The following is a 56,388-nucleotide window of genomic DNA, read 5'->3' on the forward strand; positions in this document are numbered from 1 at the left end:
TGCGGGTCCACGTCTTCTCATGGGAGAGGAAGACGTTCTTGGCCAGCTGCTGCGTGATCGTGCTGCCGCCCTCCGCTTTGCTGCCGGCGTTCAGATTCGCGTATACGGCGCGGGTGATAGAGCGCAGGTCCGCCCCGTCATGCTCGAAGAACCGCTTATCTTCGACCGCGACGACAGCCTGCACGAGATGGTCCGGCAGTTCGGCGAACGACGCCGGCTCGACTTTATTCAGCGAGATGCGGCTCGCTTCTTTTCCATTCTTGTCCAAAATAATCGTCGCGCTGTGAAGCGGTTCGTTCAGCGTGCTCACATCCTGCGCCGCCACCATCATCTTGAAAGCGCCAAAGCCCGCGGCACCGCTGATCACGGTGCCGGCCAGCAGTATGATACCAACACGCGCGAGCATGGTCCTGCCGGGCATCGCGGACCGGATTTGCTTCTCTCTCATCTGCTTGCCCCCTGTTTCGTTTGTTCCGCTTCCACAACGTTCGAAAGATCGGCCGTTTTTCGGTACGTCGCTGCCGAATGTCGTCATCTTGGCGTCGCCTCGAAGCGTCACAGCGTACATACACGAATCGGGCGTAACTGAAACAGCGGAAGGCGGAGTCCCGCGAAGCCCCCTGCCGGAATAAGATAGAATAAGCGGATAACTTGCGTACGAGAGGAGGCGCTTCGGCGGCATGCTTGCGTTTATACTCGATGTCGACGAACTGACGGCGGAAGCCGAGAGGACGAGGAAGGAGCTCTTAACCTCCCCTTTGTTCCAATCCTGCCAGGTTCACATTGTAACTGGTGATGTCGGAAAGGCCATGAACGAAGCATTGCGCGGCCAGGACGGCGAATGGTTCGTCACGCTGCTGGCCGGCGAACGGCTTGCGCCTGATTTCGGCTCATGCGTAGAGAAGCTTGTCCGGCAATTGCCGAATAAGGCAGCTGGCGCGCTGCCGGCGATCCGGGCGAACGACAGCCGAGGAGAGCTGCGCGGCAAGCTTCGAGGCCCGATTGTATGGCGTTCCTCGGCCGTCCTTGGCTCGAACGGCGCTTGCGGATTCCCGGATCGGCGCTCGTTCCCGCTGGATCGTTATGCGCTCGCCTTCATGGCGAACGCGCTTCGTGCACAGTCCTGGCAGTGGCCGGAATGGGCCGCCCCGTCATGGTCCCCTTCGCCCGTCCCACCACCGCGATGGCGTCGCCCCGATGAAGCCGATCTCGCCGCGGCTTCGCTCGTCTTCCCCCCTCGGCTTGAACGACGCGAGCGCGAACGCGAGCCGCTCTTCTCGGTCCTACTCTGCACATATAATGAAGCGCGCTATGTAGAAGCGGCCATTCGCAGCGTGATGACGCAAACGAATGACCAATGGGAGCTTATTCTTGTGGATGACGGCTCCCGGGACGACACGGCGGCGGTGCTGGCGAAGGTTCGCGACCATCCCCGGATCACACTGGTGGTTCACCCCGTTAATCGCGGGAAATCCGCAGCGCTCAACTCCGGCTTGGCCCGGGCTTCGGGGGAATGGCTCGTGGAGCTGGACGCCGACGACTGGCTAGACCCAGACTGCCTGAACCGGCTGGCAATCGCCATTCGTACCGAATCGCCCCCGCCGCAAGTCGTCTATTCGGATCATCACCGCTGGCAGGAACGTCCAAGCGGCGAGCTGGTCTATGCGGGACGCAGCCGCGACGCACGCGCGTTGGACGCCTCTCAGCTGATCCAGAGCGGCGAGACGGTCGCGCTGCGCGCCTTCCACATCGCCGCGCTGAGAGAACAAGGCGGCTGGCGGGTCGACGATCCATTCGAAGGCCGATTGTTCGAGGATATCGGCATGCTGGCCACCTTCATGAACAAGTACCGCCGCGCATACCTCGATCTGCCGCTCTATCATCGGCGGGTTCGAGATGGGAGCGTCTCACGCCAGGAAGGCACGCGTTATGCGAGATGGAGTCGCTGGGCCGAGAGCGCAGTCATGCGAGGACCGGTTTAAGCCGCTATACAAGGATGCGCACTAATTCCGTTCTCGCGGCGCTGATCGTCGTCGGCGGCTCGCCGCCATAGGCCGTGCCGCTCGTTTGAATGTGGAAGAAGCCATCTCCGACGCCGATTAATATGCCGCTCACGTATTGCGTTGTTTGGAACACTTCCACTCTGCTCCCGATATATCTGGCAAGCGCCGACAAAAAATCCATCTCGTTTCCCTCCCGATTCTTTTACTGGAATGAGCTGATCTGAGCCGTTGGAATCAACGCGAGCGTACCGGATACTTCGGCCACCACGACGTAATCGACGCCGACCTCGATAAGCGTTCCCGCGACCGGGCCGGCATCCGTCTCGATAATGATCGCCGTGTTAATCCGGGGCTGCAGCAAATTGGCGATGGCCGTCTCCCGAGGCGTCAGCGCCGCAACCTCCCGGGACAGCACCCCGAGCCGGTTTTGGATGACTGCCAGTTCGCCGGTAATCCGCTCTGCGTAGGCCACCTGTTCCATCGCAATCGTGTCTACCCGCCTATTCAGCGCGGTGATGTCGTTGCTTGCGCGAACGGCGTGGCCCGTCAGGCCGGAGACGGACCTCGTCAGACTTTCCACGGAATCGCTGACGTCTTTGATCCATTGCAGCGCTTGGCCGCGCAGCCGATTCATCGCCCGCTTCCAGGCGAGCGTGCGCTGTCTTCTGCGTTTCGCTTTGACGGAGATGCCGCGGGCGACGATCGTGCCCACGACGACTTTTCCTTCGTTCCTCTGCAAGGTGAATCGCTTCGATCCGCCGATGCTTGCTGCCTGCCGTTCATTCCCTTCTTGTAATGCCATGACCGGTGTTCACTCCTCGCCGATAAGGATGGATGGTTTTACAGGATGCGTGGTTTCGCTTCATCCAGCTTCATTTGAATGTGCGCGAGCGCGACGCGCGCCCGGCTTACCCATGAATTGCGCTGCGCGTGCTTCTGCCGCCAGCGGACGCGAATCGGGTGATCCTCCGCGATCGCTCGGGCCGTCACGTCGGCGATGTTCGCCGTATTGGCCGTATAGACGAGCGAGCGAAACTTGCGAAGTTCAGTCATATCCGAGGCCACGACCGGTTTGCCGGCGGAAATATATTCGTAGAATTTGACCGGATCGCAGCCCTCGATCATCTCGGTAAGCAGAAACGGGATAAGCGCCGCGTCGAACCAGCTGAGATAGGCGGGCAGCTCGCGGTAATCCTTGATGGGCAGCACGGTTACGTTCCGATGGCGGATATCCCGGTTATAGAGCGGACTTGCGCCGATGACGACAACGTCGAACCGCTCCGCCACCGCATAGATCAGATCGACGTCCAGCCAAGCCGACACCGCGCCATAATAGCCTACGAGCGGCCGCCCCTCCGTATCGGGCAGGTCAGCCGGACGCGCAAGCCGCCGCTCCGCCGGCTTGAAATGCGCGAAATCCGCTCCGTTGGGCAGCAGTACCGTCGGGATTCCCCGTTCCGCATGTTCGCGGTAGATCGCCTCGGCCGAGGCGAAGGTCAGCTGCGTCTTGCGTTCCATGACCGGGACGACGTCCTTCCAGGCCGAGAATTCTCCCTTGGCCAGATCGCAGGAATCGAAGACGGCCAGATCATGGTCGTAGCAATCGATGAACCAGCCTTGGTTCACGGCGCACCAAAACACCAATCGCCCTTTGACGAAAGGCTTAAAATCGACCGATCGATGGATGACGACAAAGTTGGGCAGCTCCTCGAACGGGTAAAAGACGGGCTCCCGCTGTTCATATAAATCCGCCGGATTGATGAACACGACGTTCGCGCCCGCTTGGGCGAACGCCTTCATCATTTGCTGCGGCCGCTGATGCATGAACCGGTAATCGATCGCGGGCGGATATACGATCGTAATGGCGGTATCGGTATCCACGTAGCCTTAGCTCCCCTCTACGACAATTTCTGGGATTCTACACCATATGAGGCGCGAGCGAAGAACGATTGTGTATCCACCTAGCAGGCTGTCCGCCCATGTCCCGGATAGGCGTCGCTCCCACTAGATGGGTTGCGGCTGGTCATACGCAAACAGGCACCCGGACGTTGTCCAGGTGCCTGCTTGGTTTACAATTCGAGGGCCATTTCCGATCAAACCAATTCAGCCCTTATCCTAGTGCTTTCTTCACCGAATCCAGCACGCGGTCCGGCTGGAACGGCTTCACGATGAAATCCTTCGCGCCGGCTTGAATCGCCTGCACGACCATCATTTGCTGCCCCATCGCGGAGCACATGACGATGCGGGCGGACGGATCGGACTTGCGGATTTCCTTCACCGCATCAATGCCCTCCATCTCCGGCATCGTAATGTCCATCGTGACCAAATCCGGCTTCAAATTATTATAACGCTCGATCGCGACCAGACCATTCTCCGCTTCGCCGACGACCTCATGCCCGCCCTTCGTCAAGATGTCCTTCAGCATGAGCCGCATGAAGGCTGCGTCGTCGACGACTAATATTTTTGCCATTGTTCCCGTTCCCCCTGAGATGAAGTGTCATGTTGTTGTTTGGGATTAGTGTAACCGGAAGGCGGAAAATTGTACGCGGTCCAAGCCTCCCATATTTTGATGCCGCCTGCGAGCTAGCTCTCGGCGCCCTTCTTACCCGTGATATACGGTTCTACCAACGGTTTAAGCCGCTCCAAGCCCTGCCACATATCGCCCGGTCCGTCGTAGATCAGCACGTAAGCGCCATCAAACCCGCTGTGATGAGCGGCATCCAGGCAGCGCCGCAGCTCATCGGCGTCTGGCCGCCCATCCGAATCGTCCTGCGCCTTCACATGCACCGACTGGCTGAGCGGCGCGGTCATCGCGATCTCCTCGAACTTGCCGTCTCCGCGATAATTGCCGAAATCCGTAATGTAGCCAAGCTTGCCTTCGGCACTCCGGACGAGTTCCACGCCGTTCGCGGCACGAGTGGTTAATGACTTGAAATTTTCGCTCACGACTTGAATGCCGGTCTGTCGACCATACTCGGCCAGCTCCGCCAACGCTTGCGACGACTGCCGCAGCGCCGCTTGATCCGCAGCATCCGCTTCGCCGGCGATAATCCGTATCCGGCGCGCGCCGCATGCGGCACCGATTCCGATCCAGCGTTTCATCCACGCCAGATCGGCCGCCCTACGCGCTTCATTCGGCGAGGTGAGATCGCCGTAATCAAGCAACAAGGTGTCGAATAACATATCGGCACGATCGAAACTTAATTTTAGCCGTCCCAAAAAATCCTCATCGGTCGACGGGAAATGAAAGTGGCAGATCTCGATCGCGCGATAGCCGCGCTTGGCCGCCACTGCCGGCAAATCAAGCAGTTCAATCTCCTGCGGCTGTTCTTGTTCGCGCGTCGCTTGCGTCTGATGCTGCTCATCCCAATACGTCCAGCGCAGTGGCCCCAGCAGCCGATGTAGACTCCAGGTGCTCACCGATAAATACGCCATGCTTGTTCGCTCCTTCGGTTTGATAATGATGTGCTAGCCTAAGTGTAGCAGGAACGGCGTCTTGTTAAAGCCAGCATGTTAGCTGTGTATATACGCATTTTTGATATCGCAGCGATAATTCGCGCTTGCAGGAATCATTTTCCAGCTATATAATTGCTTTACGCAAACAAATAAATATAAGGAGGAAGCCGCTGTTGGAATCGAATAATCACAACGCCAGCCAGCCTGCATATAACATCGCGATCGCCACCTTAGGCCTTATAAAAGAATTTCAAAAGGCGCAGAACTTGCGCACGGATATGGACCGCATGACCTTCGAAATACTGCTCTTCGTGAAATCGCGCGAATCGGCGCGTCCCAAAGCGCTCGCCCGGGAGCTGAACGTGAATCCGTCCTCGATTACCCGACGCATGCAATCATTGGTCAAAGAGGGTTGGCTTCTAGCTGCTGGCGATCAGTCGGATGGCCGCTCCAGTCTGCTTCGGCTCACGGAAAGCGGCGACTCGGCGCTCCAAGCCTTCCTGGATCGAAGCGCAGCCGTCATTGGCGAACTACTTCAGGATTGGCCCAAAGATGATCTACGCAAGTTCGAGGAGCTTCTGCCTCGATACGTTGAGCGCATGGCGAACCGACGAATAGCCCGCGCCACCATGGACGTGAATGTCCCAAAGGAGGTTGACGATGTCTAAACAATACGCGAACGCCGGCAATTTTAACGCCCGCGTCTACTTGCACGCCGCATTCGGAACCAATCCCCAGCCTTGGCCTCACTGGGTGTGGGAACAGATTCCGTCTATGCCTAACCGGCATATCCTTGAACTCGGCTCGGGCAACGGAATGCTCTGGCTAGCGAACGCGGATCTCATTCCCGAAGAATGGACGATCACGCTGTCCGACTTCTCGCCCGGCATGCTCCAGGCGGCCCAAAAGTCGCTAGCTGCTCTTCAAGACCGGTTCGATTGGCGCGTTATCGACGCGATCAACATCCCCTTACACGACGCTTCCGTTGATATCGTCATCGCGAATCATATGCTCTACCATGTTAGCGACCTTGACCGCGCGCTGGCGGAGATTCACCGGGTGCTCAAACCTGGCGGGCTGCTCGTGGCATCCACGGTCGGCAGCGGCAATATGCGGGAGGTGGCCGAGCTTGTGCTTGCCTTCAACCCAAGTTCCAGCTACCCCGAAATTGCTTATGGCATTCAATCCCGCTTCTCGCTCGATAACGGCGCGAGCTTGCTCGGTACACACTTTGACACCATCGATCTGCGATTGTATCCGAATACACTGATCGTAACTGATCCTCACGCTATCCTTCGCTATCTGCTCTCTTGCAACGGTCTGTTCGAGGGGATTCATGTTCTCGCGCCCGAGGACATCGATCGCTTCTCCGCCTACGTCAATCATATCAACGAGAATTCCCCCTTCACGATCACCACGTCAACCGGTCTATTTCTCGCCCGCAAGGCAAACAAATAGCACGCTCCCCAAGGAAAGCGTGCTGATAACATTTATGAAAGTAGGCCTTATTCCGCATAATAAGAAAATCCGATCGCGCCCGGTCCGGTATGCGTCGAAATAATCGGCGTCGTCGTGCAAATGCGCACTGGCGTGGACGTGAAGCGGGCGATCTCCTGCTGCAGCCGCTCGGCCAGCGGGAGATTATTCGCATGGGAAATCCCGATGCCGCGCACGATTTTGCCCTTGATGTCCAGTTCGAAGCGCTCGATCAGCGTCTTGACGATCTGGGACGATGTTCTCACTTTCGCGACCGGCGAGTAGACGCCCTGCTGCAGCATCGCGATCGGTTTGATTTTCAGAATCGTCCCCAAGAGGCCCGCCGCTTTGCCGATTCGTCCGCCTTTAATCAGGTTCTCCAACGTCTCGACGACGACGAATAGCGAGGTTTGCTCGAAAATCTCTTTCACTCGCGCGACGATCGCCTCGACGGTGCTGCCTTCGCGGGCCAGACGGGCCGCTTCTAGCACCTGAAAGCCAAGCGCTTGCGAGATCATCTGCGAATCAATGACTTCCACCCGGCTCTCGGACATCTCCGCCGCGGCACAAGCCGTCGCGTAAGTGCCGCTCATTCCTCCGGTCATATGGATCGAAATAATCGTGTCGCCGTTCGCGCCGAGCCGGTCGTAGACTTCGAGGAACGCGCCGACGGCCGGCTGCGACGTCTTGGGTAATTCGTTGGATGCGATCATGCGCTGGATGAATTCGTCCGGCGAGATCGTCACTGTATCTAGATACGATTCGCCATCTACGAAGATCGAGAGCGGGATCACCTCAATGTCGTATTGATCGAGCAGCGCTCTAGGCAAATCGGTCGTGGAATCGGTCACAATTTTAATGGCTGGTATGTTATTCGCCCCCTAGTTGATATCGGCCCCATGGTGCTAGAGCCGCCAGTCATTATACGTCGCTATGAGCCTTGCGTCTCGGTTTCGCGCGAAAAGCCTCGAAGGATCGGCTATCGCAGCGCGGCGATGCTCGCCGGAATGGCCGGTCGCACCTTGTCCATCGCGAATTTCTTCGTCTCCACCGAGATATGGGTGTAGATCTGTGTCGTGGAAATATCCTCATGCCCGAGGAGCTCCTGTACCGTCCGCAAATCCGCGCCGCCCCGCAGCAGCTCCGTCGCGAAGGAATGCCGCAGCTTGTGCGCCGACAGCCGTTTTCCGCTCAACTCCGGATGCGCTTCCACTAAGCCGGCAAGCGAATTCTCGGCGATCGTCTGCACCATCCGCCGGCTGATTCGCCGGCCGAATTGCGAGACGAAGAACGCCTGCTCGTCCCGCCTTGACTTGGGCTTCATCCGCTGTGCCAGGCAGGCTTGCAGCAGCTCCCCCAATTCGGCGGGAAGCGGTACGTAACGCCACTTCTCCCCTTTGCCCAGTATACCAAGAATCGATGACTTTGTGTCGAAATCCGTCATATTCATCCGCACGATTTCGCCGACGCGCAGCCCGGCATAGGACATCAGCGCCATAATCGCCGTATCGCGCAGCTTGTATTTGCCAGATACGAAGGTCAACGTCTCATCCAGCTCGCTTTTGTCCAGAAACGACGGCATCCGGTTCTTCGCCACCTTCGCCTTGGGAATGTCCATCGCCGGATTGGCCGTGACGCGGTCGAACTCCCGCAATATCTTATAAAACAACCGCACGGCCGATTGACTCCGGTTCCGGTACCGGGCTCCTGCGCCCGCCTCGCGAATCTCGGTCAAGTAATGCATGACGTCGATTTTGTCCGCTTCCCCCGGAGGCTTGCCGCCCAGGGTGGCGAGGAACCGTCTCACGTCGCGCATATAGCCGACCTGCGTCTCCTTCGAATATCCGCGGTCTTTCATATAATTCGAGAACAAGCTCAAATCCCGCTCATATCCCTCTATCATGTCGTCCATTGGCATATCCTCTCATCCGTCGATCCCGCGAAAAGTCGCTTAGAATCGAAATTGCGCGAAATATAGATTTCACGCAATTTTATATTCGACAGTTGGCGGCATTTTCCTGCGGGTTGCGAACGATTGTTTGTCTGTTCTGCGTCTTGGAATTATTTAAACAAGCCGCTTGCGTCTGCCAATCTGCAATCGCCTGCTTCTCCCACCGATATCTCTTGTAGCGCAATCGAACGTCGAGGAGGACACATCGTGGTAGGCCGTCAAAATCGTTTCATGCTCCGCCTTGGACTAGCCAGCGTTATGCTTAGTTCGCTTATTCATATCCTACAGCGAGGTTTCCGCCTTTTTGGAGACGCCGCGGCAGCCGGGAACATCCCGCCTCCTATTTATATACAGAACACGATCCTGCTCTTCCCCTTCCTGCTCTGGTTAGCGGGAGGTCTGCTCTATCGCGCCAACGAAACGCATCGCCATATACCGCTGTTTGCCAGTTTGGTGCTTCTCTCGTCCAGCTTGTCCGTCGTAGTAGGCGGCGGAAGCAAGGCCGAGCTACATCTTGCGTTCTTCGCGGCCATCGCGGTGATCGCGCATTACGAGCGAATACGGCTCGTTCTCGTCTCCGCTTTGATCGTGGCAGCGATCCAAGCCGCTGGACTGGCGCTTTATCCAGGCTGGCTTTACGAATCGACTGAGCATGGGGCTGGAATTTGGCTGCTTCATACCGCGCTTCTAGCAGTGACGGTCTCCGCAGCCGTCTTGCAAATTCGGTCCAAGTCAAAAGTGCAGAAAGCGCTTACTTCGACCGAAAACGCTGCTTCTGGGCTTGTTCATTATTTCGCCGCCGCGCATTCTAGCTTCGTCGACTTCGAGCCGAAGACGAATTTCGTCGCGCAGCGTGATGAAGCGCCTCTGCTGCCAGGAAGTTCGGATGCGGCAGTCGACGGGCGTGACGTTCAAGCCCGACAGCCGGTGCATCAAGCAAGCAATCTGGAGCGAGCGATGCGGGAATTCGAGCGTCAGTCTGCGAATCCAAGCCATCCGTCCTCACGATGATGGCCATCCCCTCGACCAAATAAAAAACACTGCCCTTTCCGTTGGGAGAGGCAGTGTCTTTTCGCATTTCGCATGATTCTGCATGGCCGCGACTATTTCTGAAACCACGACTCCACGATTTGATGCGCAACGGCAGGCTCGCAGCCTTTTGCAATCAAATTGGCGACCGCGGCCGCTTCGCGCAGCGACTGCTCGGCAGAGGCGTCGCGCGCTTCTTGCAGGCTGCTCTGCACCCAGGGCTCGATCGCCTGCAGCGTATCGGTCATCAGATTGCGTTGATACGGATGCGATGGCGCGCCATACCCGAGAGACGGCGGTCCCGCGACCGCATAACCTCCGCCATAATACGGCTGTCCATAGGGCGGTTGCCCATATTGCGGCGCTTGCCATGCCGGTTGATACGGGCCGGCGTCTTTACAGTCCGGATCTTCCTTGCCATCCTCCAAGTCGCAGCCTTTCGGCGGGCCGAAAATAACGGCTTCCTTGATCGGCGCGATCGCCTTCGCATATTCCTCCTCGTTCACGCAGAACGCCCGATGCACGACATCCTTCGCGCTGCGTATCAGATCCGCGCCGAAGACGATATCCGGCGTCGGCTGATCGAAGATCGTCAGGAAATGCGTTTTGTCGCTGAGCGCCACGATCCAGTGGAACCAGCCTTTGGGGAAGATCGACACTTGGCCTGGCTTCAAACGGTAGGTCATCAGCTTCTGGGTGAACGGATTGAATACCGACGTGATGAGCTCGCCGCAAATGACGAACACCATCTCGGTCGTGTTCGTGTGCCAGTGCGGATTGACCATCATGCCTTTGCTCATATGCGCGTTGAAGAAGCCGTTCTCGATCGCCGGGAGCTGCTCGCCGAACAATTGCGTAATATAGTTTTTTGAATCGCGCTTCGCGTTGACGACTTCGGTCGAATCGGCGCTGAGCGTCAGCCCGGGCGTCTTTAGGATGAAATTATCCATGGGTGCGGTTCCTCCCTGTCTAGGTAAACGTCCATGTACTGTATGCCCAGACAGCCCAATGTGTCACTTTCGCCAGCAACCGAGCAGGCGGGCACAACCCTACTCTACGCGCATAGGATATATCGGGATGTTCGCCCCTACCCCACCGAAAGGCAGGAACCGAAAGACATGACTTCGAATGTGGATTTTACCTCGCCGAACGTGCAGTTTTTTTACGACTTACCGACCAATCAGACGACGAAGAAAGACGCGCAAAATTACATTAACACGCTCTCCGTGAATCAATTGAACACGCTCGGGAACGTCTCCTTGCTCGATATCTATTTGAGCAAGTCCAATATCGTCGAACCGCATGTTCATCAGAACGCATCCGAGCTCGTCTACCTCGTGTCGGGCGGCTTGATCGTCTCGCTGATTAACCCGTTCACGAAGCAGCTGATCAACATTCCGGTCGCTCCGGGCCAAGTCGCCAACGTGCCGCAAGGCTGGTGGCATTACGAAATCGCCACCGCGGACAATACGCACATCCTTGCCATCTTCGACGCGCCTGTGCCGGAATTCATCGCCGGGTCGGATTTGCTGCGCTTAACGCCGGCCAGCGTCTTCGCGCATTCGTACTGCTTGGATGAAACGAAGGTGAAGGAGGCGCTCGCGCCGATTACGGATACGGTCGTTATCGGACCGCCGGCCGGCTGCCAAGCCGCTGATCCTCGCTCCTCTGTCCCGTCGTATGACGCCAATGAACCTTCGTCCGTGCACGGCAACGGATGGCAAGGCTGGCGGAAGCGGATGCTCTGGTAATCAATCGGTTCGCACGGGCAGGCATCCGGCTTCCCGGCCGGATGCTTTTTTGCGCCGGACATACATAAATCGAATGGATTGGAACACCCTAGAACATGTTGCACTACCGGAAAGTGCCAATCGCCCCTTCCGGCTACACCATGTACAGGAGGCAATGCGAATGCGTCAAATCATGCTGAGGCCGGATTTAAGGACCGCTGGCGGCGAAGTCAGCGATATTTTGCTGGATGGCCGGTACGTCGGCACGCTCACAATCGTCTACCGGGAAGGTGACCGGGCGGCTGGCTCCGCCCAATTAGACGAAGGCGTGCTCCCGAAGTCGGACAAAAAAGAAGTGATCGCGTTCCTCCAGCAATATGTGCAAATGTTCAGCAACGCCGTGCTGGCCGAACACTGCGACGTGCTAATTACATACAGCGGCTATGACCGCATCGTCTCGTTCAAGGACGGACTGGAGACCGATCTGGAGAACGGATACTCGGCATTTACGGACGAGATTCCAACTGACGAGGAGAACGATGAATACGAGGACGACGAGGATGACGAGGATGACGAGGATGACGAGGAGCTCGAATATGAGTGGCAATCCAGCGACGAAGACGTGAGCTTCGAGCTTGTCGTCATCGAGGAAGATGAAGAATCCGCCGAATATCATGTGTACGACGATAATGACAGCCGGGTGGCCAAGATCTATCTCGGCATTGAAGAAGGCCAAGTCAGCGGCGACGTCAACTGGAAGTACGAGCCGGACGAAGAAGCCGTGTCTTTTATCACCGAGCTGATCATTCGCGATTTCGACGACAAACAAATGCACAGCTTCCAGCTGCGTCATCTGCACAAAGGCACGGTCATCCAAACCGCGGAAATGACGCCCGACGACGCGGATGGGGAGGATGACGAGGACGCCTTCAGCTGGCAGTCGGCAGACGATCCGTTCGAAGTCGTGCTCGTGCGCGACGATGGCGATGCGCTCACGTACGAGATTTACGATCCGGAAGAAGACGGCAGCCACCCGATCGGCACCGCTACCATCGACATCCATCAGCGGAGGCTTAGCGGCTATATCGATTTTCGTGATCTGATCCAGGTCGAGAACGCCGCCGAGGTCGCCGCGATTCTTATGCGCGAGCTGGACAAGGAACGCGACTACGACGGCTTGAACCTGTCGCTGATGCATCGCAACGAGCATATCGACGATATTATCATCGATAACGAGCTCGTCGATGTTTAACGGCATTAATAATGAATGAGGTTAAATCAAAAGAAAAAAGACAGCTCTTCCCTTCATACAAGGGAGCAAGCTGTCTTTTTCATTGTAGCGGATAGGGTTGCAAAAAACGTAGATCCCCTACTTGGCGTCCAAGTCCTGATTGCTAGGAAGCTTGGCGCGCCAACGCCGCCATCGCTTCCAGCGCCGCCCGAATCTCGGCGTCCACCGCTTCGCCGACGATGTTCCGATGCGGATCGTAGCCTTCGTCCACCGCGGTGGAATCGCCGTCGAGCGCCACGATCGCGCCCGCGCGGATGCCGCGCAGCGCCGCAATGACGTACAGCGCCGAGATTTCCATCTCCACCGCGATGACGCCCGCCCGCTTGTACATCTCGTGCGGCAGCTCCACGGCGCCGCTGAAGAACGCGTCGATCGTCAGCGTAATGCCCTTCGCCACCGCCCCCGGCGGATTCGAGGCGAGCGCGGCCGCATACAGCGCGTCCGTCACTTGGCTGTCCGCCGCGGCCGGGAAGCCGGCCGGCACAAGCTGTCGGGTCAGTCCGTCTTCGCGCGCGGCGGCCGTGCTGACGATCAAGCTTCCGGCTGCGTACGAACCGGACAGCGAGCCGGCGGTGCCGACGCGGATGATCGTCTTCACGCCCGCTTTGATCAACTCCTCGAAGCAGACTGCGGCGCCCGGGCAGCCGACGCCGTGGCTGACGACGACGAGCTCCGCGCCTTTGTAACGCCCCTTGAACGAACGATACTCTCTTGCGTGGCCGAGCTCGACCGCACCGTCGAGCTTCTCGGCGATGGCGGCGGCCCGGAACGGGTCCCCGCACACGATCGCAAGCTCCGGCACATCCTCTGATTCGATTTGCAGAATTGGCATCAGCGCCATGTCAATCGAACTCCTTTCGTGTCCACTCGTCTTCGGGAATCGGCAGCGCTTCGCCGGAGAACCGCTGCTCGTGGAACGGGTCGGCCGTATTGTGGAAGCCGTTGCGCTCCCAGAAGCCCGGCCGGTCCTCGGTCATGAATTCGATGCCGCGCAGCCACTTGGCGCTCTTCCAGAAGTAGAGGTGCGGCACGATCATCCGCAGCGGGAAGCCATGCTTGTCCGTCAGCGGCTTGCCGTCGTAGTTAAAGGCGAGCAGCACGTCGCCCTGCATCAAGTCTTCGAGCGGCACGTTCGTCTCGTAATCCTGATCCGCGTGCAGCATGACGTACTTCGCTTGCTCGTCGATGCCCAGCAGCCGGGCGAAATCGCGGAACCGCACGCCTTCCCATGCGGTATCGAATTTCGACCAACGGGTGACGCAGTGGATATCGCAGGTGACGGACGCGCGCGGCAGCGCCATCAGCTCGTCCATCGTGAACTCGCGAGGCTGCGCCACCGCTCCGAAGACCGACAGCCGCCATTCGTTCAAATCGTAGACCGGCACCTCGCCTTCATGCAGGATCGGGAACCGGTCGGTCAGCATTTGGCCGGGCGGCAGCCGGTGTTTGAGCTCGTCCGCAATTTGAACCTGCGGCGTTTTGCTTTTCTTGAGCCGTTCGGCTTTGTTGTGCATCGCATGAACCTCCAATCGTTATTTGCCGTCCAGCCGGCCGGATTGGCGCAGGTAGGATTTATCCTTGAAGAACAGCATGACGATGATCGTCATCGCGTACGGGAACATCATCGTGAAATGCGTCGGCACCGAGAAGCCCTGCAGCCTCGTGCTGAGCGTATCGAGGAAACCGAACAGCAGGCTCGCGCCCATGACCCCGATCGGGTTGCTCTGGCCGAGCATCGTCGCCACGAGCGCGATGAAGCCGCGTCCGGCGGTCATGTTCTCGGTGAACAGCGTGACCTGACCGAGCGACAGCTGCGCGCCTGCCAGTCCGCACAGAATGCCCCCGAACAAGATCGCGCCGTATTGATAGCGACGTACGGGCAAGCCCAGGCTCTTGGCCGCGACCGGATTCTCGCCGACCGCCAGCAGACGGAAGCCCATGACCGTGCGGAACAGGAAATATTGCAGCACGGCGACGAGCAGGAACGCCAAGTACACGAGCGGCGTATGGCCGGACAGCAGCTCGCCGACTACCGGGATATCCTGCAGGAGCGGGATGTTCCACTGCGGGAGTCCGCTCATCTCGCTGTCCCGGAATTGCCCCTTCACGCCGAATATCGCGAACAGGCTGAACGCCGTCAGTCCCGTCGCCAGGAAATTGATCGCCGTGCCGACGACGATCGCGTTCGCCTGCAGTCCGATGCATAAGTAAGCGAATAATAGCGACAGTGCGCCTACGCAGAGGCAGGCGAACAAGACGCCGAGCAGGACGTTATCGAACCAATAATTGCCCAATATCGCGGTGAACGCCCCCGTTAACATCATGCCCTCGAGCGCCACGTTGAATATCCCGACCCTCGCGCACATCGCGCCCGCGAGCGCGGCGAGCAGCAGCGGCGCCACTTTCCATAACGTAGCGCTAAGGAGCGACCAATCAAGCAGCGTTTCCATCGGCACCCCTCGCTTTCCGGCGTTTCAGGAAGGAGAATGTCACCCTTGCCGAAACGAACAAGATCAAACTGGATTGAATGACGCTCGAAATCTCCAGCGGCACTTCGGTGTTGCGCTCCACGCCCATCGCGCCCGTCTGAAGCGCGGCGAGCAGGATCGCGGCGAGCGCCGAGCCGATTGGATTGGAGCCGGCGAGCAGCGTCGCCATAATCGCCGACCACGCATAGCCTGGCGACGTAATCATGTTGTCGATATACCGATATTGCGTGCCGAGCACCTCGAACGTGCCGGCTAGACCCGCGAGTGCGCCGCTGATCATCATGCTCGTCAGCATGAGCGAACCGCGCTTCACGCCGCCGAACGCCGCGAACAGCGGGTTGCTGCCCAGCATGCGAATTTCGTAGCCTTTGGACGTATAGGCCAGGAACCATGCCAGCAGCACCGCCGCGAGCACCGCGACGAGGAAGCCGGCGTGCAGCGTCATGCCCGCGAACAGCTTGGGCAGCCATGCGGCGCTGTCCAGCATCTCCGTCTGAGCGCCCCCGGTGCCGCCTTTCTCCTTCAGCGGGAAGGCGACCAAGTAACCCGCGGCATACATGGCGATGTAGTTCAGCAGCAGCGTCGTAATGAGCAAATTTAGCTTGAAGCGGGTATCCAGCCATCCCGCCAGCAGCGACCACAGTCCGCCGGCCAGCATGCCCGCGACCGCGGCGGCCAATATTTTGATGAGTCCGTTCCCCGGTACGTAAATCGCCGCAAGCGCCGCCGCCAACGCGCCCAGAATCATCTGTCCTTCGGCGCCGAGGTTGAAGAAGCCGGCCCGGAACGCGAGGGACACGCCGAGCGCCGCGAGTATAATAGGCGTCGCGCGGGTGAGCGTCGTCGTCGTGAAGTACATGCTGCCAAACGCGCCCTTCCACATCTCCGCGTAGGTGTGGACGACCGATCCGCCTACCGCCAAGATCGCGATCGCGCCAACGATCAGGCCGATCGCGATGGCCATGAGCGGCATGACCAGCGCCTGTGCGTATTTATTCCATCCGATGCGATTCATCGCGGCCACCTCCCGCCATCAGCATGCTGATTTTCTCCTCCGTCGCTTCATCGGCGGACAGCTCGCCGGCGATCTTCCCTTCGTACAGCACTAGAATCCGATCGGACAGCTTCAGAATCTCGGTGAGCTCGGACGATACGAGCAGGATCGCGCCCCGTTCTTCGCGCCGCTTCAGCAGCGCGTCATGAATCGTCTCCATGGCGCCGATGTCCACGCCGCGCGTGGGCTCAGCCGCGATAACGAAAGGCGTGCCGTGCGCCATCTCGCGGGCGACGATCAGCTTCTGCATGTTGCCGCCGGATAGATGCTTCGCCTTCGTATCGAGCGAGGCCGTCTTGACGTTGAACGATTTCACCCACTGCGACACCGTTTCGCGAATTTGAGTCTTGCGCAGAATGCCGCGTCGGCTGAGCGTTCCGATATGGCCCATTAGACCGTTGTCCGCCACGCTCTCTTCCTTGGCCGCTCCCCATAGGTATCGGTCCTCGGGAATGTGCGCGAGTCCCGCCCGCCGGAATTGATCCGCGTCCTTGTTCGTCACGTCCGTGCCGCCCAGCGTCACGCGACCGTCGTCGATCGGCCGCAAGCCCGATACCGCCTGCAGCAGCTCCGACTGCCCGTTGCCGGACACGCCCGCGACGCCGACGATCTCCCCGGCTCTGACCGCGAAGCTGACCTTGTCTAACAAAGGCTTGCCGCCCTTCGGACCGCGAACCGTTACGCGGTCGACCGTCAACACCGCTTCGCCGGCATTCGATGGCGTTCGTTCGAACGGCATCAGCTCCCGGCCGACCATCATCCGCGACAGCTCGGCCGCGTCGGTATCCGCCGCATTCACGGTGCCCGTCACTTTGCCGTCCCGCAGCACGGTTATTCGATCCGCCGTGCCCAGCACCTCATGCAGCTTATGGCTGATGAGGATGAAGCTGATGCCCTGCGCGGCCAGCCGCCGAATCGCCTGGAGCAGCCAATCCACCTCGAGCGGCGTGAGGGCGCCGGTCGGCTCGTCGAGGATGATCAGCTTCGCCCCCTGATTAAGCACCTTCAAGATCTCGATCCGCTGTTGCACCCCGACCGGACAATCGGCGACCTTCGCCAACGGGTCGACGGGCATGCCGTATTTCTCCGACAGCGCGCGCACGTGGTCGCAAGCCGCCTTCCGATCGAATTTCCCGCCCGCTTTCGGCTCGCGGCCGATGACGATATTCTCCGCCACGGTGAACGACGGGAACAGCATGAAATGCTGATGGACCATGCCGATCCCGGCTCGGATCGCGTCGGATGGCGCCGCGAACACGCGTGGTTCGCCTTGCATGCGGATCCTTCCTTCGGTCGGCTGCTCTTCCCCGTACAACATGCGCATGAGCGTCGACTTGCCCGCCCCGTTCTCGCCCACAAGCGCGTGCACCTCGCCTTCGCGCAGCGAGAAATCGACGCCGTCGTTCGCGGTCAGCGTGCCGTACCGCTTCGTAATGCCTTCCATCTGCAGCAGCATGCTCCAGCCTCTCCTCTCCAAGTCATTCTCGCCTTACGAATTCGAACCTGTCCGTCTCATCCTAAACCTTCTTATAGACGCGAGAAACCGGCTGCTGGTCGGCAACCGGTTCAGTACGCGTATTACGATCGATTATGGAGCTAGCGGGTTCTTGACCGTTACCGCGCCGGATACGATGTCGTCGCGGATTTTCTTCAGCTTGTCCACGTTCTCTTGTCCGATGAACGGGCTCAGCGGCGAAGTCGATTCCGCCGTGACGAACGTGATGCCGACGCCGTTTTCTTTCAGGCCGTAGCTGATCGATCCATAGGTGAAGTTGCCTGCCGCGAAATCTTTCGCCGTTTCGTACGTGACGGTATCGGTTTCTTTCAATTGGGACAAGACGACGTGCTCCGGATCCTCGCCTGTACGGTCGGTGTCTTGGCCGGCCGTGTAGAAGCCTTTCTCCTTCGCTGCTTCGAATACGCCGGAATCGCCGACCGCGGACATGCCCGCGACGAAGTCCGCGCCTTGCGATTGCTGGAGGAGTGCCAGTTCCTTCGCTTTGGCCGGATCCGTGAAGCTGCCGACGTAGTTCACGAGGAACTTGGCGTCGGGCTTGACCGATTTCAGGCCTTGCTCGAAGCCCGACGTGTATTTGCCGAGCAGCGGCACATCCATCGCGACTACCGCGCCGACCGTACCCGTCTTCGAGGACAGGCCGGCCGCAGCGCCAAGCAGATAAGCGGCTTCATGCTCGCGGAATTCGATGCTGCGCACGTTCGGCGCGTCCACGACCGTATCGATGATCGCGAACGGCTGGTCCGGATTCTCGGTCGCGACTTTCTTCAGCGCGTCGGCGGCGGAGAACGCCGCGGTGATGATCAGATCGTACTTCTCGGCAACCGCGGCGCGGAGATTCTGCTCCACCTGCGTCGGGTCGGCCGATTCGATGACCTTCGTCTCCAGATTGAACTCGGCAGCCGCCTTATCCAACCCTTCGACCATCTGGGTAAAGAACTGATTCACGCCGATCTTCTCCGGCGTGACGAGCACGACGCGCTTCTTCGCTTCGCCGCTATTCGCGGCTCCGTTCGCGCCCTCAGCCGCGTTGCCCGCATTGCCGGCGTTGCCCGCGTTGTTATTCGCGTTGCCGCCGCAAGCCGACAAGACTACGGTGAGCGCGAACAGCACGAGCGTCAAGATTGTCCATTTTTTCATGATGGTTCTTTGTTCTCCTCTCGTCTCTCTAAAGTTACTAATGTATACTAATTTAGTAGGAAATAAACGGGATGTCAATGCTGTTCACCTTTTTATTTGCTGAATTTTGCGTCAAATTGTAAAACTTTGTCGATTTAGTAATAGGTTTCACGAAAACAATAAAAAAACGCCGGCTTCCCTGGAAGCCGGCGTCCTTTTTAATGGAATAAACTGTGCATGCAATCGACGAACATTTTGTTATATTCCGTTCGCGTCAAATCCCGGCTGCACGCGATGTCGCGTCCGAGGAACTCGTACCACGTGATGACGGTGTTGTCCTTCTTGTAGAGGAATTTGCCGTTCGCAAGCGAGAACGTCTCGTTATCGACCGAAGGCACGTTGCCATAATCGAGCGTTTCTCCTCGTTTATCCGCGGCCATTTGCGCGAGCAAAATCAACATTTTGAACGGATCATCGAAAATTTCGTACTGCTGTTCCGCCACTAGCTCCACCCCTTCTCAACGGTTTCCTAAATCTTACTTCAATGCGCCCCCGACGCGAAACGGGAAAACGCAAAGTGATGATATTTTCGAAGAAAGTCAGGAGAATCATGAAGATTCCGCGGGGCGGCGGCAATTAGCCGGCTAGCGAGAAGCCTTCCTCCGCCAAATAAGCCTCCGCTTCCTCCAGCGTCTCGAACGCGGATTCCAGACTCAGACCCGAATAGACGTACCAGAGCTCGTCTTCGAATTTGAGCAGCAGCTTCTGCCCTTCCGCGTTCGTCCACGTCTGCTCCTTCGCCCGTTTGCGCTTGCGCTTAGCCGGCGGCTCCGGCTCCTCCTCGCGAATAGACAGCGACGCGATCGACTTCTCGATCCAGGAGCGGATCTCGTCCTCGCTCAAGTCGCGCATATTGAGGAATCCCTTATCGTCGACAGGCGCGCCTTCGACCAGCCCGGCATAGATGTAGCCGTTCCCGTTCCGGTGAAGGTGGAATACGACATTCTTCTTATCATATAAGCTGTCTTCAAATTGGAAATTAATGCGTCCGAGCGATACATCCTTGCGGACGAGTTCGCTGAATGAGGAGCAGATATCGAGTTTTTGTTCGAATGTAAGCATAAGAAGCCTCCGACGTGTCAAGTTATGGGCTGATTATAGCATGGCTTGCGCATGCGCACCAAACTTCAAGCGATGCCGATTCAGATAATCCGGTAACGCCGAACCCGCGCGACCCGCATATATTGCATGATAACGCGATACAATCGAAGGGAGTCGATCACCATGTTCACGCCGAATCCGGGTTCCTGGCCGGGCAGCAGCTGGACGATTCAGCAAAAAGCGATGGCGCTCGTCGGGAGGCCGGCCGGGTTGTCCATGCGTAACGGGCAAGGTATAGCAGGCGTGATTTGCGGCGTCCAAGGCGGAGAAGTGTACGTGATGCAATACTTGTATGCTCGTCAATTCGCGACGTTCCACTATCCGTTACAAGACGTAGCCGACATCCTGCCATTCCCTGGCTGCGGATAAGATGCTATAACGGAAAAACGACTGAAGGCATGCTTTGAACCTAGGAATTCCGTAGGTCGACCCTCGATAACGCTTGCAGCGGAATGATACATAATGTATCCTTGGAATGAGCCTATGTATCTATCTAATCCTCTATCCATCGGGCTATTCAAACCTACGCGAGGTGCTAACATGCTGCTCAATTGGACCGTCCGATTACCGATGCGGACGATGGCCCTGCTACTGATCGCATTCGGTTTCACCGATGCGCTGTTCACGGATATTGGACTGCGCATGCGATTCATCGAAGAACTCAATCCGCTGGTCAAAGCCGTCTATGAATGGAATGTATGGAGCTATTACGGCTGGAAGCTGGCCATCCCGTCCGTCCTCCTGCTGCTTCTCCCCCGCCTGCAGCGCAAACGCTGGCTTTGCGTCCTTCTCCTTCTTGCCACGATCGTGTACGCCGCGGTCAACGTCTACCATCTGCTTTGGGTTTCGCTCGCCATTTACGCCTTGTAACGAATCAAGCATGCTAGACAATCGTTTCGCCGAAAATAAGCGAAGAGCCCTGCCAATCGACAGGGCTCTTCTCGTGCTTCGGTTATTTTTCGGAACATTCGACGGATGCGCTTATTCGACAAGCTGCGCGGCGCTCGCGTTGGCGCGAACCTGCTCCGGATTTTTGCAGCCGGGGATCACCGCCGTCACGGCCGGATGCCGGAGGCACCAAGCCAGCGCCCATGCGGCCATATCGACGCCCGCTGGCACTTCTTCGCGCGCGATGCGCTCGACTTCGCGCAGTTTCTCCTCCGTCGCTGCCGCGTCGTGGCGATGCCGTACGTCGGTCGCGTCGAAGACGGCGCCCGGTTTGTATTTGCCGCTTAAGTAGCCGCTGGCAAGCGGAACACGCGCGAGCACGCCGAGATTCTGCCTTTGGCAGGAAGGGAACACTTCTCCCTCGGGCACGCGGTCGAGTCGATTATAGACGACTTGAATCGCCGCCGAACCGACCTTCGTCGATGCGTCGGTCTGATGAATATTCGCATTGCTGCCGATCGACGTGCCGAGGTGACGGATTTTGCCCGCTCTCACCTGCTCGTTCAACACATCCCACAGCTCCTCGTTATCGAAGACGGCATCGGGGCCGGAATGAAATTGGTACAGATCGATGTAATTCGTCTGAAGCGCCCGAAGCGACGCATCGAGCTGCTGAATGACGTCCGCCGCCGCGAATTTGTCCGTGCGGGTGAACCGTTCGTGGAATTGATGGCCGAATTTCGTCGCCACGATCCATTTGTCTCGTTGTCTGCGCGACAGATAGCTGCCGATGAACGACTCCGAGAGATGATCGCCGTAGCATTCCGCCGTGTCGATCAAGTTGATCCCCTGCTCGGCCGCCTCGTCCAGAATGGCGTCGACTTCGTCCTGCGTGAACTGCATGCCCCACTCGCCGCCGAATTGCCACGTACCGACGCCGATCACGGACACCGGCATCAAGGTTTTGCCAAGCGTACGATATTTCATTGGAAACTTCATCCTCTCTACACGGGTTTGTCCTTATTAAATACGATGCGGACAGGAGAAGTCAAAATTCCTTCATACCATTAACGATTCTCGCGGATAACGGCTTCGGCGACGAGCTGGCCCGAAGCGGCCACCATCGGCGTGCCGCCCCCCGGATGTGTCGTCCCGCCGACGAACCACAGACCGCGCAGCGACCCGCGGTTCGAGGGTCTCGAGAACGTCTGGGACGGCCGATTGGACGATATGCCATAGATCGCGCCGCGATATGCGGATGTATCCTCGGCCAGATCCGCCGGGGTGTATACCGATCGAAACTCGATATGTTCCCGCAAATTGGCAAGTCCGCACCTTTCCAGCCGATCGATCAGACGACCTGCGACCGCCTCTTGCCCATCCTGCCAGTCCCATTCCCCCGCAAGGTAGGGCGCATTGGCCAGAACGAACAGATTGCTCGATCCGGCGGGCGCAAGTCCCGCTTCGGAGCAGCTCGTATTGCAAATGTAGAGGGCAGGCTCCTGCGGCGGACGCTTATCCCGGAAGATCGCGTCGAATTCTTCGCCGTATCGCTCGGGGAAGAACACCGTGTGATGGCGCAGCAGCGAATACGTCCGCTTGACCCCGAGCAGCATCACAAATCCTGATAACGACGGCTCATAACGACGAATTCTCGCATTCGGCATGGCCGGCCGGTCCTTCGGGTCGATCAGGTCGCGGTTGACCGTCAGCACGTCCCCGTTCGCGATGATGATGTCGGCGGGCAGGAAGCCGATGGCCGAATCCACGCCCGCTACCCTGCCGTTCGAGGATACGATGCGATCGACTCGAACCGATACGCGAATATCGACGCCCAGCTCTAGTGCCAGCCGCTTCAATCCGTGGACAAGCGCAGAAGTGCCGCCTTGAATGCCGTACACGCCATGACGTTGTTCCGCATGCGCGAGCATCGCGAAGATCGCCGGCGCTTTCCCGGGATCGGAACCCACGTAGGTCGCATATCGGCCGAAGAGCGCTTTCGTATAAGGATGCCGAAAATAGCGGTTCAGCAAGCCGGCGTACGTTTGAAGCGGCCGCGCTTGGGCAAACGCGAGCGCCAGCGACGGCGACGCTTTGTCCCGCCAAGAAACAAGCAGCCGATTCAGGAAATGCCGCTCCGCAAGCCGATACAGCCTTTCGGATTCCTTCATGAACGAGCGATAATTTCGAGCGTCCTCCTCGCTGTAAACCGCGATTTGGGCTTCAATTGCCGCGGCATCCGTCGAGAAGTCTACGGTCGTGCCATCCGGAAAATAATGGCGGGTTCCTTCGGCGATCGGATAGAAGTTAACATAATCTTGTATATGTTTACCTGCCGATCGAAAGATCGATTCAAACCGATGAATCATCGTCATCGTGCTTGGTCCGCGATCAAACGTATAACCTTGCCCTTCGACCCGCTGAAGCTTCCCGCCAACCTCTTTCTGCTGCTCCAGCATCGTGACGGAATACCCGGCCGATGCCAATCGAATGGCCGCCGATAATCCGCCGATGCCCGCTCCGATGATGATGACGCGTCTTTTCACTCGTACCGCCGCCCTTTCCATGAATACCCTCTTCCCCTCGCCGCGTCCCGCCAGGAAGCGAAGGCGATCCCGATCAGCGCGGCGATGCCAAGCGGCAGGATCAGCGCGTGAGCGATTGGCTGCCTGCCTCTTCGGTCGACGACGAATTTGAGCGCCATGCCAAGCAGCGTTCCGGCGGCGGCACCGGATATCCAGTCCGCCCGATGAGCCAAGACGGCCCCTAACAGCGCTGAGGGAGGTATCAAATACAGCATGCCGTAGAGCAGCATCATCATGCTCAACAGCCAGCCGTTCCTTCCGGTCCCCGCGTAAATGTTCTTCCTGTATCCCGACCATACGGAAGCCCCGTCCGCGTACATCCGCATATAAACATAAGCGCTAATATCGAGCAGCGAGACGGGCAGCTTCGCCCTCTTGAACGCGCGCGCGAGCTGCATGTCGTCAACGAGATGGTCCGGATTGGCCGCATGCCCGCCCGCCTCGCGGTAGCTGTCGGCATGGACGAGCATGAAGGCGCCATGGGCGGCGGCGAATCTCGGATCGTCAGAGCCTCGCACGAGCTTGATCGGCAGATGGCAGGCGACCGTGAAATTCATGAGCGGCACGACGAGCCGCTCCATCCACGAGCGGGTCACTTGTCTGGGGAACCCGGTGATGAGCCCCCTCCGCTGGATGAGCGCGGTATCCATGGCGGCCGCCAGGGCGTCCTTCTCCAAGCGCGCATCGGCATCGAGGAACAGCCACCATTCGCCGCGGGCGACCTGCGCGAGTTGATGGCAGGCGAAGGCTTTGCCGGTCCAGCCGTCCGGCTTGGGCTTGCCCGCGATGACGCTCGCCCGCCCATCGTCCAGCGACGCCCGTCGGGCGACCGCGGCCGTGCCGTCCCGAGACCCGTCGTCCAAGACGATGCTCTCGACGAAAGGCGAACGCTCGGCCAAAACGGATTTTAGACAGTCGCCTATATTATCGGCTTCGTCCCGCGCGGGAATGAGGACGGAGAGCAGCGGAGCCGCTTCGCCCGGACCGCGCCGCTGCGAATCCGACAGATGCTTCCGCCCTTCCCCCGTCCCTCCCAGATATGGCAGTGACGATAGGTTCCAGAGCGCGAACAGCAGCTGAACCGCGACCAAGCCGGCTATGATCCAAAGAACGCCCGCCATCCGGACTTCAGCCTCCTTCTCCACGCTTCATATCGTCCGCTCGTCGAACGCCCGCTTCGCATGATGGGGACAAAGGCGCGCAAGTCGCCATCCGGCGCCGCGATGACTTCTTCCCGATGCATGTCCAACTGCGCTTGCACGGCGGTCCGCAGCAGCTCGGTCGCCGCCGCGCGACCCATCGTCCGCCAATCGCGTTCGATCGGCTGGCCGAACCAGAGCGATGCATCCGGCCGTTGGTTCAGCGCCATGGCGTAATACGCGGTCACCGGGATGACGACCGTCTCGCTCCTTCGTTCCAGCAGCAGGCCGATGCCTTCCCGGAATCGAATCGGCCGTTCTTCGGCGTGACGGATTTCGCCTTGCGGAAAGATCCACACCGGGTTCCCTTCGCCGAGCAGCCGGAGCGCGTAGCGGAACGTGGCGGCCATCGCGGCTGGCTCATCGCCGATCGAGAAGGCGCCTAACCTGCGGAAGAAGGCGAACGTCCTCAGCTGCTTCTCCTCCATCATGATGTAATGCGCGTGCTGCGAATAGCGGCGAACGGCATGGTAGACGAGCAAGCCGTCCCACCAGGAGCTGTGGTTCATGACGTAGAGTACGGGGCGTCCTTCAACGACGTCCGGCATGCCGCGCATCCGAAGGGAATGAAAATGTCGGCGCAGTAAGTAATGGTCGTTGTAGAGCGCGAATAGCCGTTTAAACCAGTCGCTGTTCGTTGCGCGCAGCATGCCGGAACGCTCCTTCCAAGCCGGCGATGCCCGCCAGCGCGATTGCGAATGCCGCAAGCAAGTCTTCGCGCAGGGCGAGCAGGCCGAACATCAGCAGCATCAGCTGCATGAGTCTCGCCGCTTCACGCCGGATATCCGTCGGTACGGGACGGAGCGGGTACAGCAGCGATGCAATGGCCGCGATGAGGAACCAGGCGGCGAAATTTTGAAGCGGCACGCCATGGAACGTCATGCCCGCCCCTTCCCGCCACAGCCAAAATTGTCGCGCATAGGCGACCGGATCAAGCACCAGGTCGAGCAGCACCGTCCAGCAGCCGGTCTCGACCGCCCTGCCCAGCCTGGTCGAGGAAGACGCGAGCAGGACGGCGATCGTCAATATGCCGACCCACGCAAGCGCGATCGTCAGCGGCACGCCGGCGAGGCGAACGCCGAGTACGGACGTGTAGGCATAGCCGCCGAACGGAAATCCGGTCACGACGCCGATTCGTTCGATGGCGAATGTCACGACGCCGACCGCCAGCGCCCTGCCGTACATTGCGCGCGGTCTCTTCTCCAGCTTGGCTTCGATGCTTAACGCGTAAGCCGTGAAGAAGACGAGAAAACATCCATTGGAAAAAGATAGCGCGGAAGGAACGCCCACCGTCAGCATGAGCGCGAGCCCCACCGCATACCAAACGAGGAAAACTGGCCGAAGCATGCTCATGAGACGGCATCGTTGTCGCGCGCGTCGGCGACCCCCGCATATTTGACTTTAAGACGGGCGAACATGCCCAGCATGGCGGACTTGCCGACGACAGCCCGGCGATGGAAGACCTGATAGCGGTTCACGCGGACTTCGTCTAGTATGCCGCGATAATAAGCGGCCGCCAGCTCGATCGCGAATGCGCTCGAAGCCGGATAGCTCTCCAGCCGCGATAGACCGAGCAAGAACCAGTGGTCCGCAAGCGCAGTCAACTCCCGGATGATCGCCCGGAACTCGTCGTTGATTATCCGCGCCTGGAACTCTTCCTCGCTGTAGCCGTGCCGGGCGAGCAGCGACGCGGGGACGTAGCGCCGGCCGCGGTTCATGTCTTCGCCGATGTCGCGCACGATATTCACGATTTGCATCGCTTGGCCCAAGTAGATGCCGGCCGCCGTCACCTCGGGGCCGGGTTGGTCGTGCAGGACGGGAAGCAGCATCTCGCCGACCGTACCCGCCACGAGATAGCAGTAGCGTTCGAGCTCCTCCATCGTCGAATAATGTGTTAACGACAAGTCGAGCCGCTGCCCCTCCATCTGGCGATAGAACGGCTCTTTGGTCAGCGGGAACGCGGCGAACAGCCACCGCAGCGCCGGCCATATGTAATGCCCGCTTGCACGGTCTAATTCCTGCAAATGCCGCTCCAGCTCATCCAAACGATACGGCGACTTCCAAGGCTCGTCGATGGAATCGTCGATCATCCGGCAGAACGCGTAGATGACGTAGACCGCTTCGCGGCGCGGGCTGGGCAGATAACGGAAAGCGTGGTAGAAACTTTTGGACCCTCGCGCGATCGCTGCCTCGCAGCTGGATAAACATGCGGCAAGCTCCATAATTAGGCCATCTCCTTTACGATATGATTCACGAGCAGCCGGGCGCCCTGCATGACGATCGGCACCCCGCCGCCCGGATGCGTCGAAGCCCCGACCGCGTATAGGTTGGCGACGGGCAGCGGCGACAGCTGCGGCCGGAACACCGCCGATTGCGTGAGTAGCGGCGAGATGCCGAAGCTGCCGCCGCCATATAACCCATCGGCCTCGGCATCGTGCGGCGTGCGGACCTTCATCCAGCGCACGGCGGCGCGCAGTCCGGGGAACCCCCGACGCTCCGCTTCTTCCAGAACCCGCTCCGCAAGCGGTCCCGCCTCGCTCTCCCAATCGACGCGATCCGAAGACGGCACCGGCACGAGCATATACATCGCGCTCTCCCCTTCCGGCGCGGACGAATCGTCGATGGCTCCCGGATAGAAGCAGTAGAACGACGGCTCATCCGGCACGCGTCCTTCGAGAAATACTTGCCGCAGCGTTTCGTTCAGCCGCGGTGGCAGGAAGAATTGATGAACGGAAGCCTCCGGCCAGCGCTTGTCGAGCCCTAAGTAGATGAGCAAGCAGCCGGAGGAAGGCTCATATTGCTTGACGAACTTCCTTGCTTGTGCGGGCAGCAGCCCCGAGATGCTGGGATAGTCGCCATTGAAGACGACGGCATCATAAAGGACTTCCTCCCCTTGCACCCGAACGCCGCGGCAGACACCGCCGACCGTCAAGAGCTCCTCGACCTCGGCGTTCAGCCGGACGCGAACGCCGCGTTCGGTCAGCTCGCGCGCCAATAGATCGGCAAGTCCCGCGTAGCCTCCTTTTAAGTACCACACGCCATACGCATGTTCCGCATACGGGATAAGCGAATACAGCCCCGGCGTACGGAACGGCGCCCCGCCGATATACAAGGTTTGCAGCGAGAAGGCGTCGATCAGCCGATCGTCGCGGAAATAACTTGCCGCCAGCCTCCGCACGCTCTTGAACGCTTGCAGCCGGGCTAGCAGTCTCAAATTGCGAATGCGGAAGAAATCGCGCTTGCGCAGGAATGGCCGGTCTAGAAAGGCCGGCTTGCCCTGCTCGTATACCTGCGCCATATCCGACATGTAACGCTCGAAGCCGGCCGCCTCGCCGGGAAATTGCCGTTCCAGCTCCTCGATTTGACTCGCCTTGTTATGATATTTGTGCAAAATCGTGCCATCGGCATAATGAATGCGGTATAAAGGTTCGCAGATGCTTAGCGGAATGCGGCTGCGGTCGATTCCGGCCTCTTCCAGGATGGAAAGCAGCAGCTCCGGCAGCAGGACGATTGTCGGTCCCTGGTCGATTCGATAACCGCCTCCTTCCTCGTAAGCCAGCCGGCCGCCCAGCTTGGCGCTGCGTTCGTAGATCGTGACGTTCATACCCTGTCTGCTCAGCAGTAGCGCCGCGGTCATGCCGCCGACGCCGCCGCCGACGATCGCAATATCCATTTGAAGCGACCTCCTCTATGAATGGCGGGTCGCGCGAAAGAAGCTTCTGCGCGAATTACGGTCTTGTTCCATGAGCAATTCCGCCGAGATGCGAGCGGATGAGAAAATGGTAGGCAGCCCGCTGCCCGGGTGCGTCCCGCCGCCGACGAGCCAGCAGTTGCCGACGTCCTCGAAGCGGTTGTGGGGGCGCAGCAGCATCATTTGATCGAGCGTATGGGCCAAATTGAATGTCGCGCCCAAGAATACGTCGTGATCGTCGCGCCATTGCTGCGGCGAGATGACCGCCTCGGTCTCGATGCTCGCGCGGATGCCTTTTAGCTCCGGCTCCAACTCCATCCGGTCCAGCATGGCTTCGCGCACGATCGCGCTTTGTTCCGCCCAATCTATATCCGCGGTCAAATTCGGGACGGGCATGAGCGCATACAAGGCGGTCTTGCCTGCCGGCGCGAGCGTCGGATCGTGCAGCCCCGGATTGTGGATATAAATAGAGGCGTCCTTCGATAATACGCGGCTGTTCATGATGTCGTGGACGTTGGCGCGATAGTCGCCTGCGAACAGCACGTTGTGATGTGGCATGTCGATCTTCCTGTCGAGCCCGAGGTAAAGCATGTAGGTCGAACAGGAATATTTCATCTTCGCGACGCGCGCCGGCTTGTGCTTCTTCAGGTCGGACGGGTCGAACAGCCGATGCACGGCCGTGGCGAAATCCGCGTTCACGACGACATGATCCGCCTCGATGCGCTCGCCGTCCTCCAGCAGAAGTCCAGCCGCCGTGCCGTTCTTGACGATCACTTGCGCCACGCCGCGCCCCAGCTCTACCCTGCCGCCGTATTCCTCCATGACGCGCCGCATCGCTTCGCACACCTGGTTCACGCCGCCGATGGGATGATAGAGTCCGTAGCGGTGCTCCAGATAAGACAAAATCGTGAACGTGCCGGGGCATTCCCAAGGAGACATCCCCAAGTACTTGGCTTGAAACGTAAACGCATACTTTAACCGTTCGTCGTTGAAGTAGCGGGACAACCGGTTGTATACGCTATCGACGGCGTTCAATCGCGGCAAAGCAGCGAATATGTCGCTGCGGACATAGTCGCGGATTTTGCCGAAAGGCCGCATAAGCAGCGGGGAGACGCGTTCGAACTTCAGACCTTCCTCTCGCATGAAGCGCCGATAGCCGGCGCCATTGCCCGGGAACAAACGCTCGATCTCCGCTTCGGTGCGGTCCATATCCGTAGAAGGCGTAAATTCGAGTTCGCCGAACTTCAGCCGATACAGGGGGTCCAGCTCAACGAGATCGACGTAGTCGCGCAGCGAACGCCCGACGGATTCGAACAGCTCCTCGAGCAGCGACGGATACATCAGGAACGTCGGTCCCCGGTCGAACGCGTAGTCGCCGAGCTGCATGCGCGACGTCCTCCCGCCCACGTAGGATTGCTTCTCGTATACGGTCACCCGGTAACCTTGACCGGCGAGCAGCATGCCGGCCGCCAAGCCGCCGGGTCCCGCGCCTATGATTGCCACATGACCTTGTTTCACGGGTAACCTCCTAAGATTGCATATAACGCCATTTCCTTTTATCAACCTTAAAGTAGATTTTTAAAGCGTAATTTAAAGCGCAGCATGTTCGCTCCCCCCATCATTCGTTCTTTCGGCCCCGGGGAAGCGCGAATCGCTCCGCTTGGATAGCATGCGTACAACGCGCCCGTAATGCTTACATCCATTCGCAATACGCGGTCATCGGCATACACCTATGCACTATCTATACATTAACTATACACATACTCTACAAAACGTCAATTCTTTCCTCAAAACCTTCACATTCTAAACCAAAAAAAACTAAGCGGATGTTCCCCCGCTTAGCCTTCTCGCCTTCGTCCCTATTCGTCTATTGTCTTCCCGATCGGTACATCAGAAGCGCCATCTCCAAGCAAATCCGTCGATCCGGCTCAAAGAAATCTTCGCCCAAAATCTCCGTCAGCTTGCCGAGCCGGTGATACAGCGTCTGCCGGTGAATAAAGAGCCGGTTCGACGTATCCTGCTTGGAGCCCGCGCACTTGAAATAGGCGTCCAGCGTGTCGATGAGTTGGAAGCTGTTATCCTTGTCGTGCGCGATCAGCGCGCCAAGATGCGCGTCGATGAACGAGCGGTGAACTGCGGGGTCCGGTATCGCTTTCAACAGCTGATAGATGCCGAGCCGTTCGTAGAACAGGACGCCCGCCATGGCAGGCACGTCCCGGGACACCTCGAGCGTTTGCCTTGCTTCTCGGATGCCGTGGTACGACTCGGTCAGCAGCGAGCGAAACCGTCCGAACCCCGCGCGAAGGACGATTCGCTCCGGCTGGCTGCCCGCAAAATCGTCCAGCTCGCCGCGCAGCCGCAGCAGCGCTTTCTCCAGCCCTCTGGCCGAATCCGCGTTGATTTTCTCCTTGGCGATCAGCACGTGGATCCGATTCTCCTGCGCGGCCAACAGGCCGTACAATCCCTGCTTCTTCAACAGCGCCCGCAGCAGCACGATGAAATCCTGATAATCCGATTCCTTCTGCTCCTGCACGACCTCCTGCTCGGCATAGGCAATCTCGAATATGCCGCCGGCGAACCAATACGACTCCTTGCCCCGGACGCGGAGCCCGATTCGGGTGCGCGCTTCATCCTCGTCCTCGACCCGGCGTTCCATGATATCGAGTACGAGCTGGTTCTGGTCGCGCTGTATCTTCTCCTCCTTGAACAACGTCCTCAGCAGCATCGTGCCGATCGATTGCGATGCGTAGTCCAACATGACGACCGTCGTATCGCCGGGCTCATGGCGGCGCGGCTGCAGGACGCCAATGTAGGCAAGCGTCTGATCGAAACAAACGATCGGATGAAGCATGACGTTCAGCTCGTGATCGAGCCGCAGCACGGCCGGTTCGCCGCTGTTGTTCTCCCCTTCCGCATAGGGCTTCATCGCGGCCGCGATCGCATGCGACAGCTCGGGCGCGGCCTTCGGGTAGAACCGGTTCGCCTCCACGAAGGAGATATACGCGACTTGTTTGTTCGTAAACTCGTGCAGCAGCCGAAGCACGGCGGATATATCGGTCGTGGCGAGCGTCAGCTTCTGGAATCTGCGCGAGAACTGCTCCAGACTCTTGAGCAGTTGATGCTGCTGGTTAATCAGCAGACCGTGGATGTCCTGCGTGATCGTTACGAACCGAACCGGCTCCGCGAAGACGATCAGCGGGAAGTCATGACGTTCGCAATACTCGACGATCGCCTCCGGGATCTCCGTTATGCTCGTGCCTAGTTCAATGCAAAGGCCGGAGGCTTCCTGACGGATTAACTGCTCCAAATACGTCAACCCGCCTTTCGCCTCTTTCATCCACAGACCGGTCGAGAGGATGAGATCATCCTTGCTGACGTAAGGCGCCACGTTCGTAATTTCTAAAATATGCACCCATTTGACGAACCGGTTGAGGCCGTTCCGCCCGGCCGCCAGCCTCGCCGCTTTGAAGACCGGCCGTCGCAGCAAGTCTTGAATGCTAACCGCGGTGTTTTTCGACATCTCATCACCCTGACATTTTTATAAAGGATATTGTTCGTCACTATGTATGATCCAGACGGCCCAGATCGCCCATCTTACTTCTTAATAGTATACAAGATGTACAGCGCGGGCATTATCCATTTCGTCCTTAAATTGGGCCAAACGTTAGACAGATCGTATGATGTAACGTTCCCTGACACGCGATACGATGAAAGCAATCAAACATTGAGGTGATCGAACATGAGGATCGGGCTTCCGAAAGAAATCAAAAACAACGAAAATCGCGTCGCTTTGACGCCTGCCGGGGCGGCTGAATTCATCCGCCGCCAACATACGGTCACCGTCGAACGCAATGCCGGCTTGGAGAGCGGCTTCACGAACGAACAATACGCCGCGGCCGGCGCGACGATCGCCGAGACGGCGGCAGAAGTATGGCAGCAGGCGGACATGATCATGAAGGTGAAGGAGCCAATCGCTAGCGAATACGGTTATTTCCGCGAAGGTCTCATCCTCTTCACCTACCTGCACTTAGCGGCCGACGCCGCGCTGACGAAGGCGCTCGTCGAATCCGGCGTGACGGCGATCGCCTATGAAACCGTCGAAGTAAGCGGCACGCTGCCGCTGCTCACGCCGATGAGCGAAGTAGCCGGCCGGATGGCGGTTCAGATCGGCGCCCAGCTGCTCGAGCGGCCGAAAGGCGGCAAAGGCATCTTGCTCTCCGGCATTACCGGCGTGGCCCGCGGCAACGTGACGATTATCGGCGGCGGCGTGGTCGGCACGAATGCGGCGAGCATCGCGATCGGTCTTGGCGCGAACGTCACCATTCTGGACACCAACGTGAACCGGCTCCGCCAGTTGGAGGAAATCTTCGGCCGCGGCATCCAGACGCTCGTCTCGACGCCGGCGAATATCGCGCAATCGGTGCAGCAAGCTGATTTGCTCGTCTGCGCCGTCCTCATCCCCGGCGCGAAGGCTCCGACGCTCGTGCCGGAAGCCGTCGTCAAGGCGATGAGGCCGGGTTCGGTCATCGTGGACGTCGCCATCGACCAAGGCGGCATCGTCGAGACGATCGACCGCATCACGACGCACGACTCGCCGACCTACGAGATGCATGGCGTCATCCATTATGCTGTTGCCAATATGCCGGGGGCGGTCCCGCAAACCTCGACGATGGGTCTGACGAACGCGACGCTTCCTTACGCGCTGCAAATCGCCGACCAAGGCGCCTTTGCCGCGATCGCCTCGAATCCTGCCATTCGCAGCGGCGTGAATGTGCTCAGCGGCTCGATCACGTATGAAGCGGTCGCGTCGGCGCTCGGCTATCCGCACGTCGCCGTCGCATCCGCGCTGGAAGCCGCACGCGTCAAAGCTTAACCGCAGGCAGGCCGATTGTGCTATAATAGGCGGTAAATGCTTTTGGGAAGGAGCACCGCCATGTTGTCTGCACACGAAGCGATCACGAAGCACGTATCCGCGCAGAACCGCCATCTCGTCGCGTTCGCAGAGCTCGATGAGCTGCGCGAGCAAGCGATCGACCGCGCGCTCAAGCTCGCGAAGGAAGGTCTGCCGTTCTCGGTCGACGAGATCAACGCGATCACCTCCCGCATCAACGCGCATGCCAAGAACGGCATCTCTCCAACGCGCGTATTCGTGACGGAAGAGATGGTCCGCGCACACGCGGCCAAATCATAAGCGCTTCGAATCAAGATCCCCGGGCGTGCCTTCACAGGCGGCGTTCGGGGATTTGTCAAGCCGCTTAGGATCGAGATACGGGAACGAGGGAACCGCGATGACCAACGATTTATCCTACACGACTGAAGAAATCGCCAAGCTGTTGAAGATCTCGAAGCTGACGGTTTACGACCTCATCAAAAAAGGCGACTTACCCGCGTATCGGGTCGGCAAGCAGATGCGCGTGGATGCCTCCGACCTGGAGCGCTACAAGCAGCGAAGCAAAGGACTTGCGCATGGCAGTCCGGAATCGCTCGCCGGATCCGCCCGTCGCGAGCCGCCGCCATCTCCCGCCTCGCAGCATGCACATAGCGCAGGCGGCGGAAGATTGGTCATCACCGGTCAGGATGTGAGTCTCGATATCCTGGCCAAGCATATCGAGAAACAAGTCCCGGGCGTGCGTCCGCTTCGGGAATACGTCGGCAGTCTGGACAGCCTCATCGCCATGTACCGGGGAGAAAGCGACATCGTAAGCACCCACCTGCTCGATGGCGATACCGGCCTATATAACTTGCCTTATATCCGCAAGCTGCTCGTCGGACAGCCGCTCCTCGTCATCCATCTGCTCGCACGCCCTGCGGGATTATATGTCCAACCGGGGAACCCGCTGGGATTAAGCGAATGGCGCGACCTTGGCCGACCGGACATCAGGCTCGCCAATCGGGAGCAAGGCTCGGGCGCCCGGGTGCTGCTGGACGAGCAGCTCCGGCTCCACGGCATCGCGTCAAGTGCGATTGCCGGTTATGACCAAGCGGAGGACAGTCATCTCGCCGTTGCCGCCAAGGTGGCGTCGGGGGAAGCGAACGTCGGTGTCGGCATCGCGAAGGCGGCGGCCATCGTCGGCGGCGTCGAGTTCATTCCGCTGATCGAGGAGCAGTACGATCTGGTCATGCTGAAGAAGCCCGAGAACGAAGCGTGGGTGCAAGCCGTCGTGAAGCTGCTGCGCTCCGATGCCCTCCGACATGAGCTGCGCGCGATCCAAGGCTATGATTTCTCGCGAACGGGCGAGATCCTCTACGAATATTAGCACGCCGAAAAGCCCATCGAATTCGCCGAACGTCTAACGTTCAGCGGTTCAATGGGCTTTCCCTATTCGTCGGGCGTTACGGCGCCGCGGGCAGCCGGACGAAATCCGAAAGATGCGAAGAGCTCTTGCGCTTCGGCCGATTGAAGGAACCGGTAGAACATAGCCGCTTCATCCGGATGCTCCGATTCGGCTAACAGCGCGGCCGGATACACGATCGGCGAATGCAGGCTTCCGTCGACGCGCAGCGCGACGACCGATAGCTGCGAAGTCGCGGCATCGGTCGCATAGACGAGCGCGGCGTCCGCATTGCCTGTCTCCGCGTATGTGAGCGCTTGGCGGACGTCCTTCGCGAAGACAAGCCGATCCGCCACGTCATTCCAGATTCCCTCCGCGGCCAGCGCCTCCTTCGCGTAATGCCCGGCCGGCACGGTCTCGGGTTGGCCGATCGCAATAACGCGATAGTCATCCTGCGTGATATCGCTTAACTTCTTCATCGGCTGCGTGACGCCGTCCTCCTTCGGCACGACGACGACCAATTCGTTGGCGAGCAGCGTGACGCTTTCCTTAATGAGCGACTGCTCCCGCAGCGCTTCGATCTGCCGCAGGCTAGCCGATACGTACAGATCCACCGGGGCGCCCTGCTCGATCTGCTTCTGCAGCGCCCCGGACGATCCGTAGTTGAACGTCAGCCGAATATGCGGATGATCGTCCTCGAAGCGTGCTTTCACCGCTTCAAGTCCCTCTTTCAAGCTCGCGGCCGCCGACACGACAAGCTCCGTGGCGCCGTCGCGCGCCCCCGCTGCACCGGAGCCTTCTCGCATCGCGAAGTACGTGACCGCTGCCGCGACAAGGATGCCCGCGGCAAGCGCGAACAGCAGACGGCGATTGCGCTTCGAGCCCCCGCTCACGCCGCGTCCTCCGAAGCTGCCGGGACCTCGTCCGGACGCAGCAGCCGGCGAACTTTCATGAAGCTGCCGATCCGCCATACGAACAGATACGTTAAGGCCAGCACCATGGCGAGCACGGTGAATACCGTTTGATCGAGCGTGCGGAAATATTCCGACAGGGCAACCCGGACGACGATGATGCCGAGCAGCACATATTTGAAATTTTTGTTCGATTTCGGATAGATGAGACCGTCCTCCCGCTTCTCGTACGCGGTCTGGACTAGCATGACAACGCCGAACGCAAGCCCTAGCGCCATCGCGATGGCGAGCTCCCAGTACGCCGGCAGATGGAACGGCCTTCCTGGGACGTGGCGAAGCTGATAGAGCGTGAAAGTAAACAGAATCGGGACGATCGCGACGGGAAGCAGAATCCAAAGACCGCCTCTAGTGACGGGTTTGTTGGTGCGGTTGAACCATTTCATAGCTGCGTCTACCCTTCCTTTACGTTGACTTCCTATCATTTCAACGCATGAAAGGCCCTTATGTCAAGCTTCGACCCCGCTGCTACCGCCCGTCTCTCCAATTCGGTTAACATAACTTTGTTTATGTGAATCTTTCTATCGGAGCTCGAGCCTCATGTGAACCTGCTCCAAGGTCTTCTTGAAGCCTGCTTGCTCCAGCTGCTCCACGACAACGTGCTGGCTCAACGGTAAATTGCCCGTTCGGCATACGATTGACTGCGAACTTGCGTATGCGCGAATCAATAAAGCGCTTATAAGCGCGCTTCTGACCGGAGCATCTTCCTTCGCCGCGCATTGATATAAGATCGTGGAACGGTGCTCCCCGTGCTCGTCCAATACCTTCTTAATCAAGGCATAACCGGCCGGTTCGCCGCTAGGCTCGCGGGCAATAATCGCAAGTCCTCCCGACTGCAGCGTCTGCCATTGCGATTGCCACGGCTGCAGCTCTTCGTGGAATGTCAACTGCTGCACGTCTTGCGGATTGCCGATTTCAAACGTGTACCGATCCGAGCCAACTAGCGCGCCGAACGTGTTCGCGCCGATTTGCCCCTCCCATTGATAGAAAGCAAGCGTGTCGGTTACTTCATAGCCGTACTTCCGATACAGGGCAATCGCGGGCGCGTTCTCCTTGATCGCTTCGAGCAGTGCGGTATCGACGTTCTCGGCGCGATAAATCCGCAGCGCTTCTTCCATCAGCCGCTTGCCGATGAATCTACCCCGATATTCGGGGACAAGCGCCGTTCCTCCGTTCCACGCGATCTTGCGTCCGCCTTCCTGGCGGAAGCCGTTCATCACGAAGCCGATCGGCCGCTCCCCGTCCAGAATCGCGAAGGAATGGGCGAACGACAATCCTTCGGTGACGGATCGCTTGAGGAACATGTCGAGCGTGAAATTCAAGTTGACGAAGTACTGCTGAAACCCTTCATTCCACAGCGATGTCAGCTGTTCCAGCGTAAACGCGTGCAGCGGGCGAAATTCCATACCTTGGCCTCCCAGTCCTGAAGATCTCTTCTTAACTATACTAGAAGACCGGGAGAATAATCATCAGGTATTGAAGTGTGCCGACGGCAAAAAACCGTGCTTGTGCACGGTTTGTTTTCGGAATTACCGTTATCGTCCCCCTCCATCACCTCGTCCGGGCATAGAATGGCGCGCTTCCGGCCAGCACCTGCGAATCGGGCACGTCGGTCTCTTCGTTGATCCGGTTGTCGCGCATCTGTTTCTTCCTCGCGACGTACTCCTGCACGACCTTCACATAGGTCGCGTGCGACCAGGCGAGCGGCGAGACGGATAACGGTTCGCCCGTGATCGGATGCACCTGTTCGGCCAGCACGCCGGACGGCAGCGCATGGCGGCTCGTCCATTTCAACCATTCGACCGCCTGCTCGACGTCCTCCTCGTTCTTCGCCACGGCCAGCAGCCATTCCGCGTACCAGAGCGTACAGATGATCCACGGATTGCCCGGGATCCGGTTAATGTCCTGGCTGATTTGATGATAGTAGTCGTTCTCGTAGCGCGCCAATCCGCCGACCTCCGTCTTGACCGACAGCGCCAAGTACATATCGTGCATCGTCTGGATGATGCGCGGATCGTCCGCCTTGAACATGTCGAAGTCGAACAACCCGTACATGCTTGCATCCAGCTTCAAGTCGGCTTCATACGCGCTTGTCGTCGGGTTCCAATACAGCGCGCGGAGGAAACGCCGCAGCTGCTTGTCGTACATTTGCTCTTCGACCGCCCGCTTCACCGCTTCCGCTGTATCCCGGTAATAGATGGCACGGACGTTGTCTTGATGGAATTTGGCGAAATTCGAAGCGGCTATCAATCCCGCGTATACCGTCGCTACGGTAAAGGCGTGGACGCCGTAGCGCTCCTCCCACAAATCATAGGAAGGCAGCGGAAGACCGGTCGCTCCGCGATAGCGAATGAGGAAATCCGCCGCCGGCACGACGAATTTCTCGTACGTTGATTTGGATTGCGCTAGCGTGCCGTCAATCTGGAAGTGGTGCCACATGGCGAAGATCACGAGCGCCGTCTCGTCCTCTTGGATCGGGAACTGCTTCTCGCCCTTCGCGTTGATCCACGGATGCCAGCTGGACCCCGCCGAGCCGTCGGGATTATACTTGTGCATCATGTAGCCTTGCTGCGTGAGCGATTTCTCGCAAAATTCGACGAAGGCATTCGTCAATTCGCCATAACCGCAGCGGTCGAGCGCATGCGCGATTAGCGCGCCGTCTCGCGGCCACATGTACGAATACGAATCCCTCGAGAATTTCAGAATGTCCGAATCGTTCGCGGCCACGATCGCCCCGCGATTGTCGAAATGCGTGCGGATAATGAGCAGGCTGCGTTTGTAGAGCGAAGCGAGCGCCGGATCTAGCCCGGACAAATCATGCTTGTCCTGATGTACCCAATGCCGCCAGTAGCCGGACGTACGCTTCAGCATCTGCGCGGGCGTCGTCGTGCGAATCGTATGCTCAAGCTCGCGCAGCCTCGCCTCGTTCGTCGCGAACCCGATCCAGAACCAGCCCTCCTGTTGGGCTTGCCCTTGCACGGGAACCGTGAGCTCCAGCGTGCCGTCTACCGATCCTTGCGTGATCGGATTGCCGCCGAGCTGTCCGTCCTCGGCGTCCTGCCAAGTACCGTTCATGCCCGCCACGCGCTTCTTGCCGGTCGCGTAGCCGCTCGGGTTCGGCCCCTGCTGTCCGGCGGACTGACAGGTGAGCGAGAAGTACCGGTTCCGTTTGTAGAAGACGAGCGAGCTCAGATCCGGATCGAAATACGCGGTGTCCCCGATCGCCGAACCGTAGATTTCCAAGTCCAGATGCATATAAAGCTTGAATGCGCGCGGATGGGCGAACAGATTGCGCACCGTCACCCGGCGGAGGAAGCAATCCTGCTCGTAATCGACCGTATCTTGAATGAACAGCTCGAAGCCGAGACGCTCGTGCCTGGCGTGCACTTCCGTGACCAGCGTGTCTTCCTCGTATAAGGCGTTCGTCTGCATGCCCGCGTCGTCGATCCAGGCGAAGCCCTCCGGCGTCCATATGCCGAACCGGCAGCAATTGCCTAACGTATGGTTCTCCATGCCAACGTACGGATAGTAGATTTCGCGCAAATTGTAACGGGAATCATAGTTAATCAGCACGTTCCCGTTGCCGATGGGCAAGTCTCTGGGCATCGTTATCCACCTTATCTGTTGTTTGCTAGTAACTTGTCCAACATCCGGAATATCAATGCGCGGCAAAGGTCATAATAGGGACCGTACAACGAGGAGGGATAACGATGGCCGACCAGTGGAACGAGCAGGCGCAGGAGCAGGAAGAACAGCAAGCGGCGCCAAACGCCGCGGCGACGTTCGCGCCCGAGAATAAAACCGGCAAGATGGATTATTCCGTGGATTTTATTTGGGGCAGCGATCAGGATCAGTACGTGAATCCCGACGAGACCCAATAAGACTTGCTCCCCGTTTGACCCAGGGACACGCGACAATAAGCAGCAAAAGCCGCCCATCGGGCGGCTTTTTTGCGTGATCAAAAAGTGGATAAGCAAATAAAACACGCAAGCAGAATTGCGCCATATTTCGCGGTGAGGAAGAGGCTATGTCTGCCGGTTATCCTCAATCTCCTGGGTTGATCTCGATATGGCGGCCATCATGCCAAGGATGGCATTGCGCCGTTCGGCGTACAACCTGCGTTCATTCATGAAGTCGTCGATGACCTTTGCGACCATCCGGCGCATCCGGACGTCGGCCTGACTGCCTTCCGATAGTTTGCGCAGCATGTCCAATACCTGTTGATCCGCTTCCTTTTCAAGTGAAAGATGCCGCTCAAGCACGCCTGCTTCGGGCGCGTACAGGCGAGCCCATTCGGCATAAGCCTGTACGTTCGCGGGATCGGGCGCTTCCAAGCTGGCCGGTTCTCCGAATCCGACCTTGTAGCCGCCCATTGCTTCCGGATTGCCGCTTCCCTCCAGTTTCCCGGTCTCCACCAGACAACGAATGCGATAGAACAAGAAGGCGTCGTTCAACCGCTGGTCGCTTCGACCGATGATCTGCCCCACCAGACGGGCGGCGATGAACATACGAGCCGTCGAAGACGCGACGTCGATGGCCGATAGCAAGATCATCTCGTCCCAATAATCCTCCGGCACCGATTGAATCCGGCCCTCGACTATTACGCGCAGTTCGCCATCCTCGACCCGCAGCCTCCGCCAATCGTCGGCATACTCGATCTGTTCCGCGGACGTCACGGCTTGTCCTTGCTCCATAAGCTCGCCCAGCTCCCGCAGCGATACCTCCCCGGTATGCGAATACAACAGCGATCCGTTCGTCCGCTCGAAGATAAGGGCAGGCGCGTCGATCACGCGGACTTCTTCCGCATCCGGAATATGCGCGATGAGCCGCCGAAGACCGGTCTGCTCCTTGGCGTTCCCGGCCGCCCATACCACGATCCGGCGTCCCGCGAGCCGCTCCGGCCAGCTGCTCCAAGCGATGCAATCCCCGAAGCGGTCGGCTTCGGCGTTCCCGAGCATCCTGCGTTCAGCCAGCCAGTCCATCCGGCGCTTCACCCCTCCCGTCCGCGCATCGCCGCGGTCGTCCAGCGGACCGACGGATAAATCGTCCGCCAGCGAAACGACATACTCGCCAGGCTTATCGCGCAGCAGGAACCGGAGGGAATGGGCCGCCGTCTCATCGAAGACGACGTGAATGCGTTCCAGCTCCTGCGTCTCGCCCAGTCTCTCCGTCAAATAATCCGGGTTGCCCAGCTCCCACTCCCGGTCGAACGCCTCGAGGTACCCGACCATGAACGCATGTCGCTCTTCCGCCAGCATGCGCGCGGATGGCGTATTCAGCAGCGCCTTCAGCTTCAGCAGCTTCTCGTAGAAATGGTTAACCGCGGTATCCTTGCCGCTGCGGTACTCCTCCTTCGTCATCGAAGCGCGCGGACGCACATTCGGGTCGTAGATGAGCCTGCCCTTCCAGCCGGAATATACGAACGTGCGCGCCGCGGCAATCGCGCCGATCGCATCCAGACGGTCCGCGTCCTGCACGATCTTGCCTTCGATCGTCTCCATCGGCGCGCCGCCCCCGCCTCCATAGGACATCGTCGAGACGATACGCATGACATGCTCCGATATCGAGCCATCGACGCCTGTCTCAGCCAGCCAGTCCTCGACTCTGCGCAGCCCGGCCTCCTTGGAGACGTTCAGCTTCTCGTCCGCGATATCGTGCAGCAGCGCCGCCAACTCGCAGACATACGGATCGCCGCCCTCCATCTCGGCCAGCAGCTTCGCACTGCGGGCGACTCGCGCGATATGCCACCAGTCGTGGCCGCTGCTGTCGTGCTCTAGCGCCGCTTTCACGAAGTTTCGCGTCTTCGCGATTATCGCTTCTTTGTCCTTCAAACGACCATCACTCCTTCTGGCAACCAATGGAAGGCGATGATATCACGACAAGTCCCGAAGCGCAAGCAGTCTCCCGCGCAGTTCGCGATAAGATTCGATTAACGCGGGATGAACCTGCCGCTCCCACGCCTCCTCCCGGCCTTCGCGAATCCTCGTTCGCAGCCAGGTGGCGCTGAGCGCGCCTTCCGGCCGCGGGAAGGTCAGCCGTCCAAGGCGATGCACGCGATCCTCTGCGAACCAGCTCCCCCGCCCGTTCTCGTCGCCTTCGATGATCAGATCGAGCGCCGGCCATCCTTGGGACGCGCCATAGCATTCGACGGCATTCAAGAGGTAGTCGCCCCAGCTGCGCGAATGATCGTTCTCGTTCGTTAGATCAGGCAGCGCCAGCACGTGGATCCGCTCGCCGTAGATGCAGCGAAGCCATTGCTCCCGCTCGCCGGCGGTGAACGGATTGCGGGCCGTGCCGCTCTCCTGCGCCGAACCGATGACGACGAGCACGCGCTCGGCGATCGCGAGCGCCGCGTCGATGAGTTTTTCGTGCCCGCGGTGAACCGGCTGGAAGCGCCCGATGATGAATCCGAATTGAAAAGGTTTAGTCATCCTATCTCCGCCTTTCATCCTGCTTTCGCGGCAAGAGCCCGGCAGCGGCATATGGCGTCACGCGCTGCCGGACTCAAGCTATGCGCAAGCCCATAGCATTATTCCACGCCGTATTTCGCCGCGATTTGTTCCATTTTATGCACGATACGCGCCGATAATTGAATCCGCTCTTGGCGAGCCGCCTGCGCGCGTACGCGATCCCGGACATCGGTCCAATGCGTCTCGTCGAGCGGCTTCATCTCCTGCTGCGCTGCCCCGTCGTAATCGTAGATCGTTACATATAAGCCTCTGCCGTTCATTTCTTCGTGCGCCAAGACGGTAAGCGTATCCTGCTCCATGACGATGCCGACGCGTCCCGGAATGCTCCGCTTGAGCGGGTCCATCGAGAATTTCATCCGGTCGCTGCCGTTGCTGTAAGCGGTCTTCATTGCCCAGCCGAGCGTGTCGCGGTCGAGGTCGTTATAGAAGCCCGACCCGATTCCGTACGCGACGAAAGCAAGCGGCACCCCGTTCTCTTCCAGCGCTTGATCGTAACGCTTCGCCTGCTCGAAGCTCATCCCTTCGCCGATGATGACGCCGACTTCGGTTAACGCGCCGTGCCGTTCGGCCGCCTTATAAATATCGATCGCCTGCCGCAGCACGTCGCCGCTGTCCGGACGCAGGACGATTTTGACGCCCCGCTCGCGAGCCCGCTCCGCCAGCAGCGGCAAGTACCGGTCGATGACGCGGTTCGCGTCGTACGTGTCGATGACGAGCGCGACGATTGCCTCGCCGCTATCCGCCGTCGAATCAATGGCGTGCATGAAGCATTGCAGTTCGTCGTCGTACTGCTGCGTGACTTTATGCGCAAGTGCGGCGATGCTGCCAATGTTCGCGCGCGGCGTGTGCTTCGTCGTATGGAAATCGTCCGTGCCCTGCAGCGACAAATTCCAAGCCGTGCCGGCCCAATAGGCATCCTCCAGGCTGCGATGGCCGCGGAAGCCGAAGCTATGGAACCGCCAGAAGAACGATTCGTCCGCGCCGAGCGCTTCGCGCTTCTCCTCCAAATACCGCCTCATGTGGAACGCCTCCGTCGCGCAGGCGCTTGGGAAGTACGCATGCATAAGCACGCCTTCCCACCAGGTCACGAGCTCGCCGAAGCCCTCCTTCGTATTGCGGATTTGGGCGAACGGCGTGCCGGCCGGGCACCATGTGCCCTCGGGCAGCGATTCGACGGCGAGCGGCGCATAGCCGCCGCACTCGTCGACGACGCGATGGAAGATCGCCGACGGGAACGCGAGTCCTTGCATGGCCGCGCAGCGCTCCGCTTCCTCGATATGCGCCTTGGTGATCCGTACGTTCAGAACCGACAGCGCGATTTCGCGGAATCCGTACAGGATCATGCCGGCTTTGCGGTTGTACAGGTGGCTGACTTCCCAATCCGTGCTGCATTTCAACCGGCTATGCGAGAGATTGTAGCTATCCGTCAGCAGCAGTACGTTCGAACGAAGTTGATTCATCATGATCATGACCTCCGAATAATTTGTCTTATTGACTATATAAAAGGATATGCGTCGACATTTGTTTTTGTCACATCGACTATATAAATTCTCGAAATAAAGGGCTGATCTCCTCAGCCATTCTTGATTCCTTGCCTTGCCGGGCAAACGCGATGTTCCGCTTAAAACATGCCCGAATTGTAGATGGAGATTCTCGGTTCGTAGTCGGCGAATTCGTACAGCTGCGCGGGACGATTGGAGTTACGATCGGTCGTCAGCGGCTCGCCGTCCGACCCGATCGCTTCCCGAATCAATCCTTGGCGCGTCTTCGTCGTCAGCAGATTTCGTTTGAAATTCGCGATATCCTCCTGGAAGTCCGGGACCACCGTTTGAATCACCTGGTACAATTCGCGGATCGTGAACGTCCGGGGCAGAAACTCCTTGGCGATCGTCGTCGTCATCATTTTCGTCTGAATGAACGTCAGCGCATCGTTCAGCAATTCCTTGTGATCAAAGGCCAGATTCAGCCTCAGCGCCTCATCCAGCTCGAACAGCTTCGCTTCGTCGGCATCCGTATCCGGCGAGATGGCGCGCAGCCGATCCTCGTTCACGAGGGCGCAATACAGCACGGATGGCATCCAGCCTCTCGGATCGCGTCCGGGATAATAGACCGTCTTCACTTGCTCGATATGGACATCCGCGCCGATGTTCGTCTCCTCCTGCAGCTCGCGGTAAGCGGCCTCCGCTAGCGTCTCCGATTCGGAGGAGAATCCGCCCGGCAATGCCCATTGTCCGGGGAATGCGGATGAGCGGGCGCTCCTCCTGACCAGCAGCACCTCCAGCTTGCGGTCGGCGAGCATCTTGTAGCTGCCCGGCTTCGCGTGTGACGTAATGGTGAATATGGCGATATCGACCGGCAATCCGTCTGGCGTGCGGTAACGCGCCGTCACTTGTTCCTTGTTCATCGCTCGCACCTCCTTGATGAACCCAGTATAACCCAACCTCATCTTATTAGTCAATATGACTTTAATAAAAATTCGGAGCGCGCCATTGCTAACTACCCGGCCGACTTGCGCCGGCCCATAGACCGGGACATAATAATAGGGACAGATTAACGCTTAACAGCAATACGAACGGAGGAAACGAATATGACGAAGAAACACGTTTATTTCAATCACGACGCGGGGGTCGACGACTTGGTGTCGTTGTTCCTGCTGCTGCAGATGGACGATATACATCTCACCGGCGTATCCGTCCTCCCGGCCGATGGATACCTCGAGCCCGGCGCGGACGCAAGCCGCAAAATCATCGACCGCTTCGGCCGATATGAGGTCGAGGTCGCCAAATCGAATTCGCGCGGCAAAAATCCGTTCCCTGCCGCTTGGCGCATGCATACCTTCTTCGTGGACGCGCTGCCGATCTTGAACGAATCCGGCACGATCAACGCCCCGCTCTCGCCCCTGCCCGCGCACCGGCATATGATCGAGGCGATCCGCACCAGCGCCGAACCGACGACGCTGCTTTTCACCGGACCGCTCACCGATCTGGCCCGCGCCCTGGATGAAGCCCCGGATATTGAGGACAAGATCGCGAAGCTCGTCTGGATGGGCGGCACGTTCGAGAAAGGCAACGTCCAAGAGCCCGAACATGACGGCACGGCGGAATGGAACGTGTTCTGGGATCCGGAAGCGTGCCACCGCGTATTTCAGAGCAGCATCCCCGTCGATCTCGTCGCGCTCGAGAGCACGAACAAAGTGCCGCTTACCTTAAGCGTCCGCAGCGCTTGGGCGAAAGAACGGAATTATGAAGGCGTGGATTTCCTCGGTCAATGTTACGCGTGCTGCCCGCCGCTCGTCTACATGGAAACGAATTCGACCTACTACCTATGGGACGTGCTCACGACAGCTTCCGTCGGCAGACCGGAACTGGTCATGAAGCGCGAAGTCCGCTGCACGGTCATTCCGGATGGCATTAGCCAAGGCAGAACGATCGCCGACCCGAACGGGCGCCCGGTCAACCTCGTGCACGACTTGGATGCCGATGCGTTCTGGACCTATATTGCGGATTTGGCGAAGAAGGCTGCTCCGAAGCGGTACTAGGCGTCAATGGCTTCCTAGCTCCTTTTCATCCAGCATTCCCCGCCAAAGCCAGCTACATCCCGCTCTCCCCTCTTCATGAAAAATGCGTTTTGGCCTATACTACAACCATTCCACAAGCGAAAGGTGTTTGATCGTGAACGTTCATGAGCTGAATTATGCGATCTGGGCGATTGCGCGCGAGCTGGTCCATCATCACCGTTACTCGCTGATGGACAACGACGAAGGGATGCTGACCCTGAAGCGGCGCGACGGCATTCGCGTGACGTACCTTTATTTGATGCCGTTGGTGTATGGTCAATCCGCGGAGCAGCAGGAAGCGGAAATTCGCGAACAATTCGCGCATTCCATGGATTGGATGAAGATGGTCGGCTTCCGCCGGCCTGCTCTCGTTCACCGGATGGTGCATCTCTATATTCGCACGGACGCCGGTTATCAAATGTCCGGCGAGCAAATCGCATCCCTGCATCTTAGCAGTCTGACGGAAAGTCATCGCATCGAAGCCGGACTCATCGATCTCGTCGACAATCGCGCCGTGCTGCCGCAGATCGTCATCCCCGGCGCCGAGTTCATCCAGCAATTTGCCGCCCGCAGCGAACCCGTGCCTTACGATGAGACTCGATTGTACGAGGTTATTGACGTATGGCATGGCGAAATGCTGCGCGCGCACCAGGAGCGCGTGGAGCCGTTCGAGGAAGCGGGACGCAAGCGCGGCGCGCCGCTCACATTCGCTTTTGTCGCCATCAACGTCGTCGTATGGCTGCTCATGACGTACTATGGCGGCTCGACGAATACGGCCACGCTCATCCAATTCGGCGCCAAATACGCGCCCCTTATCGATGAAGGCGAATATTGGCGGCTCGTCACGCCAATGTTCCTCCATATCGGCGGGCTGCATCTGTGGTTCAATACCGTATCGTTGCTCTCGCTCGGCGGTCGCATCGAACGGGTGCTTGGGTCAGGTACCTTCTTCCTGCTATACATGACGGCAGGGATCGTCGGCAACCTGTCCAGTTATTGGTTCTCTCCTTCCATCTCGGCCGGCGCGTCCGGCGCGATATTCGGCCTCATGGGCGCCTTGCTGTATCTAACGGTCAAGGAACCGGATACGTGGGGGGAGATGATGGGGTTTTCAATCTACAGCGGTCTCGTCATGAACGTGATCCTCGGCTTCGTCGTGCCCGGCATCGATAACTACGCGCACTTCGGCGGTCTGGTCGGCGGGTATCTGTTCATGGCGGCAAGAGCGCTGCTAACGAAAAAAGAGGCCGCAGCGTCTTAATCGGCTGAATCGACTGACGAATATCCATTCCTATAGGCAAACAAAAACGGACAACCATCTTCTCCTTGTGGGAAGGGTTGTCCGTTTCATCTCGTGTCGCTTGGCTGCATTAGATCGATTGACGCAGTTGCTGCTCCGCTGCGTTCTCCTCTGCAAGAATGCGATACGCTTCTACCGCGCGATAAGCGGCCAGCTGAAGCAATTCTTCTTGATTGCGCACCTCGCGCAAATGAACGACTTTGTCGTGGCAAACGATATCGGTTTCGACGAATTCGCCGATCAGCATTTGCATCCGGAAGCCATACATCGAGACATTCTCGTCATCATGGCCGCGAAGGATCTCCGCCAATTCCGTCATCTCTGCGTACTCCGCCTTGAACCGGCGATCGTTCCGCCAAGTGCCGGCTGCCTTCGTCTCCGTAATTTCCGACAGCAAGTTCGTGTATCCTGCCGCCTTGTCCAACAGGACGCTAATGTTCATTTCTTTGTTCTCCATTGTGTAATTCTCCTCTCATCGGGGGTTCGTTGGTTATTGCAACTGCCTGCTTATGCCGGTCGGCCTGTGCTGGTTTCTATAATCATACCTCATGATGAACATAATGTCAACTTAGTTTACGTTAGAGTCGATTTTATGTTATTGCCATGTCAGGTAAATCGAATCTCGGAAGTCCTTCCACGTCCAACACGCGCAAATTATGTCAAAAAACCTCCCCGTCGTGTCGAACGGAGAGGTTTCATGTGATTTATATACGCGTATATAGGGCGATGAACCTGCAGATAGGACCTACAGATATACCGGCTTTACGCAAACCGGCTTCGACACGGATACCGATTGCCCCGTTTCGCTCAAAAACCCAGTTTCGCGATCGACGCGGAACGTTACGATATTGTTGTCGTCCCGGTTCGCGCATAGCAGATAGCGACCGCCCGGCGTCAACGCGAAATGTCGCGGATGTCCGCCGCCGGAGGAGATGTGCTGAATAAGCGAAAGTTGTCCGGACGCGCCGTCGACCGCATAGACGACCAGACTGTCGTGACCGCGGTTCGAGCCGTATACATAGCGGCCGTCTTCCGATGCGGCGATCTCGGCCGTCGTATTCTCACCGTCGAAGCCTTCGGCCGGAAGCGTGGATAGCGTCTGGATCGGCGACAGCTTGCCCTCAGCCGCATCGTAAGCGAAGACGGTAACCGACGAATCCACTTCGTTGATGACATAGGCATGTGATCCGTTCGGATGAAAGGCGAGGTGGCGCGGACCGGAGCCTGGATTCGTCTCCACGACCTGCTTCAGGACGAGCTTGCCTTCCGCTTCGTCGATTGCGTATGTGAAAATTTTATCGAGACCCAAATCTTGAATAAGCAGGTATTTCCCATCCGGGCTGAAGAAAGCCGAATGCGGATGCGGACGGTCTTGACGTTCCGGATGCACGCTGCGGCCTTCATGCTGGCTGACGTCCAGCTGCTTGCCGATCCGCCCGTCCTCTTCGATCGCGAACAGGCCGGCCATGCCGCCATGATAGCTGACGACGATCAAATAGTTGCTGCCCGCATCGCGCTGGATATGGCAGGTCGGCGACGCGACCGTCAACGCGCGGTTGAGCGGCTCGAATTTGCCCGTGGCGGGATCGATCGCGAACGCCGCCGCTTCGCCGGCTTTGCCGCCGTCCGCCGACGTGCCCTCCGATATCGCGTACAGCCTATTGTTCGCCGTGTCGACGTTGAGGAATGTCGGGTTGCGGTAACCCGCCGCCGCGTCGATCAGCGTCAGGGCGCCGGTCTCTTCATTGAACGCGTACGAATAAATGCTGTTATCTGCCGCTTCCGCATAGGAGCCGGCGAATACGATCAGTTGTTGCTCGGACAAAACCAACGCCTCCTTATGTAGCCCAATCTTTGAAAATTCCGCTCAAAATCGTTCTAATCTTAGCATCAACGCCTCTTTTTTGCAAAAAAAACAGGCGGATCGCCCTCCGCCTGCCCGTTCATCCCGGCTCTTATTCGAGGTGGGCGCGCATCCAGCTTTCCAGCCCGCTCAGCGACCTGGGCGGCGAATGACCGAGCCGGATGCGCGCCGGAACCGCACCCCATAGTTCCAGCGCCGCGGGGCGCGATAAACCCCAGTCGCGGAGCGGTTCGTCCTGGGCGAACACACGCTCCGGCGCGCCCTCCATGACGCAGCGGCCGTCTCGAAGGACGACGCAATAATCCGCCCATTCATACGCCAGGTTCATGTCATGGGTCGCCATAACCATCGTCACGCCTTCCTCCTCATGAATGCGGGCGAGCTCGCCCAGCAGCGCGCGCTCGGTCGAACGGTCCAGATAGGCCGTTGGCTCGTCCAGCAGCAGCACGCTCGGCCGCATCACCATCGCGCCTGACAGCGCCACTCGCTTCTTCTGGCCGAGACTAAGCGCATGAATAGGCGTATCCGCCGCTTCCGACAGCCCCATCGCATCCAACGCTCTCCTTACACGGTCGCGGATCTCCAGTTCCGGGACGCCCGCGTTGCGCAGACCATAGGAGACATCCTCGGAGGGCGTGTTCAGGATGAGCTGCTGCTCCGGATCTTGAAACACCAGCCCGATCTGCTCCCGGATATCGCGAAGCCCGCGGCGCGACTGCGGATAAGGCTGTCCGCGGAACCGAATCGTCCCCCGATCGGGCTGCAGCAGGCCGAGCAGCTGCAGAAAGAAGGTCGATTTGCCGGACCCGTTCCTGCCGAGCAGCGCGGTCTTCTTGCCCTGCGGTATACGAACGGACAGTTGATCGAGCGCCGGCTTGCCGGCAGCGGGATACGTATATGAGATTCGCTCGCAAGCGATGATGTCGTTCATGATAGCCATCCTCCCGGCAGCGTCAGCGCCGATAACGTTAAGATCGCGATGCCGATCCCTGCTTCGAACCGCAGCCTTGCCGGCACGATTCCCGATTCGCCGGGCGCCAGCCGCAGCTCGTCTTCGAAGCCTCTCGCGCGAAGTCCGCGCATCCAACCCTCGTAACGGGACATCGTCCGATCGAACAACCGGGCTGCGAGCGTCGCCGTATCGGCGATGGTTCTCTTCGCGCCGCGATAGCCGCCTCTTGCCCGCTGAGCCGTATACAGCTCGAAGGCCGTCTGGAGCAGAAGGAAAAGGAACCGATACATGATTTGCATGATTTCCAGTACGAGCAGCGGCACGCGCAGCTTGCGCAGCACCTGGAACAGGTCTGCCATCGGCGTGGTCAGAATGAGGAAGAGAAAGCAGCTTGAGCAGGCTAGAATGCGAAGCATGAGCCCCAGCGCGAGCTTGCCCCCGTCCTCGGTCAAGACCAGCTGCCATCGGCCGATGTCCACGCCGACCGCAGCGGGTACCATCGCCGCGCTCTCTGGCATCACCTCAACCAGCAGCGCAGGCAGACTGAGCAGATAGAAGCCGAGTACGCTGCCGAGCGCGGCGGCGTAGAATCTCGCGCCGATCCCCGCTCTGCGTACGGTCCAGCTGCACAGCCAGACCGTGATCGCCGCCTGTTCCGCCGGCCCAGCCAGATAGGCAAGCAGCAGCAGCGCGGCGGCGAAGCCGCATTTTGCCGTCGCCGGCAAGCTTCTCAACCGATTGCCGTACGAATAGCTGTCGATTTGATGCAGGATCACGACTTCTTTCTCAATGCTTTCCCCCGGAACAAGCCGATGACGTAGCCGATGAAGCCCGCGCCGAGCGCCGCTTGCAGCGCGAACAACATGCTCTCCGTTTCGCCCGGCGGCGACAGCAGCGAGGAGAACCATGGCTCGTAGGCCGGATCCACGGTGGCGATCATCTCCTCGGCTTGGCCGTCCGCACCGCCGAAATCGCCGTTGACGAAGGCAAGCGGCAGCACGGCGAGCAGCACGACGGCTGCAACAATCCACGTATTGCGGTAACGTTTAAACATGGGTACGCGCTCCTTTCATTTTGCGCTGGAGCAGCCGGAATTCGTCGGCTCCATATGCCTGCAGCCAGTTCCAGACTAGGACGGTCAGCAATCCTTCGCTAATCGCAAGCGGAATTTGGGTGAGCGCGAAGACGCCGCCGAATTTCATCAGCGAAGCGGCGATGCCGCCGCTAGCCGACGGGAACGCCAGCGCCAGCTGCGCCGAGGTCATGATATAGGTGGCCAGATCGGCTGTCGCGGCGGCGAAGAAGATGGCCAGCTTCGGTCTGTCCGTCGTCCGCATCAGCCAGACGTAGACTGCGTAGCCGGCCATCGGCCCGGCGACGGCCATCGAGAACGCGTTCGCCCCGAGCGTCGTCAATCCGCCGTGCGCGAGCAGCACCGCTTGGAACAACAGGACGATTGATCCTAATACGCTCATCGGGAGCGGGCCGAACATGACCGCGCCGAGGCCCGTCCCGGTCGGATGCGAGCTGCTGCCCGTGACGGACGGCAGCTTCAGCGCAGATAGGACGAACGTGAAGGCGCCCGCGAGACCGAGCATGATTTTGAGCTCCGGCGTCTCCTTCGTCACCTTTCGCAAGGCACGAAGTCCCAGCGCAAAGAACGGAATGAACACGACCCACCAGAATATCGCCCATCCTACAGGAAGGAAGCCCTCCATGATGTGCATCGCGTATGCGGATTGCGGCACATTCAACCACAGATACAGCGCGAACGCCGCTATTAGCGACAGCGTCCCCGCCCATTTTCGTTTTGTCACGTCTCCAATTCCTCTCCACTAAGTTGTCGCGCGCTGATCGAACACGCCAAAAAGGCGCCTCTCCCCTTCGTGATGCAGGGGAAAGACGCCCGTATGTACGCAGCTTATCTACCATCCGGTTGCTCGTCTAACACCTCCCTATCTCCCGTAGGTAAAGCAGTGTCGTCGAAACAGGCAGGTCTCCTGGCTACCGGCATCATCGTCGTCAGCCGCCTTCCCGGTTGCACCCAGTGGCGAATTTGCGCTTTCGACTCCTCCGTAACAGTGGCGGGACCGCGTCGGCATTGCACCGAACTTCCCTATTAAGCCGGAACGGCAGCCTGCAGCGGCCGCCCTTCCAGCACCTGTTTCCGTTATTCACTTATTCCCGCGCGGCGGGTTGAAACCTATGAACATAGTAAACGGTCGCCGCGTTTTGCGCAACAACCGTTTTGAAGGAGCGCCTTAGCGGAAGGACTGCCAGAACGGACGGTCCTTCGCCAAAATCGCGTTAATCTGCGCGAACGGGATCGTGAACGTCGGGAAGCCTGCCGCATATGGCCCGATCTCGTATGGGGCGAAATACAGATGGAGCGCCGTCTCCGAGACGTAGAACGGCTGGTCGGGCGCGATCCCTTTGTACGTGTCCGGGAACACGTAATCGTACTGCGGATCATCCTTGATTTGTTGGCCGACGATGTCGCTCAGCACCTTCACGTAATCGCTGCCCGGCTTAAATAAGTCTTCGAGCCTGTAGAACGCGCCGGTCGTGATGTCGATGTGCGGATACAGCAGCGACGGCATGCCGTGCGCCGCGCCGAACGGGTAATCGTAGCCGGACAGCTCGAGGACGAGCAGATTTTTGCGGAACATCGAGATTTGGAAATCGCCGGTATAGGACGATTCAAGCTGTTGATCCGCCGGAACTGGCTTCACTTGGGAAAGTTCCTTGAGCTTCGTGTTGACGTTCTGCTGCGTATTCGGATTCGACATGCCTTCGAGCTGCGGATAATAGACGAGGTAATCCTTGTTCGGGCTGTATTTGACCTCGCGCACCCGATAGGGATCACGCAGCGGAATGATGCTGTTCTGCCGCCATACGGACTGTCCGTCGTTCGTCCAATAGGAGAGCCGCTGGTCCACGTTCGCCGCGATCAGACCATCCTCGAGCGTTAACGTGCCGCTGCCTTTGATCCGGGGATAACCCGGGGCTGCCTTGCCCGTCCGGTCGATAAAGTACGTATGCGTTCGATCGTAGACCGATGCCAGTCCTTGCTTGTAATCTTGAACGTCGAAATAGGCAAAGTCGCTCAACCGCACGCCTTTCGCGGTCGCAACCAAGAAAATGGAGCCCCGATAGGGCTCGTTCTCGTCGATCGCCTGCCCGAGCGCCAGACGATTGTCGCCAAGCTGTCGGATATCGTTGTAGCCCGGCTGCACGACATATTGGCCTTTCTTGTCGATGACGCCGTACACCGATTTGTAGTCTTCGCCGGTATTGACGACCGCAAGCCCGTCGCGGAACGGCTGCGCATAGGTGTATGCAGGCTGGATGACGACTCTGCCCTTCTCGTCGATATACCCGTATTTGCCGCCGGCCTCCTGCTGGAAGGCAAGCAGACCGTCGCTCGGCGGGCCGACGAACGGGTAATGGAAGACGGCCACCTGCGTGCCGTCTGGCCGAATGACCGCGTATTCGCCCTCCTTCGTCTTGATCAGCGCGCGATTGCGTTCAAAGTCGTCCGCCTCCTGGAAGCGGGCCGGGATGACTTCGCTGCCTTCTCCGTCGATATAACCGTACAGCGAATTGCCATCCGTGTTCTGCACATAGAAGACGGCTCTGTTGTTATGCAAATTCCCTAAGAACGAGTAGGCACGCTTCGTGACGATCCGCCCCTCGGCGTCAATCAGCTTGAAGCCTTCTTTGTCGATCACGACGGCATGCCCTTCCGAGAATTCGCCGATGGAGTCATAGATCGGCTGGACGACGAAGCGTCCCGACGTATCGATGAGTCCCGTCCCCTGCTCCGTCCCGGCAGCCGCCAGCCCGGTGCGGCCGAACGCGGCGGCGGAGCGAAACCGCGGCTGGAGCACCATTTTGCCCGCACGGTCGATATACCCCCATCGTATGCCGTTCACGGTCTTGAGCGATGCCGGGAACAGCGCCTCCGCCCTCGCGGCGGCGCCGTGGCCGTGTTGAAGCTGGCCCGTTATCTCGCGCTGCAGCCGCTCCAGCTCTTCGCGCGAAGGATACGGATGCGGAAACTCCAGCGCGCGGCGAACGGATAACAAGGCGGCTTGCGGCAACCCCGCTCTCCATTGCGCATCGGCCCAATAATACCAATAGAACGCGTAGTCGGGATGCAGCCGCACCATCTGCTCGTAGTAGCCGGCTACTTTGCGAAAGTAAGCCGGTTCCGCATCCCGTGCCGGCACGATCGCGCCGCCATGCCATCGAAGCACCTCCACGCGATACGCCTCGCCCGTGTCATGCGACCAGAGCGCAAGCTCGGACTGCCCGTCCCTACCGCCGGGCTCGACCAAATCCAGCACTTCGATGTAGCTGTACGTCAATGGGTCCTTCAAGACGCTTCGCAATCCGCCCGGCTCCCATTCGTAGATCGCCAGCTGCGACCAGATCGCGCCCATTTGCCAGCCGATCAGCAGGTTGTTGCGCGCCGCGCTCGTTACCGCCGACGCGGACAGCAGCGTCACGCCGTAGCCGGCACCGCGTTCGTTGACGATCGCTTCCCAACCGTCGGCCGTATTCCGGAGCACCAGCAAGTAAAGCGCATCTCCATATCGGTACACGGCCGCGACCTCCGGCTCGCGGTCGCCGTTCAAATCCGCCGCGACGATCGCCGGATGCTTCACCGGTCGTTCGATGACGGCAAGCTCGGCGCCATGAGGCAAAAATTGCCCGACGAGCCGCACAAGCTGCTGTTCGTGCGCGATCATTCCGCATCCCTCCTCGACTCGCTCTCGCCAACGCCGCATCTCGCGCCGGCGCATAGCTTTTCGCATAATCGTATGCGTCAGCGCGGGAGATATGACAGTAACGAGCGAGCGATGCGGATGCTAAGCTTTATGGGGATCTAACCCATGCAGAAACAACTGCACGATCTCCGTCGCCGCTTCATCCGGCGAGAGCAGTCCTTCGGTAAGCTCCGGCTGATTGCGCATCAGCATCAGCATTGCGAAGGCGCGGGAGAGAAAGACCGGGTTGCTCTTCCGAATGATCCCTTCATCCATCGCGCTGCGAAATACGCCCGCGAGCAACTGATGGAGCTGCTGCTCCTGATCGCGAATCGAAGCGATTTGCTCCTCGCTTAAGACGGAGGAGGCTTTGCGCATCATGGTTTCGAATTCGACGTGCGAATGGCGAAGCAGCCCGATGGCAAGCAGCTTCAGCTTCCCGTGCAAATCCGGCGTCTCGCGGACGATGTCCTCGCTTCGGGCCAGCGCCGTGCGCAGCATGAGCAGGATCGCCTCGGTGAAGAGCGAGCTCTTGTCCTTGTAGTAGTGGTAGATCGTCGCTTTGGTAACGCCGCACAGATCGGCGACCTCCTGCAGCGATAATTTATCGTAGCCCATCTGCATGAATTGCATGGCCGCTGTACGAAGAATAAGGACGCGCGTCGCGTCCGTGCGCTTGCCTCTCGGGCGGCCGGTTTTCGCTTTGTTCTCTGGCTTGTCTTGCATCGAAGTCATCACGCCCCGCTATGTGCAAAAATGAAGTTCAAAAAGATGTAACGATTCCTGATTGCTAAATCTACTCTAGGGTAGATATAATTAGTGCAACTTTAATTAGTTTACCCTTTTATCTCTCATTTTGAAATGGAGGAACACCTTAATGGAATCAAATAGCTGGCTGGCCAAGTACGGCAGTCTCGTAGCGGGCAAGCGAACGCGGTGGATTACGATCTTCGCGTGGATTCTGCTCGCCGCGGTTCTCAGCATGACGCTGCCGCAAGTCGGCAGCAAAGAAATCAACAACGCGCCGAATTTGAAGGAAGATCTCCCTTCGGTTCAGGCCGCTGCCATCATCAAGGAGCAGTTCCCTTCCGAGTCCGGCCTGCCGGCGCTGATCGTCTGGCATCGTGACAGCGGACTGTCGGCGGAAGACTTGGCCGCCGTGCAAGGACTGGCGAAGCAATTGACCGAATCGCCGGTCGAAGGCCAATCCTCCACAATTCCGCTTCATCAAGTGCCCGTCGATGCGCTGCGCGCGCAAGTCTCCGAAGACGGCACGACCCTTATCCAGCCCCTGTTCTTCGACAAATCCGCGGATACGGAGGTCATGGAGAGCTCGCTGGAGAAAATCAAGGCGCTCGGCGACGAAGCGTCCGGTGCGAAGCCGTTCGAGGCCGACACGGACGGCGGCGAGCTGAGCGCGCGCATCACCGGTCCGGCCGGCATCGCGGTCGATGCCACCGCGCTGTTCAGCGGCGCCGACGTCTCGCTCCTCATCGCGACCGTCGTCATCGTGCTCGTCATCCTGCTCGCCATCTACCGTTCGCCGATTCTGGCGCTCATTCCGCTCGTCGGCGTCGCTTTCGCCTATGCGGTCAC

General features: G+C 59.0%; 57 protein-coding genes and 1 riboswitch (2 of these 58 cut by a window edge). Of the genes, 15 read left to right on the top strand and 42 right to left on the bottom strand.

The genetic code is table 11. From position 1 onward, the window contains the following. Window positions 1-448, bottom strand: the start of a protein-coding gene (locus ACFSKT_RS03120; RefSeq protein WP_377720337.1) for a transglycosylase domain-containing protein. It extends 1,655 nt beyond the left edge of the window; only the first 448 of its 2,103 coding nucleotides appear in the window; the start codon lies at window positions 446-448; the stop codon falls past the left edge of the window. A gap of 361 nt (window positions 449-809) precedes the next feature. Between ACFSKT_RS03120 and ACFSKT_RS03125 the strand changes: the two genes are divergently transcribed. Beyond that, on the top strand, window positions 810-1,982 hold the full coding sequence (locus tag ACFSKT_RS03125) for a glycosyltransferase family 2 protein (protein ID WP_377720338.1): 1,173 nt from the start codon (window positions 810-812) through the stop codon (window positions 1,980-1,982). 4 nt (window positions 1,983-1,986) lie between these two features. Here the strand turns inward: ACFSKT_RS03125 and ACFSKT_RS03130 are convergent, their stop codons facing one another. The 5 genes from ACFSKT_RS03130 to ACFSKT_RS03150 all read right to left on the bottom strand — a co-directional run bounded on the left by ACFSKT_RS03130 (window position 1,987) and on the right by ACFSKT_RS03150 (window position 5,438). Next, window positions 1,987-2,184: a hypothetical protein gene (locus tag ACFSKT_RS03130; protein ID WP_377720339.1), complete on the bottom strand. Its 198-nt coding sequence runs from the start codon at window positions 2,182-2,184 to the stop codon at window positions 1,987-1,989. Window positions 2,185-2,205: 21 nt separating this feature from the next. Then, window positions 2,206-2,805 carry a hypothetical protein gene (locus ACFSKT_RS03135; RefSeq protein ID WP_377720340.1) on the bottom strand — a complete coding sequence of 200 codons (600 nt, stop codon included), beginning with the start codon at window positions 2,803-2,805 and terminating at the stop codon, window positions 2,206-2,208. 38 nt (window positions 2,806-2,843) lie between these two features. Then, window positions 2,844-3,884 carry a glycosyltransferase family protein gene (locus tag ACFSKT_RS03140; protein ID WP_377720341.1) on the bottom strand — a complete coding sequence of 347 codons (1,041 nt, stop codon included), beginning with the start codon at window positions 3,882-3,884 and terminating at the stop codon, window positions 2,844-2,846. A gap of 229 nt (window positions 3,885-4,113) precedes the next feature. Beyond that, window positions 4,114-4,473: a response regulator gene (locus tag ACFSKT_RS03145; RefSeq protein WP_377720342.1), complete on the bottom strand. Its 360-nt coding sequence runs from the start codon at window positions 4,471-4,473 to the stop codon at window positions 4,114-4,116. A 113-nt stretch (window positions 4,474-4,586) separates the two neighbouring features. Continuing rightward, complete coding sequence (locus ACFSKT_RS03150; protein ID WP_377720343.1) at window positions 4,587-5,438, bottom strand: sugar phosphate isomerase/epimerase family protein; 852 nt, start codon at window positions 5,436-5,438, stop codon at window positions 4,587-4,589. Window positions 5,439-5,632: 194 nt separating this feature from the next. Between ACFSKT_RS03150 and ACFSKT_RS03155 the strand changes: the two genes are divergently transcribed. Both ACFSKT_RS03155 and ACFSKT_RS03160 read left to right on the top strand, forming a co-directional pair. After that, window positions 5,633-6,127, top strand: a complete 495-nt coding sequence (locus tag ACFSKT_RS03155; RefSeq protein WP_377720344.1) for a MarR family winged helix-turn-helix transcriptional regulator — start codon at window positions 5,633-5,635, stop codon at window positions 6,125-6,127. Next, window positions 6,120-6,917 carry a class I SAM-dependent methyltransferase gene (locus ACFSKT_RS03160; protein ID WP_377720345.1) on the top strand — a complete coding sequence of 266 codons (798 nt, stop codon included), beginning with the start codon at window positions 6,120-6,122 and terminating at the stop codon, window positions 6,915-6,917. The genes ACFSKT_RS03155 and ACFSKT_RS03160 overlap by 8 nt, the downstream gene beginning before the upstream one ends. Window positions 6,918-6,964: 47 nt before the next feature. Here ACFSKT_RS03160 and ACFSKT_RS03165 read toward each other — a convergent pair whose 3' ends face one another. Both ACFSKT_RS03165 and ACFSKT_RS03170 read right to left on the bottom strand, forming a co-directional pair. Beyond that, window positions 6,965-7,804, bottom strand: coding sequence for a DegV family protein (locus tag ACFSKT_RS03165; RefSeq protein WP_377720639.1), 840 nt, complete (start codon window positions 7,802-7,804; stop codon window positions 6,965-6,967). 110 nt (window positions 7,805-7,914) lie between these two features. Beyond that, entirely contained in the window at window positions 7,915-8,847 is a 933-nt protein-coding gene (locus tag ACFSKT_RS03170) for a tyrosine-type recombinase/integrase (protein WP_377720346.1), read from the bottom strand. Window positions 8,848-8,970: 123 nt separating this feature from the next. Here ACFSKT_RS03170 and ACFSKT_RS03175 point away from each other — a divergent pair, with 123 nt between their 5' ends. Beyond that, window positions 8,971-9,897, top strand: coding sequence for a hypothetical protein (locus tag ACFSKT_RS03175; protein WP_377776300.1), 927 nt, complete (start codon window positions 8,971-8,973; stop codon window positions 9,895-9,897). A 92-nt stretch (window positions 9,898-9,989) separates the two neighbouring features. Here ACFSKT_RS03175 and ACFSKT_RS03180 read toward each other — a convergent pair whose 3' ends face one another. Beyond that, window positions 9,990-10,865, bottom strand: coding sequence for a cupin domain-containing protein (locus ACFSKT_RS03180; RefSeq protein WP_377720348.1), 876 nt, complete (start codon window positions 10,863-10,865; stop codon window positions 9,990-9,992). A 168-nt stretch (window positions 10,866-11,033) separates the two neighbouring features. On the opposite strand from ACFSKT_RS03180, the gene ACFSKT_RS03185 reads away from it, so the two are divergent. Together ACFSKT_RS03185 and ACFSKT_RS03190 are read left to right on the top strand one after the other, a co-directional pair. Continuing rightward, window positions 11,034-11,666: a cupin domain-containing protein gene (locus ACFSKT_RS03185; protein ID WP_377720349.1), complete on the top strand. Its 633-nt coding sequence runs from the start codon at window positions 11,034-11,036 to the stop codon at window positions 11,664-11,666. Window positions 11,667-11,826: 160 nt separating this feature from the next. Further along, entirely contained in the window at window positions 11,827-12,897 is a 1,071-nt protein-coding gene (locus ACFSKT_RS03190) for a hypothetical protein (RefSeq protein ID WP_377720350.1), read from the top strand. A 142-nt stretch (window positions 12,898-13,039) separates the two neighbouring features. On the opposite strand, the gene ACFSKT_RS03195 is transcribed toward ACFSKT_RS03190, so the two are convergent. The 8 genes from ACFSKT_RS03195 to ACFSKT_RS03230 all read right to left on the bottom strand — a co-directional run bounded on the left by ACFSKT_RS03195 (window position 13,040) and on the right by ACFSKT_RS03230 (window position 20,236). Beyond that, window positions 13,040-13,777: a nucleoside phosphorylase gene (locus tag ACFSKT_RS03195; protein ID WP_377720351.1), complete on the bottom strand. Its 738-nt coding sequence runs from the start codon at window positions 13,775-13,777 to the stop codon at window positions 13,040-13,042. Window position 13,778: 1 nt separating this feature from the next. Next, entirely contained in the window at window positions 13,779-14,450 is a 672-nt protein-coding gene (locus tag ACFSKT_RS03200; protein WP_377720352.1) for a sulfite oxidase-like oxidoreductase, read from the bottom strand. An 18-nt stretch (window positions 14,451-14,468) separates the two neighbouring features. Beyond that, complete coding sequence (locus ACFSKT_RS03205) at window positions 14,469-15,386, bottom strand: ABC transporter permease (protein WP_377720353.1); 918 nt, start codon at window positions 15,384-15,386, stop codon at window positions 14,469-14,471. Beyond that, a complete protein-coding gene (locus ACFSKT_RS03210; RefSeq protein WP_377720354.1) occupies window positions 15,370-16,440 on the bottom strand; it encodes an ABC transporter permease in 1,071 nt (356 codons plus the stop codon). Before ACFSKT_RS03210 ends, ACFSKT_RS03205 begins: the two co-directional genes overlap by 17 nt. After that, complete coding sequence (locus ACFSKT_RS03215; protein ID WP_377720355.1) at window positions 16,418-17,935, bottom strand: ABC transporter ATP-binding protein; 1,518 nt, start codon at window positions 17,933-17,935, stop codon at window positions 16,418-16,420. Before ACFSKT_RS03215 ends, ACFSKT_RS03210 begins: the two co-directional genes overlap by 23 nt. Window positions 17,936-18,067: 132 nt before the next feature. Further along, window positions 18,068-19,135, bottom strand: a complete 1,068-nt coding sequence (locus tag ACFSKT_RS03220; RefSeq protein WP_377720356.1) for a BMP family lipoprotein — start codon at window positions 19,133-19,135, stop codon at window positions 18,068-18,070. 197 nt (window positions 19,136-19,332) lie between these two features. Beyond that, complete coding sequence (locus ACFSKT_RS03225) at window positions 19,333-19,617, bottom strand: hypothetical protein (RefSeq protein WP_377776301.1); 285 nt, start codon at window positions 19,615-19,617, stop codon at window positions 19,333-19,335. Between the two features lie 133 nt (window positions 19,618-19,750). After that, window positions 19,751-20,236, bottom strand: a complete 486-nt coding sequence (locus ACFSKT_RS03230) for a hypothetical protein (RefSeq protein WP_377720358.1) — start codon at window positions 20,234-20,236, stop codon at window positions 19,751-19,753. Window positions 20,237-20,398: 162 nt separating this feature from the next. On the opposite strand from ACFSKT_RS03230, the gene ACFSKT_RS03235 reads away from it, so the two are divergent. Continuing rightward, a complete protein-coding gene (locus ACFSKT_RS03235; RefSeq protein WP_377720359.1) occupies window positions 20,399-20,644 on the top strand; it encodes a hypothetical protein in 246 nt (81 codons plus the stop codon). 171 nt (window positions 20,645-20,815) lie between these two features. Beyond that, window positions 20,816-21,145 (top strand): DUF5658 family protein, encoded by a 330-nt coding sequence (locus ACFSKT_RS03240; RefSeq protein WP_377720360.1) that lies wholly within the window; start codon window positions 20,816-20,818, stop codon window positions 21,143-21,145. A gap of 111 nt (window positions 21,146-21,256) precedes the next feature. Here ACFSKT_RS03240 and ACFSKT_RS03245 read toward each other — a convergent pair whose 3' ends face one another. The 9 genes from ACFSKT_RS03245 to ACFSKT_RS03285 form a co-directional block, all read right to left on the bottom strand. Further along, on the bottom strand, window positions 21,257-22,150 hold the full coding sequence (locus ACFSKT_RS03245; protein ID WP_377720361.1) for an aldo/keto reductase: 894 nt from the start codon (window positions 22,148-22,150) through the stop codon (window positions 21,257-21,259). 80 nt (window positions 22,151-22,230) lie between these two features. Then, window positions 22,231-23,709 carry a phytoene desaturase family protein gene (locus tag ACFSKT_RS03250; RefSeq protein ID WP_377720362.1) on the bottom strand — a complete coding sequence of 493 codons (1,479 nt, stop codon included), beginning with the start codon at window positions 23,707-23,709 and terminating at the stop codon, window positions 22,231-22,233. Further along, window positions 23,706-24,869, bottom strand: coding sequence for a glycosyltransferase family 2 protein (locus tag ACFSKT_RS03255; RefSeq protein ID WP_377720363.1), 1,164 nt, complete (start codon window positions 24,867-24,869; stop codon window positions 23,706-23,708). Before ACFSKT_RS03255 ends, ACFSKT_RS03250 begins: the two co-directional genes overlap by 4 nt. Beyond that, window positions 24,845-25,597, bottom strand: coding sequence for a lysophospholipid acyltransferase family protein (locus tag ACFSKT_RS03260; protein WP_377720364.1), 753 nt, complete (start codon window positions 25,595-25,597; stop codon window positions 24,845-24,847). Before ACFSKT_RS03260 ends, ACFSKT_RS03255 begins: the two co-directional genes overlap by 25 nt. After that, window positions 25,566-26,300 carry a carotenoid biosynthesis protein gene (locus ACFSKT_RS03265; RefSeq protein ID WP_377720365.1) on the bottom strand — a complete coding sequence of 245 codons (735 nt, stop codon included), beginning with the start codon at window positions 26,298-26,300 and terminating at the stop codon, window positions 25,566-25,568. Before ACFSKT_RS03265 ends, ACFSKT_RS03260 begins: the two co-directional genes overlap by 32 nt. Continuing rightward, window positions 26,297-27,169, bottom strand: a complete 873-nt coding sequence (locus ACFSKT_RS03270) for a phytoene/squalene synthase family protein (protein WP_377720366.1) — start codon at window positions 27,167-27,169, stop codon at window positions 26,297-26,299. Before ACFSKT_RS03270 ends, ACFSKT_RS03265 begins: the two co-directional genes overlap by 4 nt. Before the next feature lie 2 nt (window positions 27,170-27,171). After that, window positions 27,172-28,620: a phytoene desaturase family protein gene (locus ACFSKT_RS03275; protein ID WP_377720367.1), complete on the bottom strand. Its 1,449-nt coding sequence runs from the start codon at window positions 28,618-28,620 to the stop codon at window positions 27,172-27,174. Window positions 28,621-28,635: 15 nt separating this feature from the next. Next, window positions 28,636-30,156: a phytoene desaturase family protein gene (locus ACFSKT_RS03280; protein ID WP_377720368.1), complete on the bottom strand. Its 1,521-nt coding sequence runs from the start codon at window positions 30,154-30,156 to the stop codon at window positions 28,636-28,638. Between the two features lie 349 nt (window positions 30,157-30,505). Beyond that, a complete protein-coding gene (locus tag ACFSKT_RS03285; RefSeq protein ID WP_377720369.1) occupies window positions 30,506-32,158 on the bottom strand; it encodes a PucR family transcriptional regulator in 1,653 nt (550 codons plus the stop codon). 219 nt (window positions 32,159-32,377) lie between these two features. On the opposite strand from ACFSKT_RS03285, the gene ald reads away from it, so the two are divergent. From ald to ACFSKT_RS03300, 3 genes are all read left to right on the top strand, one after another. Further along, the gene (gene ald, locus ACFSKT_RS03290; protein ID WP_377720370.1) at window positions 32,378-33,511 is read left to right on the top strand and encodes an alanine dehydrogenase; all 1,134 of its coding nucleotides are present in this window, start codon (window positions 32,378-32,380) and stop codon (window positions 33,509-33,511) included. Window positions 33,512-33,571: 60 nt separating this feature from the next. After that, window positions 33,572-33,829, top strand: a complete 258-nt coding sequence (locus ACFSKT_RS03295) for a DUF2533 family protein (protein WP_377720371.1) — start codon at window positions 33,572-33,574, stop codon at window positions 33,827-33,829. Window positions 33,830-33,926: 97 nt separating this feature from the next. Then, window positions 33,927-34,895 (top strand): substrate-binding domain-containing protein, encoded by a 969-nt coding sequence (locus tag ACFSKT_RS03300; protein WP_377720372.1) that lies wholly within the window; start codon window positions 33,927-33,929, stop codon window positions 34,893-34,895. A 62-nt stretch (window positions 34,896-34,957) separates the two neighbouring features. On the opposite strand, the gene modA is transcribed toward ACFSKT_RS03300, so the two are convergent. From modA to ACFSKT_RS03320, 4 genes are all read right to left on the bottom strand, one after another. Beyond that, window positions 34,958-35,803: a molybdate ABC transporter substrate-binding protein gene (gene modA / locus ACFSKT_RS03305; RefSeq protein WP_377720373.1), complete on the bottom strand. Its 846-nt coding sequence runs from the start codon at window positions 35,801-35,803 to the stop codon at window positions 34,958-34,960. Then, a complete protein-coding gene (locus ACFSKT_RS03310; protein WP_377720374.1) occupies window positions 35,800-36,264 on the bottom strand; it encodes a CcdC protein domain-containing protein in 465 nt (154 codons plus the stop codon). Before ACFSKT_RS03310 ends, modA begins: the two co-directional genes overlap by 4 nt. A 135-nt stretch (window positions 36,265-36,399) precedes the next feature. Beyond that, entirely contained in the window at window positions 36,400-37,284 is an 885-nt protein-coding gene (locus ACFSKT_RS03315; RefSeq protein WP_377720375.1) for a GNAT family N-acetyltransferase, read from the bottom strand. A 145-nt stretch (window positions 37,285-37,429) separates the two neighbouring features. Beyond that, complete coding sequence (locus tag ACFSKT_RS03320; protein WP_377720376.1) at window positions 37,430-39,484, bottom strand: glycoside hydrolase family 15 protein; 2,055 nt, start codon at window positions 39,482-39,484, stop codon at window positions 37,430-37,432. 104 nt (window positions 39,485-39,588) lie between these two features. Between ACFSKT_RS03320 and ACFSKT_RS03325 the strand changes: the two genes are divergently transcribed. Then, window positions 39,589-39,759 carry a hypothetical protein gene (locus ACFSKT_RS03325; RefSeq protein WP_377720377.1) on the top strand — a complete coding sequence of 57 codons (171 nt, stop codon included), beginning with the start codon at window positions 39,589-39,591 and terminating at the stop codon, window positions 39,757-39,759. A 144-nt stretch (window positions 39,760-39,903) separates the two neighbouring features. Here the strand turns inward: ACFSKT_RS03325 and ACFSKT_RS03330 are convergent, their stop codons facing one another. The 4 genes from ACFSKT_RS03330 to ACFSKT_RS03345 all read right to left on the bottom strand — a co-directional run bounded on the left by ACFSKT_RS03330 (window position 39,904) and on the right by ACFSKT_RS03345 (window position 44,752). Beyond that, complete coding sequence (locus ACFSKT_RS03330; RefSeq protein ID WP_377720378.1) at window positions 39,904-41,709, bottom strand: DUF3658 domain-containing protein; 1,806 nt, start codon at window positions 41,707-41,709, stop codon at window positions 39,904-39,906. 42 nt (window positions 41,710-41,751) lie between these two features. Beyond that, window positions 41,752-42,309 carry an adenylyltransferase/cytidyltransferase family protein gene (locus ACFSKT_RS03335; protein ID WP_377720379.1) on the bottom strand — a complete coding sequence of 186 codons (558 nt, stop codon included), beginning with the start codon at window positions 42,307-42,309 and terminating at the stop codon, window positions 41,752-41,754. Window positions 42,310-42,407: 98 nt separating this feature from the next. Beyond that, entirely contained in the window at window positions 42,408-43,811 is a 1,404-nt protein-coding gene (locus tag ACFSKT_RS03340) for a nicotinate phosphoribosyltransferase (protein ID WP_377720380.1), read from the bottom strand. A gap of 158 nt (window positions 43,812-43,969) precedes the next feature. Then, the gene (locus tag ACFSKT_RS03345; protein ID WP_377720381.1) at window positions 43,970-44,752 is read right to left on the bottom strand and encodes an NUDIX hydrolase; all 783 of its coding nucleotides are present in this window, start codon (window positions 44,750-44,752) and stop codon (window positions 43,970-43,972) included. Window positions 44,753-44,935: 183 nt separating this feature from the next. Here ACFSKT_RS03345 and ACFSKT_RS03350 point away from each other — a divergent pair, with 183 nt between their 5' ends. Then, complete coding sequence (locus ACFSKT_RS03350; RefSeq protein ID WP_377720382.1) at window positions 44,936-45,886, top strand: nucleoside hydrolase; 951 nt, start codon at window positions 44,936-44,938, stop codon at window positions 45,884-45,886. A 133-nt stretch (window positions 45,887-46,019) separates the two neighbouring features. Then, window positions 46,020-47,165 carry a rhomboid family intramembrane serine protease gene (locus ACFSKT_RS03355; RefSeq protein WP_377720383.1) on the top strand — a complete coding sequence of 382 codons (1,146 nt, stop codon included), beginning with the start codon at window positions 46,020-46,022 and terminating at the stop codon, window positions 47,163-47,165. A gap of 109 nt (window positions 47,166-47,274) precedes the next feature. Here the strand turns inward: ACFSKT_RS03355 and ACFSKT_RS03360 are convergent, their stop codons facing one another. The 8 genes from ACFSKT_RS03360 to ACFSKT_RS03395 all read right to left on the bottom strand — a co-directional run bounded on the left by ACFSKT_RS03360 (window position 47,275) and on the right by ACFSKT_RS03395 (window position 55,518). Further along, window positions 47,275-47,661, bottom strand: a complete 387-nt coding sequence (locus ACFSKT_RS03360; RefSeq protein WP_377720384.1) for a hypothetical protein — start codon at window positions 47,659-47,661, stop codon at window positions 47,275-47,277. Between the two features lie 288 nt (window positions 47,662-47,949). Beyond that, entirely contained in the window at window positions 47,950-49,029 is a 1,080-nt protein-coding gene (locus ACFSKT_RS03365) for a lactonase family protein (protein WP_377720385.1), read from the bottom strand. Window positions 49,030-49,159: 130 nt separating this feature from the next. Beyond that, on the bottom strand, window positions 49,160-49,999 hold the full coding sequence (locus tag ACFSKT_RS03370; RefSeq protein WP_377720386.1) for an energy-coupling factor ABC transporter ATP-binding protein: 840 nt from the start codon (window positions 49,997-49,999) through the stop codon (window positions 49,160-49,162). Further along, on the bottom strand, window positions 49,996-50,796 hold the full coding sequence (gene cbiQ / locus ACFSKT_RS03375) for a cobalt ECF transporter T component CbiQ (RefSeq protein WP_377720387.1): 801 nt from the start codon (window positions 50,794-50,796) through the stop codon (window positions 49,996-49,998). Before cbiQ ends, ACFSKT_RS03370 begins: the two co-directional genes overlap by 4 nt. After that, the gene (locus tag ACFSKT_RS03380; protein WP_377720388.1) at window positions 50,793-51,074 is read right to left on the bottom strand and encodes an energy-coupling factor ABC transporter substrate-binding protein; all 282 of its coding nucleotides are present in this window, start codon (window positions 51,072-51,074) and stop codon (window positions 50,793-50,795) included. The genes cbiQ and ACFSKT_RS03380 overlap by 4 nt, the downstream gene beginning before the upstream one ends. After that, window positions 51,067-51,837: an energy-coupling factor ABC transporter permease gene (locus ACFSKT_RS03385; RefSeq protein ID WP_377720389.1), complete on the bottom strand. Its 771-nt coding sequence runs from the start codon at window positions 51,835-51,837 to the stop codon at window positions 51,067-51,069. Before ACFSKT_RS03385 ends, ACFSKT_RS03380 begins: the two co-directional genes overlap by 8 nt. A 156-nt stretch (window positions 51,838-51,993) precedes the next feature. Next, window positions 51,994-52,200: riboswitch (cobalamin riboswitch) on the bottom strand. Window positions 52,201-52,281: 81 nt separating this feature from the next. Continuing rightward, window positions 52,282-54,774 carry a WG repeat-containing protein gene (locus tag ACFSKT_RS03390; RefSeq protein ID WP_377720390.1) on the bottom strand — a complete coding sequence of 831 codons (2,493 nt, stop codon included), beginning with the start codon at window positions 54,772-54,774 and terminating at the stop codon, window positions 52,282-52,284. Between the two features lie 120 nt (window positions 54,775-54,894). Continuing rightward, window positions 54,895-55,518, bottom strand: a complete 624-nt coding sequence (locus ACFSKT_RS03395) for a TetR/AcrR family transcriptional regulator (protein WP_377720391.1) — start codon at window positions 55,516-55,518, stop codon at window positions 54,895-54,897. Window positions 55,519-55,669: 151 nt separating this feature from the next. On the opposite strand from ACFSKT_RS03395, the gene ACFSKT_RS03400 reads away from it, so the two are divergent. After that, window positions 55,670-56,388 carry the 5' portion of an MMPL family transporter gene (locus tag ACFSKT_RS03400; RefSeq protein ID WP_377720392.1) on the top strand. Its footprint extends 1,531 nt past the window's final position, so only the first 719 of its 2,250 coding nucleotides appear in the window; the start codon lies at window positions 55,670-55,672; its stop codon lies beyond the right edge, outside the window.

The sequence above is a fragment of the Paenibacillus xanthanilyticus genome (assembly GCF_042682185.1).
GTDB classification, from domain to species: Bacteria; Bacillota; Bacilli; order Paenibacillales; family Paenibacillaceae; genus Paenibacillus_Z; species Paenibacillus_Z xanthanilyticus.

Excerpts from the sequence above, each read along its gene's own strand:
- ACFSKT_RS03145 (WP_377720342.1), bottom strand. The coding sequence starts at position 4,473 with ATGGCAAAAATATTAGTCGTCGACGACGCAGCCTTCATGCGGCTCATG.
- ACFSKT_RS03245 (WP_377720361.1), bottom strand. The coding sequence starts at position 22,150 with ATGAAATATCGTACGCTTGGCAAAACCTTGATGCCGGTGTCCGTGATC.
- ACFSKT_RS03210 (WP_377720354.1), bottom strand. The coding sequence starts at position 16,440 with ATGAATCGCATCGGATGGAATAAATACGCACAGGCGCTGGTCATGCCG.
- ACFSKT_RS03380 (WP_377720388.1), bottom strand. The coding sequence starts at position 51,074 with ATGTTTAAACGTTACCGCAATACGTGGATTGTTGCAGCCGTCGTGCTG.
- ACFSKT_RS03285 (WP_377720369.1), bottom strand. The coding sequence starts at position 32,158 with ATGTCGAAAAACACCGCGGTTAGCATTCAAGACTTGCTGCGACGGCCG.
- ACFSKT_RS03170 (WP_377720346.1), bottom strand. The coding sequence starts at position 8,847 with ATGGACGACATGATAGAGGGATATGAGCGGGATTTGAGCTTGTTCTCG.
- ACFSKT_RS03205 (WP_377720353.1), bottom strand. The coding sequence starts at position 15,386 with ATGGAAACGCTGCTTGATTGGTCGCTCCTTAGCGCTACGTTATGGAAA.
- ACFSKT_RS03160 (WP_377720345.1), top strand. The coding sequence starts at position 6,120 with ATGTCTAAACAATACGCGAACGCCGGCAATTTTAACGCCCGCGTCTAC.
- ACFSKT_RS03310 (WP_377720374.1), bottom strand. The coding sequence starts at position 36,264 with ATGAAATGGTTCAACCGCACCAACAAACCCGTCACTAGAGGCGGTCTT.
- ACFSKT_RS03320 (WP_377720376.1), bottom strand. The coding sequence starts at position 39,484 with ATGCCCAGAGACTTGCCCATCGGCAACGGGAACGTGCTGATTAACTAT.
- ACFSKT_RS03240 (WP_377720360.1), top strand. The coding sequence starts at position 20,816 with ATGCTGCTCAATTGGACCGTCCGATTACCGATGCGGACGATGGCCCTG.
- ACFSKT_RS03335 (WP_377720379.1), bottom strand. The coding sequence starts at position 42,309 with ATGACTAAACCTTTTCAATTCGGATTCATCATCGGGCGCTTCCAGCCG.
- ACFSKT_RS03135 (WP_377720340.1), bottom strand. The coding sequence starts at position 2,805 with ATGGCATTACAAGAAGGGAATGAACGGCAGGCAGCAAGCATCGGCGGA.
- ACFSKT_RS03255 (WP_377720363.1), bottom strand. The coding sequence starts at position 24,869 with ATGGCGGGCGTTCTTTGGATCATAGCCGGCTTGGTCGCGGTTCAGCTG.
- ACFSKT_RS03370 (WP_377720386.1), bottom strand. The coding sequence starts at position 49,999 with ATGAACGACATCATCGCTTGCGAGCGAATCTCATATACGTATCCCGCT.
- ACFSKT_RS03185 (WP_377720349.1), top strand. The coding sequence starts at position 11,034 with ATGACTTCGAATGTGGATTTTACCTCGCCGAACGTGCAGTTTTTTTAC.
- ACFSKT_RS03260 (WP_377720364.1), bottom strand. The coding sequence starts at position 25,597 with ATGCTGCGCGCAACGAACAGCGACTGGTTTAAACGGCTATTCGCGCTC.
- ACFSKT_RS03360 (WP_377720384.1), bottom strand. The coding sequence starts at position 47,661 with ATGGAGAACAAAGAAATGAACATTAGCGTCCTGTTGGACAAGGCGGCA.
- ACFSKT_RS03125 (WP_377720338.1), top strand. The coding sequence starts at position 810 with ATGAACGAAGCATTGCGCGGCCAGGACGGCGAATGGTTCGTCACGCTG.
- ACFSKT_RS03350 (WP_377720382.1), top strand. The coding sequence starts at position 44,936 with ATGACGAAGAAACACGTTTATTTCAATCACGACGCGGGGGTCGACGAC.
- ald (WP_377720370.1), top strand. The coding sequence starts at position 32,378 with ATGAGGATCGGGCTTCCGAAAGAAATCAAAAACAACGAAAATCGCGTC.
- ACFSKT_RS03270 (WP_377720366.1), bottom strand. The coding sequence starts at position 27,169 with ATGGAGCTTGCCGCATGTTTATCCAGCTGCGAGGCAGCGATCGCGCGA.
- ACFSKT_RS03215 (WP_377720355.1), bottom strand. The coding sequence starts at position 17,935 with ATGCTGCTGCAGATGGAAGGCATTACGAAGCGGTACGGCACGCTGACC.
- ACFSKT_RS03180 (WP_377720348.1), bottom strand. The coding sequence starts at position 10,865 with ATGGATAATTTCATCCTAAAGACGCCCGGGCTGACGCTCAGCGCCGAT.
- ACFSKT_RS03295 (WP_377720371.1), top strand. The coding sequence starts at position 33,572 with ATGTTGTCTGCACACGAAGCGATCACGAAGCACGTATCCGCGCAGAAC.
- ACFSKT_RS03265 (WP_377720365.1), bottom strand. The coding sequence starts at position 26,300 with ATGAGCATGCTTCGGCCAGTTTTCCTCGTTTGGTATGCGGTGGGGCTC.
- ACFSKT_RS03395 (WP_377720391.1), bottom strand. The coding sequence starts at position 55,518 with ATGCAAGACAAGCCAGAGAACAAAGCGAAAACCGGCCGCCCGAGAGGC.
- ACFSKT_RS03345 (WP_377720381.1), bottom strand. The coding sequence starts at position 44,752 with ATGAACAAGGAACAAGTGACGGCGCGTTACCGCACGCCAGACGGATTG.
- ACFSKT_RS03130 (WP_377720339.1), bottom strand. The coding sequence starts at position 2,184 with ATGGATTTTTTGTCGGCGCTTGCCAGATATATCGGGAGCAGAGTGGAA.
- ACFSKT_RS03235 (WP_377720359.1), top strand. The coding sequence starts at position 20,399 with ATGTTCACGCCGAATCCGGGTTCCTGGCCGGGCAGCAGCTGGACGATT.
- ACFSKT_RS03150 (WP_377720343.1), bottom strand. The coding sequence starts at position 5,438 with ATGGCGTATTTATCGGTGAGCACCTGGAGTCTACATCGGCTGCTGGGG.
- ACFSKT_RS03315 (WP_377720375.1), bottom strand. The coding sequence starts at position 37,284 with ATGGAATTTCGCCCGCTGCACGCGTTTACGCTGGAACAGCTGACATCG.
- ACFSKT_RS03200 (WP_377720352.1), bottom strand. The coding sequence starts at position 14,450 with ATGCACAACAAAGCCGAACGGCTCAAGAAAAGCAAAACGCCGCAGGTT.
- ACFSKT_RS03300 (WP_377720372.1), top strand. The coding sequence starts at position 33,927 with ATGACCAACGATTTATCCTACACGACTGAAGAAATCGCCAAGCTGTTG.
- ACFSKT_RS03190 (WP_377720350.1), top strand. The coding sequence starts at position 11,827 with ATGCGTCAAATCATGCTGAGGCCGGATTTAAGGACCGCTGGCGGCGAA.
- ACFSKT_RS03390 (WP_377720390.1), bottom strand. The coding sequence starts at position 54,774 with ATGATCGCGCACGAACAGCAGCTTGTGCGGCTCGTCGGGCAATTTTTG.
- ACFSKT_RS03325 (WP_377720377.1), top strand. The coding sequence starts at position 39,589 with ATGGCCGACCAGTGGAACGAGCAGGCGCAGGAGCAGGAAGAACAGCAA.
- ACFSKT_RS03195 (WP_377720351.1), bottom strand. The coding sequence starts at position 13,777 with ATGGCGCTGATGCCAATTCTGCAAATCGAATCAGAGGATGTGCCGGAG.
- ACFSKT_RS03275 (WP_377720367.1), bottom strand. The coding sequence starts at position 28,620 with ATGGATATTGCGATCGTCGGCGGCGGCGTCGGCGGCATGACCGCGGCG.
- ACFSKT_RS03340 (WP_377720380.1), bottom strand. The coding sequence starts at position 43,811 with ATGATGAATCAACTTCGTTCGAACGTACTGCTGCTGACGGATAGCTAC.
- ACFSKT_RS03220 (WP_377720356.1), bottom strand. The coding sequence starts at position 19,135 with ATGAAAAAATGGACAATCTTGACGCTCGTGCTGTTCGCGCTCACCGTA.
- ACFSKT_RS03230 (WP_377720358.1), bottom strand. The coding sequence starts at position 20,236 with ATGCTTACATTCGAACAAAAACTCGATATCTGCTCCTCATTCAGCGAA.